51 protein-coding genes, 1 rRNA gene and 1 other annotated feature (2 of these 53 cut by a window edge) are annotated in these 57,198 nt (G+C 69.9%); of the genes, 21 read left to right on the top strand and 31 right to left on the bottom strand.

Annotated features, from left to right (window positions below):
* From SSQG_RS22255 to SSQG_RS22245, 3 genes are all read right to left on the bottom strand, one after another.
* A protein-coding gene (locus SSQG_RS22255; protein WP_003992090.1) for a response regulator transcription factor crosses the window boundary here: on the bottom strand, positions 1–716 show its 5' portion. Its footprint begins 7 nt before the window's first position; only the first 716 of its 723 coding nucleotides appear in the window; it begins with the start codon at positions 714–716; its stop codon lies off the left edge, out of view.
* Positions 717–833: 117 nt separating this feature from the next.
* Positions 834–1,910 carry an LLM class flavin-dependent oxidoreductase gene (locus SSQG_RS22250; protein ID WP_003992089.1) on the bottom strand — a complete coding sequence of 359 codons (1,077 nt, stop codon included), beginning with the start codon at positions 1,908–1,910 and terminating at the stop codon, positions 834–836.
* Between the two features lie 122 nt (positions 1,911–2,032).
* A complete protein-coding gene (locus tag SSQG_RS22245; protein WP_039933392.1) occupies positions 2,033–2,470 on the bottom strand; it encodes an ester cyclase in 438 nt (145 codons plus the stop codon).
* Between the two features lie 125 nt (positions 2,471–2,595).
* On the opposite strand from SSQG_RS22245, the gene SSQG_RS22240 reads away from it, so the two are divergent.
* Positions 2,596–3,372 carry an SDR family NAD(P)-dependent oxidoreductase gene (locus SSQG_RS22240; protein ID WP_003992087.1) on the top strand — a complete coding sequence of 259 codons (777 nt, stop codon included), beginning with the start codon at positions 2,596–2,598 and terminating at the stop codon, positions 3,370–3,372.
* 10 nt (positions 3,373–3,382) lie between these two features.
* On the opposite strand, the gene SSQG_RS22235 is transcribed toward SSQG_RS22240, so the two are convergent.
* Positions 3,383–4,576, bottom strand: a complete 1,194-nt coding sequence (locus tag SSQG_RS22235) for an RtcB family protein (protein WP_003992086.1) — start codon at positions 4,574–4,576, stop codon at positions 3,383–3,385.
* Between the two features lie 172 nt (positions 4,577–4,748).
* On the opposite strand from SSQG_RS22235, the gene SSQG_RS22230 reads away from it, so the two are divergent.
* The 7 genes from SSQG_RS22230 to SSQG_RS22200 all read left to right on the top strand — a co-directional run bounded on the left by SSQG_RS22230 (position 4,749) and on the right by SSQG_RS22200 (position 13,303).
* Positions 4,749–5,609, top strand: a complete 861-nt coding sequence (locus SSQG_RS22230; protein WP_003992085.1) for a hypothetical protein — start codon at positions 4,749–4,751, stop codon at positions 5,607–5,609.
* A gap of 133 nt (positions 5,610–5,742) precedes the next feature.
* Positions 5,743–6,636 (top strand): DUF3558 family protein, encoded by an 894-nt coding sequence (locus SSQG_RS22225; protein WP_106434203.1) that lies wholly within the window; start codon positions 5,743–5,745, stop codon positions 6,634–6,636.
* 115 nt (positions 6,637–6,751) lie between these two features.
* On the top strand, positions 6,752–8,053 hold the full coding sequence (locus tag SSQG_RS22220; protein WP_003992083.1) for a DUF2637 domain-containing protein: 1,302 nt from the start codon (positions 6,752–6,754) through the stop codon (positions 8,051–8,053).
* Between the two features lie 347 nt (positions 8,054–8,400).
* A complete protein-coding gene (locus SSQG_RS22215; RefSeq protein ID WP_003992082.1) occupies positions 8,401–9,663 on the top strand; it encodes an ATP-grasp domain-containing protein in 1,263 nt (420 codons plus the stop codon).
* Positions 9,660–10,859, top strand: coding sequence for a hypothetical protein (locus SSQG_RS22210; protein WP_003992081.1), 1,200 nt, complete (start codon positions 9,660–9,662; stop codon positions 10,857–10,859). Before SSQG_RS22215 ends, SSQG_RS22210 begins: the two co-directional genes overlap by 4 nt.
* 53 nt (positions 10,860–10,912) lie before the next feature.
* Positions 10,913–12,187 carry a hypothetical protein gene (locus tag SSQG_RS22205; RefSeq protein ID WP_244299221.1) on the top strand — a complete coding sequence of 425 codons (1,275 nt, stop codon included), beginning with the start codon at positions 10,913–10,915 and terminating at the stop codon, positions 12,185–12,187.
* Between the two features lie 24 nt (positions 12,188–12,211).
* The gene (locus SSQG_RS22200) at positions 12,212–13,303 is read left to right on the top strand and encodes a class I SAM-dependent methyltransferase (RefSeq protein WP_244299219.1); all 1,092 of its coding nucleotides are present in this window, start codon (positions 12,212–12,214) and stop codon (positions 13,301–13,303) included.
* Positions 13,304–13,373: 70 nt separating this feature from the next.
* Here SSQG_RS22200 and lysS read toward each other — a convergent pair whose 3' ends face one another.
* Positions 13,374–15,122 (bottom strand): lysine--tRNA ligase, encoded by a 1,749-nt coding sequence (gene lysS, locus SSQG_RS22195; protein WP_003992078.1) that lies wholly within the window; start codon positions 15,120–15,122, stop codon positions 13,374–13,376.
* A gap of 149 nt (positions 15,123–15,271) precedes the next feature.
* Here lysS and argS point away from each other — a divergent pair, with 149 nt between their 5' ends.
* Positions 15,272–17,029 (top strand): arginine--tRNA ligase, encoded by a 1,758-nt coding sequence (argS, locus tag SSQG_RS22190; RefSeq protein WP_003992077.1) that lies wholly within the window; start codon positions 15,272–15,274, stop codon positions 17,027–17,029.
* Between the two features lie 76 nt (positions 17,030–17,105).
* Here argS and SSQG_RS22185 read toward each other — a convergent pair whose 3' ends face one another.
* Positions 17,106–17,489, bottom strand: coding sequence for a peptidase inhibitor family I36 protein (locus SSQG_RS22185; protein WP_003992076.1), 384 nt, complete (start codon positions 17,487–17,489; stop codon positions 17,106–17,108).
* A 318-nt stretch (positions 17,490–17,807) separates the two neighbouring features.
* Here SSQG_RS22185 and SSQG_RS22180 point away from each other — a divergent pair, with 318 nt between their 5' ends.
* Positions 17,808–18,566, top strand: a complete 759-nt coding sequence (locus SSQG_RS22180; protein WP_039933390.1) for a peptidoglycan-binding protein — start codon at positions 17,808–17,810, stop codon at positions 18,564–18,566.
* The gene (locus SSQG_RS22175; protein ID WP_003992074.1) at positions 18,563–19,420 is read left to right on the top strand and encodes a helix-turn-helix domain-containing protein; all 858 of its coding nucleotides are present in this window, start codon (positions 18,563–18,565) and stop codon (positions 19,418–19,420) included. Before SSQG_RS22180 ends, SSQG_RS22175 begins: the two co-directional genes overlap by 4 nt.
* Here SSQG_RS22175 and SSQG_RS22170 read toward each other — a convergent pair.
* Positions 19,417–20,640, bottom strand: a complete 1,224-nt coding sequence (locus SSQG_RS22170) for a PLP-dependent aminotransferase family protein (RefSeq protein ID WP_003992073.1) — start codon at positions 20,638–20,640, stop codon at positions 19,417–19,419. The genes SSQG_RS22175 and SSQG_RS22170 overlap by 4 nt on opposite strands.
* A gap of 112 nt (positions 20,641–20,752) precedes the next feature.
* Positions 20,753–21,655, bottom strand: a complete 903-nt coding sequence (locus tag SSQG_RS22165; protein ID WP_003992072.1) for an SAM-dependent methyltransferase — start codon at positions 21,653–21,655, stop codon at positions 20,753–20,755.
* Positions 21,656–21,731: 76 nt separating this feature from the next.
* Here SSQG_RS22165 and SSQG_RS22160 point away from each other — a divergent pair, with 76 nt between their 5' ends.
* Positions 21,732–22,097: a hypothetical protein gene (locus SSQG_RS22160; RefSeq protein WP_039933387.1), complete on the top strand. Its 366-nt coding sequence runs from the start codon at positions 21,732–21,734 to the stop codon at positions 22,095–22,097.
* Positions 22,098–22,106: 9 nt separating this feature from the next.
* On the opposite strand, the gene SSQG_RS22155 is transcribed toward SSQG_RS22160, so the two are convergent.
* Positions 22,107–23,516, bottom strand: coding sequence for a helix-turn-helix domain-containing protein (locus tag SSQG_RS22155; RefSeq protein WP_003992070.1), 1,410 nt, complete (start codon positions 23,514–23,516; stop codon positions 22,107–22,109).
* 229 nt (positions 23,517–23,745) lie between these two features.
* Here SSQG_RS22155 and SSQG_RS22150 point away from each other — a divergent pair, with 229 nt between their 5' ends.
* Positions 23,746–24,453, top strand: coding sequence for a DUF4232 domain-containing protein (locus SSQG_RS22150; protein ID WP_003992069.1), 708 nt, complete (start codon positions 23,746–23,748; stop codon positions 24,451–24,453).
* 15 nt (positions 24,454–24,468) lie between these two features.
* On the opposite strand, the gene hemB is transcribed toward SSQG_RS22150, so the two are convergent.
* On the bottom strand, positions 24,469–25,467 hold the full coding sequence (gene hemB / locus SSQG_RS22145) for a porphobilinogen synthase (protein WP_003992068.1): 999 nt from the start codon (positions 25,465–25,467) through the stop codon (positions 24,469–24,471).
* A gap of 253 nt (positions 25,468–25,720) precedes the next feature.
* Here hemB and SSQG_RS22140 point away from each other — a divergent pair, with 253 nt between their 5' ends.
* The gene (locus SSQG_RS22140; RefSeq protein WP_003992067.1) at positions 25,721–27,109 is read left to right on the top strand and encodes an FAD-binding oxidoreductase; all 1,389 of its coding nucleotides are present in this window, start codon (positions 25,721–25,723) and stop codon (positions 27,107–27,109) included.
* 12 nt (positions 27,110–27,121) lie between these two features.
* Here the strand turns inward: SSQG_RS22140 and SSQG_RS22135 are convergent, their stop codons facing one another.
* Both SSQG_RS22135 and SSQG_RS22130 read right to left on the bottom strand, forming a co-directional pair.
* Positions 27,122–28,078 (bottom strand): hypothetical protein, encoded by a 957-nt coding sequence (locus SSQG_RS22135; RefSeq protein WP_003992066.1) that lies wholly within the window; start codon positions 28,076–28,078, stop codon positions 27,122–27,124.
* A gap of 292 nt (positions 28,079–28,370) precedes the next feature.
* On the bottom strand, positions 28,371–28,823 hold the full coding sequence (locus tag SSQG_RS22130) for an ATP-binding protein (protein WP_003992065.1): 453 nt from the start codon (positions 28,821–28,823) through the stop codon (positions 28,371–28,373).
* 144 nt (positions 28,824–28,967) lie between these two features.
* On the opposite strand from SSQG_RS22130, the gene SSQG_RS22125 reads away from it, so the two are divergent.
* On the top strand, positions 28,968–29,798 hold the full coding sequence (locus SSQG_RS22125) for a helix-turn-helix domain-containing protein (RefSeq protein ID WP_039933383.1): 831 nt from the start codon (positions 28,968–28,970) through the stop codon (positions 29,796–29,798).
* Complete coding sequence (locus SSQG_RS22120; protein WP_003992063.1) at positions 29,795–30,001, top strand: DUF397 domain-containing protein; 207 nt, start codon at positions 29,795–29,797, stop codon at positions 29,999–30,001. Before SSQG_RS22125 ends, SSQG_RS22120 begins: the two co-directional genes overlap by 4 nt.
* A gap of 58 nt (positions 30,002–30,059) precedes the next feature.
* On the opposite strand, the gene SSQG_RS22115 is transcribed toward SSQG_RS22120, so the two are convergent.
* The 4 genes from SSQG_RS22115 to SSQG_RS22110 all read right to left on the bottom strand — a co-directional run bounded on the left by SSQG_RS22115 (position 30,060) and on the right by SSQG_RS22110 (position 36,811).
* On the bottom strand, positions 30,060–31,142 hold the full coding sequence (locus SSQG_RS22115) for an HsdM family class I SAM-dependent methyltransferase (RefSeq protein ID WP_244299217.1): 1,083 nt from the start codon (positions 31,140–31,142) through the stop codon (positions 30,060–30,062).
* Positions 31,057–31,608, bottom strand: coding sequence for a type I restriction-modification system subunit M N-terminal domain-containing protein (locus SSQG_RS42905; RefSeq protein ID WP_244299215.1), 552 nt, complete (start codon positions 31,606–31,608; stop codon positions 31,057–31,059). The genes SSQG_RS22115 and SSQG_RS42905 overlap by 86 nt, the downstream gene beginning before the upstream one ends.
* Positions 31,605–32,906: a restriction endonuclease subunit S gene (locus SSQG_RS39470; RefSeq protein WP_158681085.1), complete on the bottom strand. Its 1,302-nt coding sequence runs from the start codon at positions 32,904–32,906 to the stop codon at positions 31,605–31,607. The genes SSQG_RS42905 and SSQG_RS39470 overlap by 4 nt, the downstream gene beginning before the upstream one ends.
* 314 nt (positions 32,907–33,220) lie before the next feature.
* Positions 33,221–36,811, bottom strand: a complete 3,591-nt coding sequence (locus SSQG_RS22110; RefSeq protein ID WP_078506892.1) for a DEAD/DEAH box helicase family protein — start codon at positions 36,809–36,811, stop codon at positions 33,221–33,223.
* Between the two features lie 481 nt (positions 36,812–37,292).
* On the opposite strand from SSQG_RS22110, the gene SSQG_RS22105 reads away from it, so the two are divergent.
* Both SSQG_RS22105 and SSQG_RS38280 read left to right on the top strand, forming a co-directional pair.
* Entirely contained in the window at positions 37,293–38,153 is an 861-nt protein-coding gene (locus SSQG_RS22105; RefSeq protein ID WP_003992059.1) for a DUF6551 family protein, read from the top strand.
* A 399-nt stretch (positions 38,154–38,552) separates the two neighbouring features.
* On the top strand, positions 38,553–39,314 hold the full coding sequence (locus SSQG_RS38280; protein WP_003992058.1) for an SAVMC3_10250 family protein: 762 nt from the start codon (positions 38,553–38,555) through the stop codon (positions 39,312–39,314).
* A 192-nt stretch (positions 39,315–39,506) separates the two neighbouring features.
* On the opposite strand, the gene SSQG_RS22095 is transcribed toward SSQG_RS38280, so the two are convergent.
* The 5 genes from SSQG_RS22095 to SSQG_RS22075 form a co-directional block, all read right to left on the bottom strand.
* A complete protein-coding gene (locus SSQG_RS22095) occupies positions 39,507–41,213 on the bottom strand; it encodes a uroporphyrinogen-III synthase (RefSeq protein WP_003992057.1) in 1,707 nt (568 codons plus the stop codon).
* Positions 41,210–42,202: a hydroxymethylbilane synthase gene (gene hemC / locus SSQG_RS22090; protein WP_003992056.1), complete on the bottom strand. Its 993-nt coding sequence runs from the start codon at positions 42,200–42,202 to the stop codon at positions 41,210–41,212. Before hemC ends, SSQG_RS22095 begins: the two co-directional genes overlap by 4 nt.
* Positions 42,199–43,899 (bottom strand): glutamyl-tRNA reductase, encoded by a 1,701-nt coding sequence (locus tag SSQG_RS22085; protein ID WP_003992055.1) that lies wholly within the window; start codon positions 43,897–43,899, stop codon positions 42,199–42,201. Before SSQG_RS22085 ends, hemC begins: the two co-directional genes overlap by 4 nt.
* A complete protein-coding gene (locus SSQG_RS22080; protein WP_003992054.1) occupies positions 43,896–44,657 on the bottom strand; it encodes a redox-sensing transcriptional repressor Rex in 762 nt (253 codons plus the stop codon). Before SSQG_RS22080 ends, SSQG_RS22085 begins: the two co-directional genes overlap by 4 nt.
* 313 nt (positions 44,658–44,970) lie before the next feature.
* Complete coding sequence (locus SSQG_RS22075) at positions 44,971–45,249, bottom strand: glutaredoxin family protein (protein WP_003992053.1); 279 nt, start codon at positions 45,247–45,249, stop codon at positions 44,971–44,973.
* 161 nt (positions 45,250–45,410) lie between these two features.
* Between SSQG_RS22075 and SSQG_RS22070 the strand changes: the two genes are divergently transcribed.
* The 3 genes from SSQG_RS22070 to SSQG_RS22060 all read left to right on the top strand — a co-directional run bounded on the left by SSQG_RS22070 (position 45,411) and on the right by SSQG_RS22060 (position 48,929).
* On the top strand, positions 45,411–46,328 hold the full coding sequence (locus SSQG_RS22070) for an HAD family hydrolase (protein ID WP_003992052.1): 918 nt from the start codon (positions 45,411–45,413) through the stop codon (positions 46,326–46,328).
* Positions 46,329–46,677: 349 nt separating this feature from the next.
* Complete coding sequence (locus SSQG_RS22065) at positions 46,678–47,448, top strand: ECF subfamily RNA polymerase sigma factor, BldN family (RefSeq protein ID WP_003992051.1); 771 nt, start codon at positions 46,678–46,680, stop codon at positions 47,446–47,448.
* Between the two features lie 236 nt (positions 47,449–47,684).
* Positions 47,685–48,929 carry a DUF5667 domain-containing protein gene (locus SSQG_RS22060; RefSeq protein ID WP_003992050.1) on the top strand — a complete coding sequence of 415 codons (1,245 nt, stop codon included), beginning with the start codon at positions 47,685–47,687 and terminating at the stop codon, positions 48,927–48,929.
* Positions 48,930–49,000: 71 nt separating this feature from the next.
* Here SSQG_RS22060 and SSQG_RS22055 read toward each other — a convergent pair whose 3' ends face one another.
* The 10 genes from SSQG_RS22055 to rrf form a co-directional block, all read right to left on the bottom strand.
* On the bottom strand, positions 49,001–50,056 hold the full coding sequence (locus SSQG_RS22055; RefSeq protein ID WP_003992049.1) for a lysophospholipid acyltransferase family protein: 1,056 nt from the start codon (positions 50,054–50,056) through the stop codon (positions 49,001–49,003).
* Between the two features lie 14 nt (positions 50,057–50,070).
* Positions 50,071–51,132: an NAD-dependent epimerase/dehydratase family protein gene (locus SSQG_RS22050; RefSeq protein WP_003992048.1), complete on the bottom strand. Its 1,062-nt coding sequence runs from the start codon at positions 51,130–51,132 to the stop codon at positions 50,071–50,073.
* 201 nt (positions 51,133–51,333) lie between these two features.
* Positions 51,334–51,432: a 30S ribosomal protein bS22 gene (locus tag SSQG_RS39465; RefSeq protein WP_003948845.1), complete on the bottom strand. Its 99-nt coding sequence runs from the start codon at positions 51,430–51,432 to the stop codon at positions 51,334–51,336.
* Positions 51,433–51,586: 154 nt separating this feature from the next.
* The gene (locus SSQG_RS22045; RefSeq protein WP_004984898.1) at positions 51,587–51,799 is read right to left on the bottom strand and encodes a helix-turn-helix domain-containing protein; all 213 of its coding nucleotides are present in this window, start codon (positions 51,797–51,799) and stop codon (positions 51,587–51,589) included.
* A 129-nt stretch (positions 51,800–51,928) separates the two neighbouring features.
* Positions 51,929–52,744, bottom strand: coding sequence for a phosphatase (locus SSQG_RS22040; protein WP_003992047.1), 816 nt, complete (start codon positions 52,742–52,744; stop codon positions 51,929–51,931).
* A gap of 81 nt (positions 52,745–52,825) precedes the next feature.
* Positions 52,826–53,998, bottom strand: coding sequence for an acetoin utilization protein AcuC (locus SSQG_RS22035; protein ID WP_039933378.1), 1,173 nt, complete (start codon positions 53,996–53,998; stop codon positions 52,826–52,828).
* Complete coding sequence (locus SSQG_RS22030; RefSeq protein WP_003992045.1) at positions 53,949–55,178, bottom strand: MFS transporter; 1,230 nt, start codon at positions 55,176–55,178, stop codon at positions 53,949–53,951. The genes SSQG_RS22035 and SSQG_RS22030 overlap by 50 nt, the downstream gene beginning before the upstream one ends.
* Before the next feature lie 81 nt (positions 55,179–55,259).
* Positions 55,260–55,967, bottom strand: coding sequence for a VC0807 family protein (locus tag SSQG_RS22025; RefSeq protein WP_003992044.1), 708 nt, complete (start codon positions 55,965–55,967; stop codon positions 55,260–55,262).
* A gap of 68 nt (positions 55,968–56,035) precedes the next feature.
* Positions 56,036–56,680, bottom strand: coding sequence for an HAD family hydrolase (locus tag SSQG_RS22020; protein ID WP_003992043.1), 645 nt, complete (start codon positions 56,678–56,680; stop codon positions 56,036–56,038).
* 62 nt (positions 56,681–56,742) lie between these two features.
* A 5S ribosomal RNA gene (rrf, locus tag SSQG_RS22015) occupies positions 56,743–56,859 on the bottom strand.
* An 85-nt stretch (positions 56,860–56,944) separates the two neighbouring features.
* Positions 56,945–57,198 (bottom strand) — a sequence feature (mutual gap in cmsearch alignment for this rRNA model is longer than 100); it runs 2,805 nt beyond the window's last position.

Here is a 57,198-nt window from a genome sequence, read left to right as displayed (position 1 = left end):
TCCCGCAGCACGTAACCCACGCCGCGCACCGTGTGGATCAGCAGTGGCGCACCCGGCTCGTCGAGCTTGCGGCGCAGGTAGCCGACGTAGACGGCGAGGTTCTTCGAGCCGGGCCCGAAGTCGTAGCCCCAGATGCGGTCGTAGATCGTCGAGTGGTCGAGGACGATGCCGGCGTTGCGGACCAGCAGCTCCAGCAGCTCGAACTCGGTGCGGGTCAGCTCCAGCTCGCGCTCGCCCCGCCAGGCCCGGCGCGCCTGCGGGTCCATGCGGATGCCGGCGGCCTCCAGGAACCGCCCGGGGGCCGCCTTCGGTGCCTCCTCGGCCGCCGGGGCGCTGCCTGCCGCCACCGGGCTGGTGCGGCGCAGCAGGGCGCGCAGCCGGGCGAAGACCTCCTCGACGTCGAAGGGCTTCACGACGTAGTCGTCGGCGCCCGCGTCCAGGCCGGCGATCCGGTCGGCGGTCTCCACGAGGGCCGTCAGCATCAGCACCGGCGTCCGGTCGCCCTCGGCGCGCAGCACGCGGCACACCTGGAGCCCGTCGATGCCGGGCATCATCACGTCCAGGACGAGGACGTCCGGGCGGTTGCGGTGGGCCTGGGCCAGTGCCTCGACGCCGTCGGCGACCGCCATGACCTGGTAGCCCTCCAGGGTCAGGGCGCGCTCCAGGGCGTTGCGGATGGCGCGGTCGTCTTCGGCGAGCAGCACTGTTTGGGGCACGCGTCCAGTGTGCCGTGCCGCCAGGTCCCCGGGACCGGATGAGCTGCGCCGGTGCGTCCTTCTTACTCCTCTCTCACCACGGTGCGCGGGGTGGCCGGGCCGGGCCCCACCGTCCTCTCAGCCCCGGGCCGCGGCGAGCCTGGCCGCGTGCGTGGGGGCGTCCGGCACGTCCGCCGGGCGGCCGACGGCGAACTCCTTGCGCAGCACCGGTACGACCTCCTCGCCCAGCAGGTCGATCTGCTCCAGCACGGTCTTCAGCGGCAGTCCGGCGTGGTCGACCAGGAACAGCTGGCGCTGGTAGTCGCCGGCGTACTCGCGGAAGGCCAGCGTCTTCTCGATGACCTGCTGCGGGGAGCCGACGGTCAGCGGCGTCTGCTCCGTGAAGTCCTCCAGCGACGGCCCGTGCCCGTACACGGGGGCGACGTCGAAGTACGGCCGGAACTCGCGGACGGCGTCCTGCGCGTTCTTCCGCATGAACACGTGCCCGCCGAGCCCGACGATCGCCTGCTCGGGCGTGCCGTGCCCGTAGTGGGCGTAGCGGGTCCGGTACAGCTCGACCATGCGCTTGGTGTGGTCGGCCGGCCAGAAGATGTTGTTGTGGAAGAAGCCGTCGCCGTAGAACGCGGCCTGCTCGGCGATCTCCGGCGAGCGGATCGAGCCGTGCCAGACGAACGGGGGCACACCGTCCAGGGGCCGGGGGGTGGCCGTGAAGCCCTGCAGCGGTGTGCGGAACTTCCCCTCCCAGTCCACGCCCTCCTCGCGCCACAGGCGGTGCAGCAGGGCGTAGTTCTCGACGGCGAGCGGGATGCCCTGCCGGATGTCCTGCCCGAACCAGGGGTAGACGGGGGCGGTGTTGCCGCGCCCCAGCATCACGTCGACCCGGCCGTCGGCCAGGTGCTGGAGCATCGCGAAGTCCTCGGCGATCTTCACCGGGTCGCTGGTGGTGATGAGGGTGGTGGCCGTGGAGAGGACCAGGCGCTCGGTGCGGGCGGCGACGTAGCCGAGCATGGTGGTCGGGGACGACGGCACGAACGGCGGGTTGTGGTGCTCACCGGTGGCGAAGACGTCGAGCCCGGCCTCCTCGGCCTTCAGCGCGATGGCGACCATGGCCTTGATCCGCTCGCGCTCGGTCGGTGTCCGGCCGGTGGTCGGGTCGGGCGTGACGTCACCGACGCTGAAGATCCCGAACTGCATGGTCGCTCACCCTCCAGGTTGTTTACGCTTCAACGATACCTGGGGGAACCACGGCCGCCGCCGGAGCATTCCAGGAGGGATTCCCCTGACACCGCGAGTCGACCGAGCGGGCCCGAGGGGGCTCAGAACGGCTCGTCGGGCGGCAGCAGCCCCAACTGCCCCAGGAAATCCATCTCGTCGAAGTACAGCCGGTAGTCCACGATCCGCCCGTCCCGCACGGTGGCGATGTCCACCCCGCGGATCCGGATCTCCTTCTGCGTCGGCGGCAGCGTCTCGCCGTTGGGCAGTTCCAGCGGCCCGGTGTTGCGCCCGCTGAAGATCCCCTCGTCGATGGCCGTGTCACCGACCTCGTAGGTGTGCAGCGGCTGGAACGTCGCCTCGGGGACCGCCTCCGTCATCCCCCGCCAGTACTCGACGATGTCGTCACGCCCGCGCAGCTCGCCCTCGTCAGGGGTGAAGGCGACCGCGTCCTCGGCGTACAGCTCGGCGATGACCTTCAGATCGGCGTGCGTGGTGATCGCGTCCGTGAGCCGGTCCATGACCTCACGTGCCTCGCCCATGATCCACCTCCAGGAAAGCCCAGGAACCAGGGGACCACCCCCATTCTCCCACCGCGGGCCCCGCCTATCCTGGCCGGACGTACTGCCGCACCAGCCGGCCCGCACCCCACGCCCGAGGAGCTCCCATGGCCACCGCCGCCCCGTCCGCAGCCTCCCGCATCGCCGTCGTCACCGGTGCGAGCAGCGGAATCGGCGCCGCCACGGCCCGGCAGCTCGCCGCGGCGGGCTACCGCGTCGTCCTGACCGCCCGCCGCAAGGACCGCATCGAGGCACTGGCGGAGGAGATCAACAAGGCGGGCCACAAGGCCACGGCGTACGCCCTCGACGTCACGGACCGCGCGGCGGTCGACGAGTTCGCCACGGCCTTCCAGACGATCGGCGTCCTGGTCAACAACGCGGGCGGGGCGCTCGGCGCCGACCCGGTCGCGACCGGCGACCCGGCCGACTGGCGCCAGATGTACGAGACGAACGTCATCGGCACCCTCAACCTCACCCAGGCCCTGCTGCCCAAGCTGGTCGCGAGCGGCGACGGCACGGTCGTGGTCGTCTCCTCCACCGCCGGCCACGGCACCTACGAGGGCGGCGCGGGCTACGTCGCCGCCAAGCACGGGGCCCACGTCCTGGCCGAGACCCTCCGCCTGGAGATCGTCGGCCAGCCGGTCCGCGTCATCGAGATCGCCCCCGGCATGGTCAAGACGGACGAGTTCGCCCTGACCCGCTTCGGCGGCGACACGGAGAAGGCGGAGAAGGTCTACCAGGGCGTCGCCGAGCCCCTCACCGCCGACGACGTGGCCGACACCATCACCTGGGCGGTCACCCGCCCCGCCCACGTCAACGTCGACCTCCTGGTCCTCCGCCCCCGCGCCCAGGCGTCGAACACGAAGGTGCACCGGGAGTCGTAGAGCCGGCGGGTCACCCCTTGACGCAGACGACCTGCTTGAGCTTCGCCACGACCTCCACCAAATCCCGCTGCTGGTCGATGACCTGCTCGATGGGCTTGTAGGCGCCCGGGATCTCGTCCACCACTCCGGAGTCCTTGCGGCACTCCACGCCCCGGGTCTGCTCCTCCAGGTCCTTCGTCGAGAACCGGCGCTTGGCCGCGTTGCGGCTCATCCGCCGGCCCGCGCCGTGCGACGCGGAGTTGAAGGCCTTCTCGTTGCCGAGGCCCTTCACGATGTACGAACCCGTGCCCATGGAGCCCGGGATGATCCCGTAGTCGCCGGAGCCGGCCCGGATCGCGCCCTTGCGGGTCACGAGCAGGTCCATCCCGTCGTAGCGCTCCTCGGCCACGTAGTTGTGGTGTGCGCTGATCTCCGGCTCGAAGGCCGGCTTCGCCTTCTTGAACTCCTTGCGGATGACGTCCTTCAGGAGCGCCATCATGATCGAGCGGTTGTACTTCGCGTACTCCTGCGCCCAGAACAGGTCGTTGCGGTACGCCGCCATCTGCGGGGTGTCCGCGACGAAGACGGCGAGGTCGCGGTCGACCAGGCCCTGGTTGTGCGGGAGCTTCTGGGCGATGCCGATGTGGTGCTCGGCCAGTTCCTTGCCGATGTTGCGGGAACCGGAGTGGAGCATGAGCCAGACAGAACCGGTCGTATCCGTGCAAACTTCGACGAAGTGATTCCCGGATCCGAGCGTCCCCATCTGCTTCGTGGCACGTTCCTGACGGAACTTGACCGCTTCGGCAATGCCGTCGAACCGCCCCCAGAACCCCTCCCAGCCGGCCGTACCGAACCCGTGCAGCCGCCCGGGGTCGACGGGATCGTCATGCATCCCCCGCCCCACCGGAATCACCTGCTCGATCCGCGACCGCAGCCGCGACAGGTCCCCGGGCAGGTCGTTCGCCGTCAGGGACGTCTTCACCGCCGACATGCCGCAGCCGATGTCGACACCCACCGCCGCCGGGCACACCGCACCCTGCATCGCGATGACCGAGCCGACCGTCGCGCCCTTTCCGTAGTGCACGTCGGGCATGACCGCCAGGCCCTTGATCCAGGGCAGCGTGGCGACGTTCTGGAGCTGCTGGAGCGCCGAGCCCTCGACCGTGGCCGGGTCGGCCCACATCCGGATCGGCACCTTCGCACCCGGCACCTCTACATACGACATAGCGCCCTCAATCCCCCGTAAAACGAACAGAAGTCCTCAACCGCAAATACCGGCGCCAAGGTCGATGAAAGGGAATCCGGACCGGCGTCCACGGCAGTGCGTGCGATACACATTGTGTCCATCGGCCGCCCCGCGGCGGCAAGCCAATATCCGTGCCGAGAGGAGCCTCCACGTGCAACGGAAGGCGTACGCACCCGCTATCGCCGCGCTCCTCGCCGCCCTGCTCGCCGGCTGCACCGGCAGCTCGGACGACGGCGGCCCGGCGGACGACTCCAACCCGGGCGACACGGGCACGGCATCGGCCGCCGCCGAGCCGGGCCGCTACCGCACACTCCCCGAGCCCTGCACCGCGGTCGGCCACGGCACCCTCGACGAACTCCTGCCCGGCATCCGGCAGATCAGCGACGCGGAACAGCGCGAGAAGGCGTACGAGGGCGAGGCGACGGTCACCTTCGACAACGACCGCAAGGTCGGCTGCCAGTGGAAGGTCGACGGCCCGCAGGCCACCGACCATCTGCAGATCGACTTCGAACGGGTCGTCTCCTACGACAGCGCGGTCAGCGGCGACAGCCAGGCCGAGCAGCTCTACGCCGAGAAGGAGGCGGCGGCCCACCTCCCCGAGCCGACCGCCACCGAGTCCGCCGTGACGGACAGCACCCCGGCCGGCGGTTCCTCCGCCGCCCCGAGCGGTTCCTCCGCCGCTCCGAGCGGTTCCTCCGCCGAGTCCTCTCCCTCAGGCACCGCCTCACCCTCGCCGTCCACGTCCACCGCCCCGAGCGTCGCCCCGACCGAGCTCCAGCCGCGCGTCCTCGAGGACCTCGGGGAGGAGGCCTTCATCGACGACGAGCTGAGCAGCTCCGGTTCGACGGCCAAGCAGCGGACGGTGACTGTGGCGTTCCGCACGTCCAACGTCATCGTGACCATCGAGTACATCGAGCAGCCGGCCACCGTCGGCATCGTCCCGGACAGCAAGGAATTGCAGGACAGGGCCCAGAAACTGGCCTCTCAGCTGGCCGATTCGCTGGGCGACTGAGCCCCCTTCACGCCCCCTTCACGCACACCCGCAAAGCACCCGAAGGAAGAACACACCACGGCCTCAGCGCGTACGGTGACCACTCGGACCCGTTCCGACCGCAGGAACCACGAGCGTCATGAGTGAAGGAACCATGCAGCGACGAGTACAGCGTGACCAGCGAGACCAGCGAGACCAGCGAGCGAAGCGACTCAACCGCGTCCTTGTCTGCGCGGCCGCCGTTCCCGTGATGCTGGTCGCCGCCGGCTGCTCCTCGGACTCCGGCTCCGGCGACAGCACGGACAAGGCGGCGAACGCCGCCGCCTCGGCGTCCGCGAGCCCGTCGCCGACCGTGAAGGCGGCGGCGTACGGCAAGCTCCCGGAGCCCTGCAAGGTGCTGTCGAAGAAGACGCTGAAGGACCTCGTCCCGGAGGGCAAGTCCGGCAAGGAGGGCAAGTCGGACGACATCTCGACGCGCGCCGGCTGCTCCTGGAACAGCCTCGACAACAACGGCGTGAAGGGCTCGCAGTTCCGCTGGCTGAACGTGTCGATGCTGCGCTTCGAGTCGGACGCCACGCGCGGCCCGGCCGACAAGCTGGCCCAGGAGTACTACGCCAAGCAGGTCCAGGACGCCCAGAGCGTGGAAGGCGCCAAGAGCACCAAGTCGGAGCCGGTGACCGAGATCGGTGACCAGGCGACGGCGGTGCGCTACGACCTGAAGAAGAAGGAAGGCACCTTCAAGCAGCAGACGGTCGTGGCACGCGTCGAGAACGTCGTCGTCACGCTCGACTACAACGGCGCGGGTCTGGCCGGCGACAAGGCGCCGAGCGCCGGCGACCTGACGAAGGACGCGAAGAAGGCCGCCAAGGAGGCGGTCGAGGCCGTGTCCGAGGCGAACGGCGGGGGCGGCAAGGCCGGCGGTGCCCCCTCTCAGTCCCCGTCGAAGTCGGCCTCGAAGCCGGCCGCCGGAGCCTCGAAGGAGGCCTCGGAGGAGGCCTCTTCGTCCCCGTCGAAGTCGTCCTCCGAGAAGCCCGCGTCGAAGAGCTGAACACCGCCGACCGGAACCGGCCACCCGTCCTCCGCACACATGTGCCACCCTGTTGCGCGCAACAGCACGCAAGGGGAGGGAGTAACGGGTGGCCGCGCCACTGCAACTGACTCGGATGCACCGCGTTCTCATCGGCGTGGTCGTGGCCGGCGCCGTGATCATCGCCGGTATCGGCTTCGCCGGTTCGTACGCGGCGGTCCGCGAGTTGGCCCTCAAGAAGGGCTTCGGGAACTTCTCCTACGTCTTCCCGATCGGCATCGACGCGGGCATCTGCGTCCTGCTGGCCCTGGACCTGCTCCTCACCTGGATCAGGATCCCGTTCCCCCTCCTGCGTCAGACGGCCTGGCTGCTGACGGCGGCGACGATCGCCTTCAACGGCGCGGCGGCCTGGCCGGATCCGCTCGGTGTCGGCATGCACGGAGTGATCCCGATCCTCTTCGTGGTCTCGGTCGAGGCGGCCCGCCACGCGATCGGCCGGATCGCCGACATCACGGCCGACAAGCACATGGAGGGCGTCCGCCTCACCCGCTGGATGCTCTCCCCCGTGCCGACGTTCCTCCTCTGGCGCCGCATGAAGCTCTGGGAGCTCCGCTCCTACGAACAGGTCATCAAGCTGGAGCAGGAACGTCTCGTCTACCAGGCCCGCCTGCGCAGCCGCTTCGGCCGCGCGTGGCGGCGCAAGGCCCCGGTCGAGTCCCTGATGCCCCTGCGGCTGGCCCGCTACGGCGTCCCCCTGGCGGAAACGGCCCCTGCGGGCCTCGCGGCGGCGGGGATCGAACCGGCCCTGATACCGCCGGCCCCGCAGCAGGCTCTGGACGCGGCGGGACCGAAGACGCTGGCGGCGAACTCCGCCCCCGCCCCCGCTGCGGGCAGTCGTGCCGCTGCGGCAGGGGTGGGCGCGGCGGCACCCACCAGTGGGCAGCGTCCGGAGCTCGACAGCGGCCCCCACGCGGAGCACCTGGACAGCGAACCCGAGCCGGAGCCGGACCAGAGCCCCTGGTTCAACACCCCTCGCGATGTCGAGTACCAGGGCGGCTACGACCCGGCCTACGACCCCGACCAGTACGCGCAGTGGATCGCCGAGCCCTCGCAGGCCGAGCGGCACCTCGACCAGCCGCAGGAGACTCTCTCCCCGGAGGACACCGGCAGCTTCCCCATCCCGGTGGGCCCCAACCGCACCCGCGAACTGGGCGACGGCGGCGGGACACCCCCCGCACCCGCCCCGGCGCCGGACGAGGAGTCCTACTACCAGGTCTTCAAGCAGTCGATCAACGGCAGTTACCCCACCCCGCGTGAACTCATCGACAACGTGGGCGCGGAGTTCGGTATCGCCCTTGCCCCGGACGAGGCCAAGCGCATGGTCAACCGCTTCACGAACCGCCACAACGCGGAACTGGAAGAAGACCACATCGCGTAGAGGACCACATCGCGTAGAAGGCGACAACGCGTAGACGACCGCATCGCACCGCCGCCGGTAATTCCGGCGGCAGCGTTCATTTCACGCCACATCCGAAAACAATCCCTTGCGCTTCCGCGAGACGCGTGGCTACGATCCAGCGGCGGAAGCGGGGGATCATGCAGGAATTTTACTGACACGCCGGTAGAGATGATATGAGCTCGCCGCACGTTGACTGCGGCGCCCCTCTCGGCGATGAATTCTTTCACTTTTCTTACCCAACTCCCGGCGACGTTTATCCAGTTCGGACGTCGCTCGGCGGGGGATTTATGGAAGTTGGGGGTTCGTGATCCATGCAGCCATCATCCATGCGGTCTCATGAATATGTACTCCTGCTGGGAGCCGACCAGTACCTGAGGGAGCGGGCGTTCTCGGGGGCCAAACAGGCTGCCGATCTCCCCGTCTGGGCCGCGGCGGAGGATCCGGTACGCAGGCCGAACCGCACGTTCGACCACATGCTGCCGGCCGACCCCAAGGACCCGGAGTCCCTGCTGCGGGCGATCCGCGCGCACTCCGCCCGCGGCCTGCACCCCCGTGTCGTGGTCCCGCTCAACGACTGGACGCTGGACGCGGCGAACACCGTGAACCGCGAGCTGGGCCTCGGCGGACTGGACGCCACGGCGGTCACCAACGCCCGGAACAAGCACGCGATGAAGCGGGCCCTGCTGGCCGGCGGTGTGCGCACGCCCCGCTCCGCGCTGGTGCGGTCCGAGCCGGAGCTGCTCGACGCGGTCGAGGCCATCGGACTGCCGGTGGTCATCAAGCCGTACGACTTCGGCGGCAGCGGCGGCGTCGTCCTGGCCACCACGCGCGAGGAGGCGATCGCCGGTCTCGCGGAGTCGAAGGCCGTCATCGCCCAGTACGGCGCGGCGTTCGGCATCCTCGGCGACAAGTACCTCGTGGAGCGGTTCGTCGACTCCGACGACGAGGTGTCCGTCGAGGTGCTCTGCGGTGCGGGGCGGGCGCAGGTCCTCGCCGTCACGGAGAAGTACCTGTCCCCCCGGCCCTGGTTCGCCGAGCTCGCGCATCTGGTGCCGAGTCACCGCACCGGGGACCCGGTGCTGACCGAGCTCGCGGTCCAGGCCTGCGTCGCGCTGGGCATCGACCGCGGTCTCGCCCATGTGGAGATCAAGTTCGATGCGGACGGGACGCCGTGGGTGATCGAGGTGGCCGCCCGGCCGGGCGGTGACGGGATCATGGACCAGGTGGAGCGGGCCTACTCGCTCAACCCCTACCGGCTGCACGTCGGTTCGTATCTCGGCCAGGACCTCCTCGACGTCGTCGCCGCCGCGGTACCCGTCAAAACCTCGGCGATCGCGTTCCTCAAGGCCGCGCCGGGACGGATCGAGGACGTCCTGGACGGCAAGCCGCTGCCGCCCGAGGTGCGCGCCCTCAACATCAGCGCCCGGCCCGGCGACCTCTCCCACGCCGCCAAGAACTGGAGCACCCGGGAGGGCCTCGTCGAACTGGAGTGGGACCAGCTGTTCTCCGCGAAGACGCCGCTTCCGGTGGCCCTGGCGAAGGAACTGTCCGACCAGATCTTCGTGACGGGCGAGGCGGCCGGGGAGTGAAGCGGTACACGCTCTGCTCGGGGTTCTACCGCTTCTTCAACGGTGTCGTGCTGCTGCTCCTGAACTGGCACATCGCCTCCGCGCAGGGCGGCGGCTACGACGCGCTGGCCATCTCCACCACGCTCTCGTTCGTCCCCGCGGTGTTCGTTCCGCCGCTGATCCGCTTCACACCGGTCACCGGCGGGGCCAGGACGACCGCCGTGGGGCTCGCCGGGGTCTGCCTGACCCTGCTGGCGATCGCGGCCTGCTACAGCCAGGTGCAGGCGGTCGTCGCGCTGAACTTCGTCCTGTGGATCTTCTTCTTCTATCTGGAGTCGACCTGGGAGGTCTGGTTCAACGACGAGGCGGCCGGGCTCGACGGTGTCGCCCTGCGCAAGCAGAGCTCGCTGACCATGACCGTCAACCAGGTCGCGCTCATGGTGGGCCCGCTGTTCACCCCGCTGTTCACCCGCGTGCTCCCGGCCGCGTGGGTGCTGGTCGTCTGCGCCGGTCTGTTCGCCGTCGTCGCGGTGTTCAGTCTCGGCTCGCGGCACGCCCCGGCCGCCACCGAGGAGGCGGCCGGGCAGGCCGGGCCGGACACGACCGGCAACCTCGGCGCCCGGTACCTCCTCGCCTTCCTGCTCGTCTGGCCCATCCTGGGCACGTTCAACCTCATGCTGCCGTTGCAGGCCCTCGCGCACGGCAAAAGCATGCTCACCGTCGGAATCCTGGACATGCTTCTCGGAATCGGAATGGCCGTCGCCGGAACGTTCCTGCACCGCCTGACGAAAAGCGTCGCCCTGCGCTGGATACTGACGGGAGCCGCCGCGGCGGTGGCCCTGGCCATGGCCGTCTGGATTGCCGTCCCGGTATTCGGAGCGCCGCAGATGGTCGCCATCTTCGCACTCGGATGCGCTTTCGGTTCGCTGCGTGTGATCCTCCGCTCCGAAGCGGCATCGCATTTCACGCCCCGCCAGGTCGGCGCGATCGTGGCGAATGCGAACGCCTGCTCCCTTCTGCTGCTGGCCGCCGTGCTCGCGGGCGGACGGCTCTTCTCCGAGCAGATATGGCTTGCCCCGTTCGTCCTGACGCTGCTGCTCGTCCTGTCGTTCCACGCGATTCACAGGGCCCGGAAGAGCAACGCCCAGAAGAGCGAGGCGCAGAAGAGCGAGCCCCAGAACGGTCGATTCGTACCGACGGAGGTGTCCGAACCATGACAGTGCTCACCGATTCCCGAGGCGTTCCACATCCTGTGGAGAATCCTTCGGACATGGAGTGGGTGGAGAGCGCGATCATCCAACTGGTCTCCATGAAACTGGACCACGAACGATGTCGTGCCTCCGGCCTCTCCGCCACGCCCGTGCCGGTCCGGCTCATGCTCGCCGTGGACCTGCTGTGCTCCATGGAACGCCCGGCGGTCGCTCAGGCCGCGGCGCTCCGGGACTCCGTGCTGGAGAACGGCCCGGCCGACGCGCGGACCACCGCCCTGCTCTCCGCCCTCGGCTTCTGGACCACCGGGGACCTGGTCGCCGCCCGCAACGGCTTCCAGACCCTCGTCGACACGTATCCCGGGGACGCGGTCTCGGTCTTCGCCGTGCACATGCTCGACTTCTTCATCGGCGACGGACCCCACATGCTGGCGTCCATCGCCCAGGCCGTGACGGGCTTCGCCACCGACGACCCCGTCATCGGCTACCTGCACGGCCTGCACGGCTTCTCGCTCGAGGAGAACGGGCACATCGACGCGGCGATCGAACGCTGCCGCACCGCGCTGGAGCTGAACCCCGACGACATCTACGCCATGCACGCGATGGTGCACTGCCTCTACGAGACGGGCCGCCACGAGGAGGGGTCCCGCTACATCCGGGACTACATGCGCGGCCGGGACGCCTCGACCCCCATGCGGATCCACGTCTGGTGGCACTACGCGCTGTTCGAGCTCCACGCCGGCAACATCCAGGAAGTCCTGGCGTGCTACCGCTTCGCCATCCGCCGCAAGACCTCACCGCGGTCCGCCGAGGACCTGGACGCCGTCACCCTGCTCTGGCGGCTCGCCCTGATCAGGCCGTCGCTCGACCTCTCCGCCTACTGGCGCTCGCTCTTCCAGGACTGGGAGCCCTACCTGGAGGAGAACTGGTACCTCTTCAACGACTTCCACGCGTACCTCACCTACTGCCAGGCCGGCGAGTACGGCCACGCCGACGCGCTCCTGGAAGCGGTCCTGGCACGCGGCAAGGAGGTGCCGGAGGAAATGGTCGACATCTTCCTCGGCTTCCGTTCCTTCACCACCGGCGACTACGCCGACGCCGCGACCCGGCTGGCCAGGTCCTTCGGCCAGTCGTACCCGATGGGCGGCAGCAACGCCCAGCGCGACGTCGTCGAACACACCGCCGTCGAGGCCGCCCTGCGCTGCGGCAACCACGAACTCGCGCACCACATCCGCGAGACCGGCAGGGTCTTCCGGCACCAGAGCCCCGTACTCCGGGAGTACGGGGACCGCCTCGCGGCCCTGGTGTCTCCGCTGTCCACGCACGATCACCCATAGGCACGACACACAGGGGGCAATGAAGTGAGTCTGTACCGAGCGATACTCGAGGAATCCGCACCCACCGGCCTGGCACCGACCACGATCGAACTCGCCGACCGCACCACCGTGTGGCAGCTGGACGGCTCGGCCGGCTTCGCCGCCAAGGTGACCCGGGGCCGAGCGGCCGTCTTCGTCTGCGACAAGGCCGGCGCGCTGACCCTGGACGCGCTGAAGGAGTGTTGCGCGCCCTTCGGGGTCGGTGAGGCGGTCGAGTGCGACGCGTCGCAGTACCTGCTGGTGATCGGGCTGGTCGACGCCACCGCGCTCATGGCGCTGGGCACGGACGTCACGGCGTCCCCGGTGGAGTTCTCGCCCACCAGCGACGACGTACGGACCATCGTCGGCACGCTCGACGCCTACTACTACGGCTACGAGGACCGCTACCGGACCGTCTACGACAACGGCGCCCAGCTGTGGGAGTCGGCGGAGCCGAACGCCTCGCTCCGTCTGATGATCGAGAAGCGGCCGGACATCTTCGCGGGACGGATCATCGACCTGGGCTGCGGCGAGGGCCGCGACTCGCTGTACCTGCTGTCGCAGGGGTACGACGTCACCTCGGTCGACGTCTCCCACTCGGCGCTGGCCCGGGCGCGGGAGCGGGCCGCCGCCGCGGGGCTGGACGCCTCGGGGTTCATGGAGCGCGACATCATCTATCTGCGCGGCCTCGACGCGGGCAGCTTCGACCTCGCCATGAACATGGGCTGCCTCCACATGCTCGTCGACGACGAGCAGCGGGCCCGTCACATCTCGCGCGTCTTCGACATCCTCCGCCCCGGGGGCCACTTCGTCGTGGACCACTGCGCGAGCGAGTGGGGGAAGGGCTTCTTCTCCATCCCGGACTACGCGGAGGTCTCCGCCGATCTCGTGCCGGGCCGGGTGATCTCCCGGCGGATCCGGGTCGAGGACGGCGAGAAGAACATCGGCCTGGAGGTGCTCCCCTACGCGGAGCGGTCCGGTGACGCCCTGGCCGAGGAGATCGGCCGGCACGGCTTCCGCCTGGTGAGCAGCACGCTCACCGACACGGAGGCGTTCGGCTCGTCGACGATGCTGCTGTTCCAGAAGCCGGCGGCCTGACAGAGCGGCGGCCTGACGGGGAAACCTGACAGAGAAAGAGGGGCCCTCACAGGTGAGGGCCCCTCTTCGCTCACTCCCCGAGCAGTGCGCGCACCCGCTCCTGCCCGACCGCCAGCAGCAGCGTGGGCAGCCGCGGCCCGGTGTCCCGTCCCACCAGCAGGTGGTACAGCAGCGCGAAGAACGACCGCTGCGCGGTCTTGATCTCCGGGGGCAGTTCCTTCGGCGTCGCGTCGGCCGGGAACCCGGCCTGCACCTTCGGCACGCCGTAGACGAGGTGGGTCAGCCCGTCCAGCGACCAGTGGTCGGCGAGCCCGTCCAGCAGCAGCCGCAGCGACTGGAGCCCCTGCTCGTCGAGCGACTTCAGCAGCTCGGCGTCCGGCTCGTCCCGCACGATCGTCCGCTGGTCGGCGGGCACGTGCGTGTTGATCCAGGCCTCGGCCTTGTCGTACCGCGGCCGCGCCTCCTCCAGCGAGGTCAGCGGCTGCTCCGGGTCCAGCTCGCTGAGGATGCGCAGCGCCTGGTCCTCGTGCCCGGCGGTGATGTCCGCGACGGACGCCAGCGTCCGGTACGGCAGCGGCCGGGGCGTCCGGGGCAGCTCACCGGCGGCCGTGCCCACCGCACGCGCGTGCGCGGCGGCGTCGGCCGGCAGCACGCTGCCGTCGGCGACCTTGGCGTCCAGCCGGTCCCACTCGTCGTAGAGCCGCTGGATCTCCTGGTCGAAGGCGACCTTGAAGGACTGGTTGGGCCTGCGCCGCGCGTACAGCCAGCGCAGCAGCTGCGGCTCCATGATCTTCAGGGCGTCCGCCGGGGTCGGCACGCCGCCCCGCGAGGACGACATCTTCGCCATGCCGCTGATGCCGACGAACGCGTACATCGGCCCGATCGGCTGCTTCCCGCCGAAGATCCCGACGATCTCTCCGCCGACCTGGAACGACGACCCGGGAGAGGAGTGGTCGACACCGCTCGGCTCGAACACGACACCCTCGTACGCCCACCGCATCGGCCAGTCGACCTTCCAGACCAGCTTGCCGCGGTTGAACTCGCTCAGCCGGACCGTCTCGGAGAAGCCGCACGCGGTGCAGGCGTACGTCAGCTCCGTGGAGTCGTCGTCGTAGGACGTGACGGTGGTGAGGTCCTTCTCGCAGTTGCCGCAGTACGGCTTGTACGGGAAGTACCCGGTGGAGCCGGAGCTGCCGTCGTCCTCGGCGGCCGCGCCGGAGCCCTCGGCGGCCTCCAGCTCGGCCTCGTCGACCGGCTTCTGCCCCTGCTGCTTCTTGGCGGGGGCCTTCTTCGTCCGGTACTGGTCGAGGATCGCGTCGATGTCGCCGCGGTGCTTGATGGCGTGCAGGATCTGCTCGCGGTACACGCCGGAGGTGTACTGCGCGGTCTGGCTGATCCCGTCGAACTCCACGCCCAGCTCGGCCAGCGACTCGATCATCGAGGCCTTGAAGTGCTCGGCCCAGTTCGGGTACGAGGAGCCCTTCGGCGCCGGGACGGAGGTCAGCGGCTTGCCGATGTGCTCCTGCCAGGCCTTCTCGTCGACCCCGGCGATGCCCTTGGGCACCTTGCGGTACCGGTCGTAGTCGTCCCAGGAGATCAGGTGGCGCACCTGGTGCCCCCGCCGCCGGATCTCGTCCGCGACGAGGTGCGGGGTCATGACCTCGCGCAGGTTCCCGAGGTGGATGGGCCCGGACGGTGAGAGCCCGGACGCGACGACGACGGGTTTGCCCGGGGCCCGACGCTCCGACTCCTCGATGACCTCATCCGCGAAACGGGAGACCCAGTCGGTGGTCTCGGTGCTCTGAGCCACGATCGGCACGTCCTTCTTTCCTCATCGGGCAGCCGGTACGGTCGCACGGCTGACCGCCCCATTGTCCCAGACCCCCTTGCGCCCGGAAAAACGGCTTTACCCGCATGGAATACTGGCCGTGTCTATCGATTCCCTCGAGGAGAACGGCACCCTTACCTATGGCCCCGGTCACGTCCCTCAGCGACTCCGTCCACCAGCGCCTCGCGGCGGCCCTGTCGGCGGCTCTGCCGCAGGCCGGCTCCGCGGACCCGCTGCTGCGACGAAGCGACCGGGCCGACTTCCAGGCCAACGGGATCCTGGCCCTCGCGAAGAAGGAGAAGGCCAACCCGAGGGAGCTGGCGACGCAGGTCGTCGGCAACGTCGTCAGCGGTGATGTGATCAAGGATGTCGAGGTCTCCGGCCCCGGCTTCCTCAACATCACGGTCGCCGACCGGGCGATCATCGAGAACCTCGCCGCGCGGCACGCGGACGGCGAGCGTCTCGGCGTGCCGCTGAAGGAGAACGCGGGCATCACGGTCGTCGACTACGCCCAGCCGAACGTGGCGAAGGAGATGCACGTCGGTCACCTGCGGTCGGCGGTCATCGGCGACGCCCTGCGCGGCATGCTCGACTTCACCGGCGAGAAGACGATCGGCCGGCACCACATCGGCGACTGGGGCACCCAGTTCGGCATGCTCATCCAGTACCTGTTCGAGCACCCCGGCGAGCTGGCCCCGGCGGCCGACGTCGACGGCGAGCAGGCGATGAGCAACCTGAACCGGGTGTACAAGGCGTCGCGTGCGCTCTTCGACGCGGACGAGGAGTTCAAGGAGCGGGCCCGGAAGCGGGTCGTCGCCCTGCAGTCCGGTGACAAGGAGACGCTCGAGCTGTGGCAGCAGTTCGTGGACGAGTCGAAGGTCTACTTCTACTCCGTCTTCGAGAAGCTCGACATGGAGATCCGCGACGAGGAGATCGTCGGCGAGTCCGCCTACAACGAGGGCATGCCCGAGACCGCCCGCCTCCTGGAGGAGAAGGGTGTCGCGGTGCGCTCCGAGGGCGCGCTCGTGGTGTTCTTCGACGAGATCCGCGGCAAGGACGACCAGCCGGTCCCGCTGATCGTGCAAAAGGCGGACGGCGGCTTCGGCTACGCGGCCTCCGACCTGACGGCGATCCGCAACCGCGTCTTCGACCTGAAGGCGACGACGCTGCTGTACGTCGTGGACGTACGCCAGTCGCTCCACTTCAGGATGGTCTTCGAGACGGCCCGCCGGGCCGGCTGGCTGAGCGAGGACGTCACCGCGCACAACATGGGCTACGGCACGGTGCTCGGCGCGGACGGCAAGCCGTTCAAGACGCGTGAGGGCGAGACCGTACGGCTGGAGGACCTGCTGGACGAGGCGGTGCAGCGGGCCGCCGAGGTCGTACGGGAGAAGGCACAGGACCTCACCGAGGACGAGATCCAGGAGCGGGCCGCGCAGGTCGGCATCGGTGCCGTGAAGTACGCGGACCTGTCGACGTCGCCGAACCGGGACTACAAGTTCGACCTGGACCAGATGGTCTCGCTGAACGGCGACACGTCCGTCTACCTCCAGTACGCGTACGCCCGGATCCAGTCGATCCTGCGCAAGGCCGGCGAGACGAAGGCGGTCGCGCACCCGGAGCTCGAACTCGCCCCGGCGGAGCGGGCGCTCGGTCTGCACCTGGACGCGTTCGGCGACACGGTCTTCGAGGCCGCCGCGGAGTACGCCCCGCACAAGCTGGCGGCGTACCTCTACCAGCTGGCCTCGCTGTACACGACGTTCTACGACAAGTGCCCGGTGCTGAAGGCCGAGACGCCGGAGCAGATCGAGAACCGTCTGTTCCTCTGCGACGTCACGGCCCGCACGCTCCACCGGGGCATGGGCCTGCTGGGCATCAGGACGCCCGAGCGGCTCTGAGCCCGGCTCCGCGACAGGCCCCGAGGGCGGCACTCCCCCGTGAGTGCCGCCCTCGGGCGTTCGTGACGGGCCGCGGTCAGCGGCAGTTGACCCACTTGTTGGACTTCTGGAACCAGACCGCGTCGCCGGTTCCCTTCACCCCTCGAGCGAGGACTCCGCTGTCCCCGTGGAAGTTCTTCTCCGTCCACCACTTGTAGTCACAGGACTTGCCGTGGTTGTACCAGGACTTGAAGCCCTGGAAGACCGCGAACCGGGTGAGGTCCTCGTTCTTCCCCTCGACCTTCTGCATGTGGCCCGTGTAGTTCTTGCCGGACCACACGCAGAACCAGCCCGACGGACAATCCGACGCCGCCTGCGGCGAGGCCTCCGCCGCGCCTGCCGTGCCCGCGTTGCCGGCCAGCAGACCACCGGTCAGCGCGACGCCCCCGGCCATCACGGCGAGCTTCCTGGTCATACGCATGCCGTTACCCCCTTCGTGGTCGGGCCGACCGCCACCGGCCGGCTCCGCATCGAGACTGCGGCCCAGGGTCCGGGGGCCGCCACAACCGCCGCGGAAGTGACGTACTCACGGGACGTCTCATCCGCTGACCTGCGACGCCACCGCACGCGGAGACGGCGCGGCGGGACGCCCCGGGCCCGTCCGTGGCCGAATCGGTAGGGGGCCGGCGAGGGAACGCAACCGATGTATGGGGCGGCGCGTGGAAGCTGATGCAGAATTGCGGCGGAAACGGGGGCCGCTGACCACGGTCCACCGTCCATGAACGCGAGTGGGGGGAACATGTCGCGTTGGAAAGGGCTGCCCGAAGAACTCGACCCGCGCGTGCGCCAGTTGGTGGTGCGATTACGCCGGGTCAAGGACCATGGCGGACTGAGCCTGCGCCGGCTGGCCGCGAAGACGGGCTACAGCACGTCGTCCTGGGAGCGCTACCTGTCCGGCAGGTCGCTCCCGCCCAGGGAGGCAGTCGAGGCGATGGCCCGCCTCGGCGGTGACGACCCGGTCCGGCTGCTCGCGCTGCACGAAGTCGCCGCCGAGGCGTGGGGAAAGGAGCCGGAGCAGCAGGAACCACCGGCCGCGACCGACCCGCCCCGCTCGCACGGCCGGGCGCTGCGCATCACGCTCGTCGCCGGGTCGGTGGCCCTGGTGCTGGCCGTCGCCGCCGCGGTCCTGCTGGCGGTACGGCTCACGGACGGCGAGAGCAAGGCGGCCGCGGTCCCTCTCGCCTCGTCCGCCTCGACGGCGCCGGGAGCGACGAAGGAGTCGGAGCCGCCCCTCTACACCTGCAAGGCGCAGCGGATCGACGGCCGCTGGTACGCGGGCAACAGCCGCACCCTGAAGGCCGTCCTGGCGACGGGCAACGCCGGGCCGGAGGTGGCCGAGGCACAGTGCCTGCTGCGTGAGGCGGGCCTCTCACCGGGCGCCGTGGACGGCATCTTCGGCCCGCACACGGAACAAGCGGTCAGGGAGCTGCAGAAGCGGTCCGGCCTGGTGGTGGACGGCATCATCGGCCCGCACACCTGGAAGGCCCTGCGGGAATGACGCGGAAGCCGCCGGGCGAGCTGCCACCGGAGCGCGCCCGGCTCGTCTCCGCGCTGCGGGAGCTGAAGACCGCGACGGGCCTGAGCCTGGCGGCCCTGGCGACGAAGACCACGTTCAGCAAGTCGTCGTGGGAGCGCTACCTCAACGGCAAGACCCTCCCGCCGCGCCGGGCGGTACAGGAGCTGTGCCGCCTGGCGGGCGAGCGGGAGGACCGGTGTCTCGCGCTGTGGGAACTGGCGGAGTCGGAGTGGAGCGGCAGGGCGGCGGCGCCGCGCCCGGACGAAGACACGGGCACGGACGCGAGCGCGCGTGCCGGCCTTCCGGAGACGGAGACCGGGCGGCCGGCCGGCAGGGGCCGGCTCTTGGCGGTCCTCGCGTCGGTCTGTGCGATGGCGGCGGGCGGACTGTCCGTCGCCCTGGTCCTCCTGGCGGGCCAGTCCGGCGCCCCCCGCCCGTCCTCGCCGCCCACGACCGCCCCGGCACCCCGCTGCCGCGCGGCCACCTGCGAGGGCAGGAGTCCGATGACCATGAAGTGCGGCCTCGCCCCGCTCACCCTCGCCTCGCACCGCACGTCCTCCGGAGCCCACCTCGAACTGCGCTACAGCGACACGTGCGAGGCCGGCTGGGCCCGGATGTGGAGCACACGCATCGGCGACCGCCTGGAGCTGGCCGGGGCCGCCGGAGGCCGCCCGCACTCCGCCGAGATCACCGACGGCGTCGCCGCGCAGTCGTACGTCTTCACCCCCATGACCGAGGCTCGCCCCGGCACGACCGTCCGGGCCTGTTTCCGCCCGGCGACGGGAGCCGCCCGCGAGTGCTTCGAGGCCCGCGTGCGGTTCCGCCCTCGGTCCTAGGCTCCGGGGGTCCCGCCCCGCAGGCCCGCCCCCAGCCTGCGCAGCCCCTCCCCGATCTCCTCGGGCGTCTGCGTCACGAAGCACAGCCGCAGGGTCGTGCGGTCGGGTGTGCCGGCGTAGAAGGGGGCACCGGGGACGTACGCCACGTCCTGCCGCACCACCCGCGGCAGCAGGGCCGTGGTGTCGTACGGCTCCGGCAGCCGCGCCCAGAGGAACATGCCGCCCTCGGGCCGGCCCCAGACCGATCCCTCGGGCAGCGCCCCGGCGAGGCCGGCCAGCATGGCGTCCCGGCGCTCGCGGTACACCCCGGCGACCCGGCTGACGTGCGCGTCCAGGTCGTTGTCCGCCAGGTAGCGGGCCGCGGCGAGCTGGTTGACGGTCGGGGTGTGCAGGTCGGCGGCCTGCTTGGCGACGGCACAGGCGCGCCGCAGCTCCCCAGGGGCGCGCAGCCAGCCCAGCCGCAGTCCGGGCGCCATGACCTTGGAGAGGCTGCCGAGCAGCACCGTACGGTCCTCGGCGCCCGGGTGGGCGGCGATCCACGGGACGCGTTCGCCCTCGTAGCGCAACTCCCCGTAGGGGTCGTCCTCGACGATCCACAGCCCGCGCCGGGCGGCGACGGCGGCCACGGCGGCGCGCCGCCCGGCGGGCAGGGTGCGGCCGGTGGGGTTCTGGAAGGTGGGCACGGTGTAGAGCAGCTTGGGGCGTTCGCGCACCACGAGCTCCTCCAGCGCCTCGGGATCGACGCCGTGCTCGTCGCCTGGCACGGCCACGACCCGCGCTCCGGCGAAGCCGAAGGCCTGGAGTGCCGCCAGGTAGCAGGGGCTCTCGACGAGGACGGTGTCCCCGGGTTCGAGGAGCGCGGTGGCCAGGAGGGAGAGGGCCTGCTGGGAGCCGGTGGTGACGAGCAGGTCGTCGGGGCCGGTCGGCAGTCCGCGCGCGGTGGTACGGGCGGCCAGCGCGGCCCGCAGCGCGGGCTCGCCCTCGGTCGTGGAGTACTGCAGCGCTCGCGCGGGCGCCTCGGCCAGCACCGCGCGGTACGCGGCCGCGATGCCCTCCGCGTCGAACAGCTCCGGCGCCGGCAGCCCGCCCGCGAAGTTGATCACCTCGGGGCGGGCGGTGACGGCGAGGATGTCCCGCACGGGCGAGCCACCGACGGACCGGGCCCGGGCGGCGAGCGGCGGCACGGGGGACGGGGCGGGCGCTGGCTCGGTGACGGTCATGACACGGCTCCTTCGGCTGCGGTGAGGCCTGGTGCCCCGCACCCTAGGAAAATACGTGTCGCCTACAAGAAGATTTCCGGGATCCGGACACGAAGGGCGCTGAGTACGCTGTTCAGCGCTTCGCGCCGATCGCCGCGTACACGTTGATGTCGGCGTCCGTCACGTCGTTGATGTCGCGGTAGCGCACCTTCTCGATGTCGTCGAGCCCGGCGAGGAAGGACTCCTCCGGCTGCTCCGGGACGGGCGCCGCACCGTCGGGCCGCCAGCGGTGCGCGGGGACGACGCCCGGGTCGGCGATCTCCAGCCGGTTCTCCGTGAAGAACCGCTCGACGTCGGCCCGGGAGCGCAGCACGAAGGTGAACCCCCGCTCGGTGTACGTCCGCTGCACCGCGCGGATGTTCTCCGGGTTGAGGTCCTCGGTGAGGTGACTGAGCACCAGCCGGCTGCCGGCCGGCAGCGCGTCGAGCAGCCCGCGCACCAGCGGATACGCCTCCTCGTCCGCCACGAAGTGCAGGATCGCGACCAGGCACAGCGCGACCGGCTGGTCGAAGTCCAGGGTCTTCGCGGCCTGTTCGAGGATGCGGGCCGGGTCGCGCAGGTCGGCGTCGATGTAGTCCGTACGCCCCTCGGGCCCGCTCGTCAGCAGGGCCCGCGCGTGCGCCAGCACGACCGGGTCGTTGTCGACGTACACGACCCGCGCCCCGGGGTCGGTCCGCTGGGCGATCTGGTGCACGTTCTCGGCGGTGGGCAGCCCGGTCCCGACGTCGAGGAACTGCCGGATCCCGTCCTGCTCCACCAGCGTGGTCACCGCGCGGCGCAGGAAGTCGCGGTTGTGCCGTACGTCGAGGTACCCGCGCGGGTTGGCGGCGAGCGCGGCGGCGGCCGCGTCCCGGTCGGCGGGGTAGTGGTCCTTGCCGCCGAGGAAGACGTCGTAGACCCTGGCCGGGTGCGCCTGACTGCTGTCGATCCTCCTCTGCAGCTCAACGGGATCCTGGCTGAGGGCGTCACCGGTCATGAACGTCTCCTGAAGAGTAAGTGGTTCAATCAGCAACCACACCGACGGTCAACAACCTAACGCCCCAGGTGATTTGATGGTGCCCGTGCGGACCGACCGACGAACGACGACGACCCTGTGGCGCCCCACCGGCCCCAAGGAACTGGACCTGGTGCGGGAACTCGACTGGCGCGCCTGGCCGCCCCGGCTCCCCGAGCAGCCGATCTTCTACCCCGTCCTCAACGAGGACTACGCCGTCAGGATCGCCCGCGACTGGAACGTCAAGCACGACGGCGCCGGCTTCGTCACCCGCTTCGAGGTCGATTCCGACTTCCTGCGCCGGTACCCGGTCCAGCAGGCCGGCGGAGAGACGATCCTCGAACTGTGGGTCCCCGCCGAGGAACTCGACGAGTTCAACGCCCACATCGTCGGCCGGATCGAGCTGGTGCACGAGTTCCACTGAACCCGCCGCTCAGGACTGCTCGGTGGTCCCGGCCTCGACCCACTTGTCGCCGCCGAGCGGGAACTCGTAGGCCGGGCGCCCGTTGTTCCCGCTCGTGCGGAACGGCCGGCCCTCGTCGTCCACCCTCAGCGTGCCCTTCCGGCTGCCGCTGGACCAGCTCAGCTCCAGGTACCAGCTGACGTCGTAGGCGGAGGCGTCGGCCCGGATGTAGTAGACCTCCGGATCGGACTCGCTCACCGAGAACGGGAAGTCGCGGTGCCCCGCCTCGGGGACCACGGCGGGACGCGCGGCATCGAGGGCGACGGTGAAGAAGCGCGTCGGAACGCCGCCGCCGCAGCCGACGCCCGGATAGCCCATGGCGTAGTCGTTCCAGGCGAGCGGCGCACGCTTGCCTGCCATACGGACCGTCAGCCCGTCGACGACCACCGTCTCCTTGCCGGTGCCCTGCACGGTGACCTTCAGGAACTGCTCCCCGGACGGCACGGCCCCCGTCGCCGCCACCCAGGCGGGCGCGTCCTGCTCCAGCGGCGGCGGCCCGACCTGCCCCGGCGGCCGGTTCACCAGATAGCGCTGGGAACAGGGGCTCTCCCAGGCGTGCGCGGTGGTGTTCACGGTGAGGGGAGCGGGCCCGGTGGCCTCGGTCGTGTCACGGCCCGGGCGATCGGGGGCGGCACCGGCGCCGCTGCCGCCCCGCCCGGCAGAGGCGGACGAGGAGGGTGCCTTGGAGGGTGAGTCCTTCCCCTTGTCCTTCTTGTCCTTGCCGGTGCCGGAGGAGGAAGTGACCGAGGGCGACACGGAGTCGGCCGCGCCGCCGTCCGGCCGCCGGCCCGTGTCGGACACCGCCGTCGAACCGCCACGCCCGTCCTCGTCGCCGCGGTCGGAGGGCAGGGCGACGGCGAGACCGACCGCGCCCAGGACCACCGCCACGGCGACACCGGCGAGCAGCGCACGACGCGGACGCCTCGGACGGCTGTCCGCGACCTCGTCCGGAACCCCCTCTTCCGAAGCAGCCGCCACCGGCTCAAAAGTCTCCGGCGCACCCGTTTCCGGCACAACCGCCACCGCCTCCGGGGCCGGTTCCAGTACCGGGGCCGATTCCGGTGCCGGGGCCGATTCCGGTGCCGGGGCCGATTCCGGTGCCGATTCCGGTGCCGGGGCACCCTTGCGCCCTCGGCCGGCATCCGCGAGCACCCACCGCCGGTGCAGCTCGACGAGCTCCCCCGGCGACGCCTTGCAGAGCCGGGCGAGCCGCTCCACGGGCGCGTAGTCGGCCGGCACGGCATCCCCGTTGCAGTACCGGTGCAGCGTCGACGTACTCATGTGGAGCCGCCTGGCGAGCACCCCGTAGCTCAGCCCGGAGCGCTCCTTCAACTCCCCCAGCAGCGCGGCGAAGTCAGCCGCGGCCGTGCCTTCCGACACCGTTCCTCCATCCCCCCGTGTCCCGTTTCCCCGTTCCAGGGGAGGGTCGTTTCCCCTGGTCAATGCATGTACGGGCGTTCCAGCGTCCCTGATGGTCCGTCGGCTGTGGCGCCCGGGACGGATCACCGCACACGCTCTGGTCATCCAAGCACGCCGCTCCCGGCACACCGGCGGCGCGGCTCGCTGGGCCCCACATGCCGACGACCTTTGCCCGAAAGGAAACCCACTCATGCGCAAGTACCGCGCTCTCCCCGTGGCCCTCCTGGCCGCCCTCGCCCTCACCGCGTGCCAGGACGGCACCGGCACGCAGGACGAGGGGGCGGCCGCGAAGGCCGAGTCGGCGTCGTCGGCCACCGCGAAGGCCGAGGAGACCCCCGGGGCCACCGGCGCGACGGACGCGAACTCCGGGACGGCCACCGGCGCGAAGGGCGGGGCCTCCGGGACGGCCACCGACGCGAAGGGCGGAAACTCCCGGGCGGCCAAGCCCACCGACCCCGCCGACCCGGCCAACCGCGTCTCCTGCAACGGCTCCAACACCACCGTCACGGCCAAGCCGGTCCCCCGCCCCCTCAACCACATGCTGATCACGGTCAAGAACACCGGCTCGAAGTACTGCGACCTGACCTACTACCCGGTGCTGCGCTTCGACGAGATGCAGTGGGTCCCGCGGCCGATCGAGGACTCGCAGCCGCAGGCGGTGACGACCCTGGCCCCCGGCGAGAGCGGCTACGCGGGCGTGGTGCTGTCGGCGGCCGACGGCAGCGGCGAGCACGGCCGCACCAGCCACAAGCTCACGGTCGGCTTCCAGGGCCGCACGCCGAACAGCGGCGGCGGCCCCTCCGCCCTCCCGAAGCTGCCTGCGAAGGGCGTCTACTACGACAGCTCGCTGACGGTCACCTACTGGCTGCGGGACATGGACGACGCCCTGTCCTACTGAGGACCCGCTGATGTCCTACTGACGGTTCAGCTTCTGGGCCACCTCGGTGGCCCAGTAGGTGAGGATGTTCCGCGCGCCGGCCCGCCGGATGCCGGTGAGGCTCTCCAGGATCGCCCGGTCGCGGTCGATCCAGCCCTTCTCGGCGGCGGCCTCGATCATCGAGTACTCGCCGGAGATCTGGTAGGCGGCGACGGGCACGTCCACGGCGTCGGCGACCCGGGCGAGGATGTCCAGGTAGGGGCCGGCGGGCTTGACCATCACCATGTCGGCGCCCTCCTCGAGGTCGAGGGCCAGCTCCCGCATGGACTCCCGCACGTTCGCCGGGTCCTGCTGATACGTCCTGCGGTCACCCTGCAGGGAGGAGGCGACGGCCTCACGGAAGGGCCCGTAGAAGGCGGAGGCGTACTTCACGGTGTAGGCGAGGACGGCGACGTCCTCCCGCCCGATCTGGTCGAGGGCGTCACGGATGACACCGACCTGCCCGTCCATCATCCCGCTGGGCCCGACGACATGGGCACCGGCGTCGGCCTGCACCTGGGCCATCTCGGCGTACCGCTCCAGGGTCGCGTCGTTGTCGACCCGCCCCTGGTCGTCCAGCACACCGCAGTGCCCGTGGTCGGTGGTCTCGTCGAGGCACAGATCGGACATGACGAGCAGGTCGTCACCGACCTCGGCCCGCACGTCCCGCAGGGCGACCTGCAGAATCCCGTCGGGATCGGTCCCCGGCGTCCCCTGCGGGTCCTTCTTCGACTCCTCCGGCACACCGAACAGCATGATCCCGGAGATCCCGGCCGCGACCGCCTCGGCGGCGGCCTTCTTCAGGCTGTCCCGCGTGTGCTGCACGACCCCGGGCATCGACGTGATCGGCACGGGCTCGCTGACGCCCTCCCGCACGAAGGCCGGAAGAATCAGATCGGCGGGGTGCAGCCTGGTCTCGGCGACCATCCGACGCATGACGGGGTTACTCCGCAAACGCCGCGGCCGAGTACCGGGAAAAGATCCGTACGTCGTCATGCCCCCTACGCTACGCCCGCCCTGAGCCCCTCGATGCCGACGCCTTGTCGCAACCCGCGGGCATGCGTGCCGCCTGGGGCGGCACGGGTGGGCGCGGGCAGCACCCCGCAACGCCGGGCTGCGCAACCCCCCGCCCCAGCCCCGACGCCGAGCACCATCGAAGCCCACAGCACCACGGCCCACAGTGCGCCCCCACCCACCCAGGTCCATCCTGAAAGTCCAACCCTCCGTACCCACCCCCACGGAGGCCGCGATGACCACCACCCACGGCACCCCCGACCTCTTCGCCCTCTCCGACATCAACGGCCCGGTCCTACGCCCCGGCGACCCGGCCTACGCCGACGAGGTCACCGGCTTCAACCTCGCCGCCCTCCACACCCCCGACATCGTCATAGGAGCCACCGGCCCGGACGACATCGTCACCGCCATGCGCTGGGCCAAGGCCACCGGCACCCCCGTCGCCGTCCAGGCCACCGGCCACGGCGCCAACTTCCCCATCGAACACGGCCTCCTGATCAACACCTCCCGCATGACGGACGTACAGACAGACCCCACCACCCGCACAGCCACCGTCGCCGCGGGCGCGAAGTGGAGCGACGTCATATCGGCCGCCGCCCCGCACGGCCTCGCCGGCCTCTGCGGCACCTCCACCGACGCGGGCGTCGTCGGCTACGTCCTCGGCGGCGGTCTCCCCGTCCTCGGCCGTGCCTACGGCTACGCCGCCGACCTGGTCCGCTCCATGCAGGTCGTCACCCCGGACGGCCACCTGCGCGAGACGGACCCCCAGCACGAGCCGGAGCTCTTCTGGGCCCTGCGCGGCGGCAAGGGCAACGTAGGCATCGTCACCTCGCTCGTCACCGACCTGCTGCCCCTGTCCCGCCTCTACGGCGGCGGCCTCCACACCCCGGGCGAACACGCGGCGGACTTGCTCCGGGCCTGGTCGGACTGGACCCGCACCGTCCCGGACGAGATGTGCAGCATGTTCTCGGTCCTGCGCCTGCCGCCCATCCCCCAGATCCCGGAACCCCTGCGCGGCGGCTTCTGGGGCCGCGTCGCGATCACCTGGCCCGGCGACCCGGCCGAGGGCGAGGCACTGATCGCCCCGCTCCGCCGAGCCGCCCCCGTGGCCGTCGACACGGTCGAGGACATGGAGTTCGCGGCCCTGGACCGCATCCATATGGAACCCCAGGACCCGCTCCCGGCCCGGGAGTGCTGCCTGCTCCTGCGCGACCTGTCCCCCGACGCCCTCAGCACGTTCCTGGAGCAGGTCGGCCCGGCGGCCGGCCCCGACTACCCCCTGCTGGTCGCCTCATTGCGCCACATGGGCGGAGCGCTGGCCCGCCCGTCCGCCGTCGAGGACGCCGTCTGCGCCCGCGACGCCCGCTACTTCATGGAGTCGGTCGGGCTCATGCCCGCCCCGCCCGTGGCCGAAGCCGTCGAACAGGCGACGCGCCGCCTCTACACCGCGATGGCCCCCTACGGCACCGGCCACACCATGGTCAACATCCACGGCACCCCGGGCGACGAACAGGACCGCGCCCGCGCCTGGACCCCCGAGGTCTACGCCCGCCTGCGCCACGACAAGGCCACCTACGACCCGTCCAACCTGCTCCGCTACGGCCACGCGGTGACTCCCGCGTAGCCGCAACCGGTTTCAAGCAGCGCGAGGTGCGTCGACTGCTGTCGGAGGCTTCGCCCCGGACCGGCAGTCTCGGCATCGACCGGCGTGAGGGGCGCGGAAGGCGCGTTCACAGCCGTCACACGTCTGGAAGGGGTGGGGGCGGCAGGGGGCGGTTCCGGTGTGCGCGGACGCGGCCGGGGGGCTCGCGGGCAGAGGCGGCGGCAGCAGGTGCTCAAGGCGATGGGCGAGGACACCGGCCGGGTGCCGCATGTCCTCGGGGAGGTTGGCGGTCAGGACGCGGTGGACGACGGCGGTCGTGGCACCGCCGTCGAACCAGGCCGCGACAGCGGGAGCGAGCCGCTCCACCTGCCGCCGGGAGAGGGTGAGGCGGTCGTCGGTGCGGCGCAGGCCGGCGAGCAGGGCGACGGCCTTGTCGTGGTGCCGGCTGCGGGGGGTGCGCTCGGAGCCGCACGTCTCCGGCGGGGTCGGTGCTGCGTGAGAGGCGGCCGGTCCGCTGCCGAGAGCGGGGGCGCCCGGCGGGTCGGAAGCCTGGTCGTCCTCTCGGGTCGTTTCCCCGGCCTGCGCACCGACCATGGGACCGTCGGCGGCACAGGCGGCGGCCCTGGCAGCGGGCGCGTGGTGGGCGTAGGTCCGCGTGTACAGGCGGCCCGCTTCCGTGCGCTCCCGCACCCGCTCCAGATACCCGCGCGCCTCCAGCTCCCGCAGGGCGAAGGCGATCCGGTCCCGCCCTTCTGGGAAACGCTCGGCGAGGCTGCGGATGTCGACCGGGGCGCCCTCCGGCAGCGACAGGATGTGAGTGGCCAGCCCGATGGCGGTCAGCGACAGCTCTCGGTGCTGGGCGAGGTGGTTGCCGACGATCGTGTACCGGTCCGGTTGGTACGCCCGTACGTGGGTGACACCGGAGTGGGTGGTGCTTCGCCGAACATCCTGATCCGGACGCGCGGCAGCGTTAGGCTGCTTCTCAGCCATGGGGAAGGGCCTACTTCCTCGATGGTCAGGCCCTCGCACTGGGATTGCCGTCCCGGCGGGGGCCGATGCATGTGTGGGGTTGTGATGGTGCCTGGGGCGAGACTGCACGCCCGAACGGCCACCGCGCCACTCGCACCCACCAGTTTCACCCGCCAGGGTGACGTAGGCGGGGTTTGGTTGGTTGGGAAGGTTTTTTCCCTGGGTTCTTAGGTCTTTTACCGCCCGCAGCCCCGGCCCGCACTCCACCGGCCCACGTGCTTCCGGGCGCCGGTACGGGCACATCGGAGATACGTCACCCGGGCGTACCGAGATCGAGCTCGGCCCACACGGTCTTGCACGGCACCGGGCCTGCTCGCACACCCCAGCGGTCGGCCAGCGCCTCGACCAGGACCAGACCATGACCGGCCTCGCTGGGCTGTGCACCTGCGGTCACCCGCGCCTGCGCGGGCAGTTGCTCGCCCCGGGCATCGGTGACCTCGATACGGAGAGTGGCAGGCGCTGTGACGACGAGGCCGAGCCGGAAACTCCGCCCGGGGACACGGCCGTGCACGGCGGCGTTCGAGGCGAGCTCGGCGACGATCAGCCGAGCCGGGTCCAAAGGAAGTTCCCAGGAGCGCAGTTGCTCGGTGGCGAGCAGACGGGCGAGGCGGGCGCCCCGGCGGGTGGCGGAGAGCGGCACGGTGAACTGGTGGAGCGGGGTCCGCGGTGCGGTGATTTCCTGATTCACATCACTAAAAGTGTTCATGCGTGCGCACGCTGTGAAGAGAGAGGGCCCGTGCGGCCGAAGGCTGTCCGTGAGGTGTCCGGTTTCTGTCCGGGCTGCCCGGGGTGACTGGGGGCGGGCGGCCGAAGTTGGTCCGGGGAGGGCACGCAACGGGAGGCGGCGCGCATGAGCGAGTGGGAAGCGGGGCTGGACGACGAGGCCGGGGCCGTGATGCGGACGGTCGTACGGCAACTGAAGCTGTGGCGGGAGGCGGCCGGCCTCACCCAGGCCGAGTTCGGGGCGGCCATCGGGTACGGGCAGGAGCTGGTCTCTTCTGTGGAGCGGGGGCGGCGGATTCCTCGGCCGGAGTACTTGGACGCGGCGGACGAGGTCTTGGGCGCGGGCGGCAAGATCTCCGCGATGAAGGGGGACGTGGCGGAGGCGCGGTATCCGAAGAAGGTACGGGACCTGAAGAAGCTGGAGGCGGATGCGGTCGAGTTGTGTGCCTACAACAACTCCGTCATTCACGGGTTGCTGCAGACGGAAGAGTACGTGCGCGCGTCGGTCGCCACGCGACGACCTCCGTTCACGGAAGACGAGTTCGAGCAGCACGTGGCGGCACGCTTGGCCCGCCAGAACATCCTGACCGAGACCGCTCCGCTGCGCCTCTTCAACTTCGTTCAATGCGAGTCGACGCTCCGTCGCCCCATCGGTGGCAGGATGGTGATGCGAAGGCAGCTCGAACACCTGCTGGAAGCGGGGCAGTTGAGGAACGTCGACCTGCAAGTCCTGCCCCTCGACCGCGAGGACAACGCCGGACTGGCAGGTTCGTTCAGGCTGCTCCGGCTACGAGATGGCAGCGCAGTAGGTCACAACGAAGTCCAACTCGTCAGCCGCGTGATCACCGATCCCAGGGAAGTCCAAGTGCTGGACATTCGCTATGGGACCATCCGGGCACAGGCTCTCACCCCCCGGGAGTCGCTGGCCTTCATCGAGAAAGTGCTGGGAGAGAAATGATCCACATTCCCTCAAGGGAAGCCGCCACGGCCCCCGAGTGGATAAAGAGCAGCTACAGCACACCTGACGGTCCCGACTGCATCGAGGTGGCGGCCGTTCCCGACCACATCCTCGTCCGCGACTCCAAGAACCCCGACGGCCCCCGCCTCGCCCTCGCCCCCGCCGCCTGGGTGACCTTCCTGCCGTACGCCTCCGTGCGCTGACATAGCAAACTCGTACGGCCCGCAACGGAGTTCACTGTTGCGGGCCGCACGGACGTCGTCACTCCGCGACCGGAGCCGCCTCACCTGCCGCGCCCTCGCCCCGGGCCTGTTGCAGCGTCTCCGCGATCGCGGCGAACTCCTCCAAGGCGGCCTGAAGGTCCTCGACGATCTCGGCGGCCAGCACCTCGGGCGCGGGCAGGTTGTCCGCGTCGTCGAGGCTCGGGTCGCGGAGCCAGGTGATGTCGAGGTTGGCCTTGTCGCGTGCGATCAGCTCCTCGTACGTGTACGCCTTGAAGCGCTCGGTCTCCACGCGCTTGGAGCGATCCTCGTCGGGGCGGTAGCACTGGACGAAGTCCTCAAGGGCGGCCCGGGTGAGCGGGTTCTGCTTGAGGGTGAAGTGCTGGGCCGTACGGAAGTCGTAGACCCACAGCTTCTCGGTCCACGGCCGCTCGGGGCGGGCCTGCTTGCGCTCGAAGAACAGCACGTTGGCCTTGACGCCGCCCGCGTAGAAGATGCCGGTGGGCAGGCGCAGCAGCGTGTGGACGTCGTACTCCTTCAGCAGGCGTCGGCGGATGGTCTCTCCCGCGCCGCCTTCGAAGAGCACGTTGTCGGGAACGACGACCGCTGCCCGGCCGTGGATCTCCAGCAGCGAGGCGATGTGCTGGACGAAGTTGAGCTGCTTGTTGGTCGTGGTGACCCAGAAGTCGCGCCGCTCGTAGGCGATGGCCTCACGGGCAGCGGAGCCGTCGTCGCCGTACACGGTGATGGACGACTTCTTACCAAAGGGCGGGTTGGCCAGGACCAGGCTCGCGCGCTTGTCGGGCGGGGCGGCGAGGGCGTCCTTGGTGCGAACGAGGGCCGGCCCGGTGGGCTGGCCGATGCCATGAAGGAACAGATTCATCGCGGCGAGGCGGGCAGTGTTCCTGACCAGCTCAGTGCCCCAGATTCCGCCGCTGCTGAGGTCCTGGCGCTGCTCTGGGGTGAGCTGGTTGCCGTACTCGTGGAGGATGTACTCGGCGGCAGCGAGCAGGAAGCCGCCGGTACCGCAGGCGGGGTCAGTGATCGTGTCGTCCGCGGTGGGGCGGACACAGTCGATGATGGCCTGGATCAGCGGACGCGGGGTGAAAGTACTGGCCCGCACCCGACTTGATGTCCTCGGCGCCCCGGGACAGCAACTCCTCATATGCGTCGCCCTTGATGTCGGTCTTTTGACCCGACCAGTTCTCCTTGTCGATCAGGTCTTTGACCAGGCGCTTGAGCTTCGCGGGGTCGTGGATGCGGTTCCTCGCCCCGTTGAAGATCAGGTGGAAGGTGGTGTCCTTGCGCTGGTTGCCGAGGTCTTCGAGGAGTTCGGCGTAGGCCGTTTCGAGCGCGGCGCCGTCGTTCTTCAGCAGCTCAGGCCAGCCACGGTTCTCCCACACCGAGCCCTCGGGCATGATCTGTTCGCGGAACATCGGGGGGCGGGTCTGCGCCTCATGGGCCATCTTCAGGAACACGAGAAGCGTCAACTGCTCGACGTAGTCAATGGTGGAGACGCCGTCGTCCCGCAGGACGTGGCAGTAGCTCCAGAGCTTGTCGACGAGCCGACGGGCCTCGGTCGTGGTCACGAGGGGATCTCCAGGTCAAGGGTGGGCTGAGTGGTGGCAGCGAGGTCAGGGGCGTCCGCTCGGGGTGGCGGGGGCGCGTCTGCTGTGGGTGCGGTGTCCGGCGTTCGCTTGCGCTGAGCGGGTGCTCGGTGCGGGCTCCGGCGTCGGGTCTTAGTCACTCCAGCCGCCTCCCGCTCGGCGCGGATGCGGGCGAGCAGGATTTCGGCGGGCTCGTCAGCTGGATCCTGAGTAACCAAACGGCCAGCAAAAGCCTGGGTCAGGAGGGCTCGCCGGAGGCGGGTCGCCTTTGCCCCCTGCTGCCGGATCCCCGACTCCAGTCGCAGTGCCGCCGCTTGATGAGTTTCAACCACGTCGAGAATTCGCCGCTGCTCACCCTCTGGCGGAAGGGGAATCGGCATTGCCGCGAGCTTCGTTCCATTAACGTTCGCCTGCCCAACTTGCTGAGTGGCAACTGATCTAACATAGCGTCGCCCAATAGAGCTGTTGATCACTAGGTTTACCCAATCAGTATCCACTCCGGGCAAGAAACGACAGCGGATCAGATAGGAAGCAAACGCCATCGGGCCAAATTTGTCTCGATAGACAGCCGATTTACCGACCAACTCAAAACTGTTCGTCCTATTGAACAGCAAGTCGCCCTCTTGGAGACGGTACCGCACCGCATCCGGATGGTCAGCAGAGATATATTTCAGGACGCGCGGATCGACTTTCCCGTCCTTAATGTTCCCCATCCGCAGAACAGGAACGCCACCGACTTCCGCCGATTCAGAAGTCTTCGTGGATGAGCCGTATTCAATAAGCTCCGTGATTTCGTCCAGCGATACGACTGTCCAGTGCGCGGGGACCTTTGGTACGGGACCGCTCAATGTAGCAGGCTTGAGACGTCGCGTCTTTACTCTACTGGCCCGTGCGCTACGGATCGATTCGAATAGCTCGGGCCCGGTCCCATCACCAGTCAGCGGCTCGGCGAACCCGCCCTTGGTCGCCAGATCCGCGGCAAGCCTACGGTATTGACCGCTACGCCGAGCGGCGTTCGTGAGGCCGCGCTCCCCTGACTCGATCTTAGAAATCTGCTCTTCGAGTGCCGCAACGATGCGCCGCTGCTCGGCTAGCGACGGAACGGGGAGCTCGATCTTCTTCAGCTCTCCTCCAGAGATTCCCGCCTGACCGGCAGTAGTCTTCACGTACTCGCGTACGCGAGCCCGCGTCCCTTCCCAGGAGAACGCATACGCCACGAATTCGGGCAACACCACCCGACGATCGACCCGCACCCGAATGAGCTTGTCGGGGTACGTCAAGAGAGGCGCCGAGTCAGGAACGGAAGTGCACGCACCCACAAATTCGGGGTTACCATTGTACCGCGTGAAAAGCAAGTCTCCGGGGAGGACCAGCCGGTCCGCAGCGCGGAGGTCTTCGGCAGACTGGCCGCTGTATCGGAGGTCACTCAAGTCTAGGCGGAGCGGCCTGACAGCCCCAATTCGCAAAATAGGAACGCCATCAGGCTCATTCCCCGGGCGAGAAACGAAGATACCATTTCGGACGGACTCGGACACCTCGCCAAGCGTCGCCCAGGCCCACCCCTCCGGAAGCCCAGAAGGAAAACCACCCTCGCTCACGCGCCCAACTCCCGTCCCAGCTCATCCAAAATCTCAGCCCCCCGATCCGCCCCGAACTCCCTCAGGAACCCGTCCACGCCCCCGCGCTCGATGAAGGGTACGTCCTTCAAATGGTCGGGCTCGATCGCCGCATCCGTGGCGATCACGTCGACCATCCGGTCCAGCCACCACACCTGGTCCTCGCTGAACACGGCCCCCGCCTGCTCCTGCTGCGCCCGCCACGCCGCGTACCGTTCCTCCACCAGCGCCCGGTAGGGCCGTACCTCCTGGTCCAGCCCCAGCTCGAAGCGCAGCAGCCCGATCAGATCAACCACACCGGCCACACCCCGCGGATGCCGAGTCGCCTTCCCCAGCTGCACGTACGCGTCGTACAGCCGTGACGGAGTCCACTGGAACGGGGGACGCTCGATCTTGCGGGCGAGGTCCCGCAGACGCCGGTAGACCTCCTTGGGATCGCGCCGCTCGCTGAACGCCAGGTTCAGTGCGGCGATCTCGTCCTGGTGGTCCTTGATGTACTGCTTCCAGGAGGACACGCGCCGGATCGCCAGTTCGTCGGCCGTGATGCCGCGCACCTCCTTCACCTGGTCCACGCTCACCTCGTCTATGACGATGTCGTGGGCGCGGCGCATGGACATGAGCCGGTCCCGCAGCTCACCGTTCGAGGCGATCGGCTTCAGCGCGTCCAGCATTTCCTGCCGTACCTGCTTCTCCCCGCCGATCCGCCTCGCCCTCTCCTGCTGGTCGGGGTCGACGGAGCTGACCAGCCCGCCGACGATCTTTCGCAACGGCTGGCCGGCGAGTTCCTCGATCTCCTCCCGCTCCTCAGGCGTGAGCTGCTGGTCGAGCCGCGCCAGGCGGCCCGCAAGCGTGGCGACCTCGTCCTCGGTCATCGCCAGCCCGGCCGACTTGGCCATCAGCCGCTCCAGCGGGATCTTCCGCTCGGAGATGCGGTTGAGCGGGCGCGCGTCGACGCGGGGCGAGTCCGTGACACCAACCGCGTCAACGATCACGAACCGCTCCTTGACCTCGGCGTCGGGCGTGACCGCCTGGAACTCCGCCGGGTCCACCGTTCGCGAGCCCCGGCCCTTCATCTGCTCGAAGTAGGCCCAGCTCTTGACGTCCCGCAGGAAGAAGACACACTCCAGCGGCGGGATGTCGGTGCCCGTGGCGATCATGTCCACGGTCACCGCGATGCGCAGTTCGGGGCTGTTCCGGAACGCCTTGATCAGTTCGGCTGGTCGCTTCGCGGCGTGGGTGATCTTCCGGCAGAAGTCGTCGCACTCGCCGAAGACCTGTCGCACCATGTCGACAATCTCGTCGGCGTGGTTGTCGTCCACGGCGAAGATCAACGTCTTCGGCGCCGTCGTACGCGACCGCTGAGCCTCCCCCTCCCCCACCGGCGGGAAGATGTCCGTGAACAGGTGCTCCCGGAACGTCTCGACGACGAGCTTGAGCTGCCCCTTGCTGATGACCTGCCGCCCGAGCTGGGACGCCTTCCACTCCAGGTCCTCCTCCAGCTCCTGGTACCGCTCGCGCCGCGTCTTGCGCTCCCGCATGGGGACGACCGTCTCCGCCGGAATCGTGCCGCCGTTCTCGCCCAGTTCCGTACGGATCCGGAAGACGTCGAAGTCGACGTTGACTCGGTCGGCCACGGCCTGCTCGTACGGGTACTCGCTGACCAGGTTCTGGAAGAAGAAGCCGAAGGTCTGCTTGACCGGAGTGGCGGTCAGGCCGACCAGGTGGGCGTCGAAGTACTCAAGGACCGCACGCCACTTGCCGTAGATGGAACGGTGGCACTCGTCGACGACGATCAGATCGAAAGATTCCGGCGCCAGGTCGGGGTTGTAACCGACCTGCACAGGCTCGTCGATCAGGTCATAGCGGTCGAGGGCCTCGTCCTCGCTGTCGGCGCTCGGCACCGGACGGCCCGTCAGCGCCAGCCACAGGCGCTGCACCGTGGACACCACCACGTGCGCGGAGCCCAGCACCGTGTCCCCGGCGAGCCGCTGCACGACGTACAGCTCGGTGAACTTACGGCCGTCGTCCGGGGTGTCGAAGTTCTCGAACTCGGTCGCGGCCTGGCTGCCCAGGTTGTTGCGGTCGACAAGGAACAGGATGCGCTTGGCACCGGCATGCTTGAGCAGCCGGTAGCTCTCGCTGACCACGGTGTACGTCTTGCCGGCGCCGGTCGCCATCTGGATCAGGGCACGTGGGTCGTCCTTGGCCAGGGAGAGTTCCAGGCCGTTGATCGCCTTTTCCTGGGCCGGGCGCAGATCCTTCGCGTCGAGGAAGGTCTGCGGCAGCCGGCGCATCCGGGCGCGCAGGGTCGGGGCGGTGGGGTCGGTCTCGGCCTCCTCGATCCAGCGGGCGATCGTGTCCGGCCGGTGCACCGCGAAGACCTCCCGCGTGCGCGGGGACGGGTCGAGGGCGTTGTGGAAGCGGACGGTGTTGCCGTCGGCGACGTACCGGAAAGGCAGGCTGGCCCGCCAGGCGCTGAGCTGCTGGCTGCGGGTGAGGCCAGTGGCATAGCGGGCGGCCTGCTCCATGGCGGCCTCCAGGTCGGCCCCCTCCCGCTTGGCCTCTATGACACCGACCAGGCGCTGATCGACGTAGAGGAGGTAGTCGGCGCGGCCGACGGCAGTGGAGACCTCCCGGACCGCGACGCCCTTGCCCGCGAAGAGGTTCTTGGCGCTGTCGTCCTGGACAACCCAGCCCGCCTTCTCCAGGATCCGGTCCAGTTCGGCCCGGACCTGCGCCTCGCTCATCGGCGGGCGGGCGGCCTTCTGCGCGTGCGCGATGAACTCGTCACGCCGCGAGGCCCCGTCCAGCGGGCGGGCGGCCGAACGGGACTCCATCGCCGGGGCCGTCAGCTCGGTGATCTTCTCGCTCAGCTCGGCGATCAGGTCGTGCAGCGCGGCCCGCTCGGCCTCGGCGCGGGCCAGCTCCGCCTCGGCCTGCTCGCGGGCGGCCTGCTCGCGCTCCAGGCGGCTCTGCTTACCGTCGTAGCTGAGCCGCGCCTCCTCCAACTTGCGGCGGTAGGCGTCGAGTTCGGTGCGCAGCTGCTCCAGCTCGCGCTGGTCGGCGACGGACTCGGGCGCGGGCGGGGCGGAGGGAGGCGCGGGTGCCAAGAACACCCTGTGCGTGGTGTCGGACTGGTCGAGGGAGCGATGCAGCCAGTCACCGAGGCGGAAGCACAGTTCCACGGACTGGAGCGCTTCGCGGACGTTGGCGTAGTACTCGTGAGCAGCCTTGTTACCCGTCGTCCGGACTGCCTCGAACCAGGCCTTCACTTGCGGGACGAGAACGTCGGCCCTGACGAGTGCGTTGATCCGGTCCACCTGTCGGGACCCCGGGACGGTGAGGCCAAGGAGCGTGACCAGGTGCCGCGTCATCACCTCGCCAAAGAGGCGGGCCTTCACCATGGCCGCGTGCGGGTCACTGTGGACGTACGACTCCGCGGAACAGCCCAGCGTCACCAGTAAAGGCTCGTGCCGGAGCAGGTGGCCGAAGTTGGACGAACCCGCCGCCAGCCGTGCGACCTGCGTGTCGTCGCCGCTCGATGCCCCACCCGTTGTCGCGTCGTTCACTGTGTGGTCCCCCCACTGAATACACCGTTCGTGCCGTGCGCAAAGCCTTGCAGGATTTCATGAGCACGAGTCATTCGCAAGGGACTTGGTGCGGTCGGGTCACGAGGTGGAGGAGCCGTGGGCGGACAGCTTATCTAGGGTTCCGGGGCCGTCTGAGCAGATCAGTGGGCTCAGGCACGTAAGGCACGTTATCGAGTCCCCAGAGGTTGCGGCCAAGGTTTCTCAAAACAGGCCATCACCTGATCTTGGGCCCGTAGATGTGCTGGCCAGAACACCCGCCCGGCGAGGTCAGCGCGGCGCTCCAAAGGCTGCGAGAAGGGTTCCAGCAGGTCAATGAGGTGGCGCCCCTGCCGGTAGGGGATGAGCTACGGCCCCCGCCACCACCCGCGAGGATTCATTGCCCGCGAGAAAAAGCTACACGCGGAAATTTTTCCGCGTACGGTGGTCGTCATCTGACGTCCACCCACACCGAGGGAGATGCGTGTCCGGCACGCGCAAAATCATCCGGTCCAAGCCGGTCGTGAAGAAGTACTACGAGGCCATCCCGGTCTCGCATCTGAGGGTCGACCCGAACCTCGACGCGCAGCGCATGTTCCAGCCCAAGTGGGCCAACCGCCTGGCGAAGATCTGGGATCCCGAGGTGGTCGGCCCCGCGCTGGTCTCCCGCCGCCCGGACGGCGACTACCTCCTCGATGGTCAGCACTCCACCAAGGTCGCGCGCGACATCGAGGGCCCGGACTTCCTCCGGGACTGCATGGTGTACGTGGGGCTGACCAAGAAGCAGGAGGCGAAGCTGTTCCTGGCCGCGAACCGCGACCGCCGTGCGGTGAAGCCGTATGAGAACTTCGCGGTGGCGGTCACCGCGCAGGAGGTCGAGGCGGTCACGATCAACGCGGACGTGGAGAGCTGCGGTCTGCATGTGTCGAGCGGCACGTCGAAGAACGGTATCTCGGCAATCCAGGCGCTCAAGGTGGTGCACGGGATGCGCGACCCCGCAGACGGTCTCCTGCGCAAGACGCTTACGACGGTCCTGGGCGCCTGGGGCTCGGACCCGACCAGCTGGGACGGCATGATGCTGCGGGCGGTCGCCATCGTGATCCACCGCAACTGGGACACGATCGACCTGCCCTCCCTGTCGCTGACCCTCAAGCAGGAGCCGGTCGGCGTATGGAAGGATTCCGCGATCAAGGACACGGTCAGCGGCGGCGGCTCGCAGTCCCGCTCGATCCCGCTCGCGAACAACATCGCGTACGAGTACACCGTCGCGTTCGGCCCGAAGCATGGGCCAGCCTTTGGCCCGCCGAAGCGCCGGAAGACGAAGACGGTCACCGTCGCCGCGTGAGCCACGGTGCGTGCGATCGGGGCTGTAGTCCCGATCGCAGGCACCATCGGCAGCACGTGGCGGCCACCGGTGTACATGCCGCACGAGTACAGCAAGACCGAGCACGAAGACGCCTTCAAAGGACCGGCCGAATGCCTCCACCAGGCGCTCCAGCGGACCCGGGCCGACTGGGAGGCCGCGTGCCGACCCGGACTTCGTGGCAGACCTTACCCAGGCCGCCGCGACGCCCACCGCTGACGTGCCGTACATGCCTGACGAACCCATGGACATCTATAAGGCACGGGCCGATCAGGCCCACCTGCCTAACGTGCCTTCTCCGAACTAGCGGTGGGTAATAACCTCGGCGGGCCCGCAGCACGTGGGCCGGCTTGTCCGAGTTCAGCCCAGGACGGTGCTTACATGGCCACGACGTCCCGACCGCCCCGCTCCTACCTCTACATCTCCGATTCCAAGGTCGTGAGCATGTTCAACCAGATGCCCAGGCGGCGTCTGCGCAAGGCCCTCAAGGAGGTCAAGTTCGATCTCAAACTGTTCGGTGCTTCCCTCGCAGAGCCAGCCGATACTCGCGAGTCCCGCTTGGCTGCGGTGGAGAACTTCCTGGAAGCGGCTGGCCTGGTCGGCACCCTGGAAGCCCCGAGCACCTACTTCCGCGGTGTGATGTCGATGCGCTGGAGCCCTTTACCTCCCCCGCACGATGCAATCGTTTACTTCGGCGGGGAAAACGAGCATTCGATCATAGGTCTGAGCGGGTCGATCCACCATGTGCTGAGTTCCTCTACCAACCTTGGGCCCGGTCAGCCTCCTCCTCAAAGCTCGGTGTCTGACACCGGGATCGGCCCGGCGTTCATCGGCGGTTCGGCCGCGCCCGCGTTGACCTCCGCACTGGAGACAATCGCCGAAATCGAGCTAGATGGCCTGAGTACTGCCCAGGCCGCGATCGACCATCATCATCGGGCCGTCCTCGCCGTCAACGCCAAGCTCAAAGGCCCCGTATTTGTCGCGGAGTTCCTCGCCAAGCGCTTCACCACCACCGGGATCCTCTCCACGCCCGCTTCGGCCATGGGAGCCCTGACCGGACATCACGACCTAATGATGGCCATGCGTCGTGGGGGGAAGAACGTTGTCCTGGGCACCCCCGTCTACGTCGCCCAACTCAACTGACCCACCCTGTGCACCGTGCCGGGCGAACACACGATTTTAGTTCGGTCAACACGCCTTACGGCTTCTGAGCACCACAGATAAAATGGGCTGTCGTGGGTCACCCGGAACCCGAATTGCCCATGTCCTGTGACAGAACCGGCTCAGGAGTGCCCCCGGAAGAGAGGGCACTCCTGAGCCGGTGTTCGCAGGAGGTCAGGTCGTGGAACGCCGCCTCCGCGCCCCCGGCCGCCGCTCGCTCGGCCGCGTCACCGGATCCCCGGCCTCCACCGCGGCGGCTCGCCGCTTCGCGCCGAAGTCCGCCAGCGCCTCCGCGAGCTTCAGTACGGACGGCTCCGGGGCCATGACGTCCACCCGGAGCCCGTGCTCCTCGGCGGTCTTGGCCGTGGCCGGGCCGATACAGGCGATCACGGTGACGTTGTGCGGCTTGCCGGCGATACCGACCAGGTTCCGCACGGTCGACGACGAGGTGAAGAGCACGGCGTCGAACCCACCGCCCTTGATCGCCTCCCGCGTCTCCGCCGGCGGCGGCGAGGCCCGCACGGTCCGGTAGGCCGTGACGTCGTCGACCTCCCAGCCGAGCTCGATCAGCCCGGCGACCAGCGTCTCCGTGGCGATGTCGGCACGCGGCAGGAACACCCGGTCGATCGGGTCGAAGACCGGGTCGTAGGGCGGCCAGTCCTCCAGCAGCCCGGCGGCGGACTGCTCGCCGCTCGGCACCAGGTCCGGCTTCACACCGAAGGCGATCAGCGCCTTGGCCGTCTGCTCGCCCACGGCCGCGACCTTAATGCCCGCGAAGGCACGGGCGTCGAGCCCGTACTCCTCGAACTTCTCCCGCACGGCCTTGACCGCGTTCACCGAGGTGAAGGCGATCCACTCGTAGCGGCCCGTCACCAGCCCCTTGACCGCCCGCTCCATCTGCTGGGGCGTGCGCGGCGGCTCGACGGCGATCGTCGGCACCTCGCTCGGCACGGCCCCGTACGACCGCAGCTGGTCGGAGAGCGACACCGCCTGCTCCTTGGTCCGCGGCACGAGCACCTTCCAGCCGAACAGCGGCTTGGACTCGAACCACGCGAGCTGGTCGCGCTGGGCGGCGGCGGAACGGTCACCGACGACGGCTATCACCGGCCGGCCGCCCTCCGGCGAGGGCAGCACCTTGGCCTGCTTCAGCGTCTGCGCGATCGTGCCGAGCGTGGCGGTCCAGGTGCGCTGCCGGGTGGTCGTGCCGGCGACGGTGACCGTCATCGGGGTGTCCGGCTTGCGGCCCGCGGAGACGAGCTCGCCGGCCGCGGCGGCGACGGAGTCCAGCGTGGTGGACACCACGACCGTGCCGTCCGACGCGCCGACCTCCGTCCAGCACCGGTCCGACGCCGTCCGCGCGTCCACGAACCGCACGTCCGCGCCCTGCGCGTCGCGCAGGGGCACACCGGCGTACGCGGGCACACCGACCGCGCTCGCGATACCGGGGACGACCTCGAAAGGCACCCCGGCGGCGGCGCACGCCAGCATCTCCTCGGCGGCGTACGTGTCGAGGCCCGGGTCGCCGGACACAGCACGCACGACCCGCCTGCCGCCCCGCGCGGCCTCCATGACAAGATGTGCGGCATCCCGCACCGCGGGGGTGGCCACGGCGGTTGACGTACCGTCAACAACCGTGAGCTGGGGCGCTCCTGTGCCCGGAGTCGGCTCCTGGGAAGGATCCGAGTCCGTGTCCACTTCGGAGACGCCCTGCCTGGCGTGCTGACGTACGACGTCGAGCACTTCGTGCTCGGCGACGAGGACGTCCGCGTTCGCCAGCGCCTCCACGGCGCGCAGAGTCAGCAGTCCCGGATCTCCGGGTCCGGCACCCAGGAAGGTGACGTGCCCGTGTTCAGGACCGGCGGAAAGGGTGGTGGGGCTCAATGTGCTCGCTCCCCCATCAGACCGGCCGCGCCCTGGGCGAGCATCTCGGCCGCGAGTTCGCGACCGAGCGCCGTTGCCCGGTCGTGCGTCTGGGGCACGGGACCGGTGGTGGACAGCTGCACCGTGCGCGTGCCGTCGGTCGTCCCGACGACGGCGCGCAGGCGCATTTCCTTGACAATCTGCCCGTCGGCCAGCAGGTCGGCCAGCGCCCCCACCGGGGCACTGCAGCCGGCCTCCAGGGCGGCGAGCAGTGATCGCTCGGCCGTCACGGCGACCCGCGTGAACGGGTCGTCGAGCTCGGCGAGCGCGGCGACGAGGTCCGCGTTGCCCGCGGCACACTCGATCGCCAGGGCCCCCTGGCCGGGGGCGGGCAAAACCGTGTCGACCGACAGGAAGTCGGTCACTTCGTCGCCCCGGCCGATCCGGTTCAGTCCGGCGGCGGCCAGTACGACGGCGTCGAGCTCACCGCTGCGTACGTACCCGATGCGGGTGTCGACGTTGCCGCGGATCGGGACCGTGGATATGTCCAGGCTGTGGCTGCGCGCGTACGCGTTGAGCTGCGCCATCCGGCGCGGCGAACCCGTACCGATGCGGGCCCCCGAGGGCAGGTCGGTGAACTTCAGCGCGTCCCGGGCGACGATCACGTCCCGCGGGTCCTCCCGCACGGGCACGGCGGCCACGACCAGCTCGTCGGGCTGCGTGGTCGGCAGGTCCTTCAGCGAGTGCACCGCGAAGTCGACCTCGCCCTTGAGCAGCGCGTCGCGCAGCGCGGTCACGAACACGCCGGTGCCGCCGATCTGCGCGAGCTGCTCGCGCGAGACGTCGCCGTACGTGGTGATCTCGACGAGCTCGACGGGCCGCCCGGTCACCCGGCGCACGGCCTCGGCCACCTGCCCGGACTGGGCCATGGCGAGCTTGCTCCGCCGGGTACCGAGCCTCAGCGCCCCCTGCTCATGCGCTCCCCGCAGGGACGCGCCGGTGTCATTCATGCCGGGCCTCGGTCCTTCTGGGTGGTGCTGTCCTCGGCCCGGGAGACGGCTGCCACCGTCTCGGGGTCGAGGTCGAACAGGGTCCGCAGCGCGTCCGCGTATCCGGCTCCGCCGGGCTCGGCCGCGAGCTGCTTGACCCGTACGGTCGGCGCGTGCAGCAGTTTGTCGACCACGCGCCGCACGGTCTGGGTGATCTCCGCTCGGTGCTTGTCGTCGAGGCCCGGCAGCCGCCCGTCCAGGCGGGCGATCTCGCTGGCCACGACATCGGCGGCCATGGTGCGCAGGGCGACCACGGTCGGTGTGATGTGCGCGGCCCGCAGTGCTGCCCCGAAGGCCGCGACCTCGTCGGAGACGATACGCCGGACCTGGTCCACATCGGCAGCCATCGGAGCGCCCGCGGAGGCCTCCGCCAGCGATTCGATGTCCACCAGCCGCACCCCGGCCAGCCGGTGCACGGCCGCGTCGATGTCGCGCGGCATCGCCAGGTCGAGCAGGAAGAGCACGGGCTCGGGCCGCTGCGGCTCGTCGACCGGCTGGGGCCGGCGCCGCTCGGGGATCCGCCCGACGGTGGCCGCGGTCGCCGCGAGCGCGCCGATCAGCTCGGCGTCGGCCTCGGGGCCGCTGCGGGCGCCCTCCCGGCGGTCGACGGTGCCACCGGCGACCCATGCGGCGTGCTGCTCCAGCGTGGCGGCGTCCATGCCGGCCACGGCGGCCTCCCCCATGACGGAGAAGCCGGGCTGCACGGCGGCCAGGTCGAGCGGGCAGTTGTCGTCGTTGCCGACGGAGGTGGGCGGCAGCGCGTCCTGCCGGGACTCCGTGCGCCGGTCGTCCTCGATCTCGGCGGCGGGCTGTCCGGTGCGTCCCTCCACCGCGGCGGCGACCGACTCGGCCGTCAGGACCAGGCCGGTCGCGCCGGTACAGGAGACGGCGATGTCGGCACGTGTCAGCTCGGCCGGCACCGATTCCATCGGTACCGCGCGGGCCAGCACGTCCGTGTCGTCGCCCTCGGTGAGTATCTGGGCGAGCCGCTCGGCGCGGTCGATGGTGCGGTTGGCGACGACGACCTCGGCGACCCCGGCCCGGGCCAGCGTGGCGGCGGCCAGGGAGGACATCGAACCGGCGCCGATGACCAGGGCCTTCTTGCCCCGGGCCCAGGTCTCCACGTCGCCGCCCGCGGCCAGCTGCTCCAGGCCGAAGGTGACCAGGGACTGGCCGGCGCGGTCGATGCCGGTCTCGGAGTGGGCGCGCTTGCCGACCCGCAGGGCCTGCTGGAACAGGTCGTTCAGGAGGCGGCCGGCGGAGTGCAGGTCCTGCGCGCGGGCCAGGGAGTCCTTGATCTGGCCGAGGATCTGGCCCTCGCCGACGACCATCGAGTCCAGCCCGCACGCCACCGAGAACAGGTGGTGGACGGCCCGGTCCTCGTAGTGCACGTAGAGATAAGGAGTGAGCTCCTCCAGGCCGACCCCGCTGTGCTGGGCGAGCAGCGTGGACAGCTCGGCGACACCGGCGTGGAACTTGTCCACGTCGGCGTAGAGCTCGATGCGGTTGCAGGTGGCGAGCACCGCGGCCTCGGCGGCCGGTTCGGCGGCGACCGTGTCCTGGAGCAGCTTTCCCTGCGCGTCCGGGTTGAGCGAGGCCCGCTCCAGCACGCTGACCGGGGCGCTGCGGTGGCTGAGTCCGACGACGAGGAGGCTCATGCCGGCATCACGGCGGGCATGTCCCCGTCAGGCCCCTGGTCGGCGGACTCGCCGCGGGCGGCGGCCGTCGGGACGCCACCGTCGGAGGCGGCCTCCTCCCCGGCCTTGCGCTGCTCGTGGAAGGCGAGGATCTGCAGCTCGATGGAGAGGTCCACCTTGCGCACGTCGACACCGTCCGGGACGGACAGCACGGTCGGCGCGAAGTTCAGGATGGAGGTGACACCGGCGGCCACGAGCCGGTCGCAGACCGCCTGGGCGGCACCGGCGGGGGTGGCGATGACACCGATCGACACGCCGTTGTCCTGGATGATCTTCTCCAGGTCGTCGGAGTGCTGCACGGGGATCCCGGCGACGGGCTTGCCCGCCATGGCCGGATCGGCGTCGATCAGCGCGGCGACCCGGAAACCACGGGAGGCGAAGCCGCCGTAGTTGGCCAGGGCGGCGCCGAGGTTACCGATACCGACGATCACGACCGGCCAGTCCTGGGTGAGGCCCAGCTCACGGGAGATCTGGTAGACGAGGTACTCGACGTCGTAGCCGACACCCCTGGTCCCGTAGGAGCCGAGGTAGGAGAAGTCCTTGCGCAGCTTCGCGGAGTTGACCCCCGCCGCGGCCGCGAGCTCCTCGGAGGAGACAGTGGGTACCGAGCGCTCCGACAGCGCGGTCAGGGCGCGGAGGTACAGCGGAAGCCGGGCGACGGTGGCCTCGGGAATCCCTCGGCTGCGGGTCGCCGGTCGGTGAGTTCGGCCAGTTGCCACGGTGCTCCTGCGGGTAGAGCGGGGCTGTAGGCGGTCATACGTCCCTACATGACCGCCCCGTCGAATGCAGGCTATGTCTTTGTGAACGCGTGCACAAAGATGGTGTCCGATTTGCCCGGCCAACGTGACCGGGCTCACGCACCCCCGGCGCATTCGTGGGGAACCGGCGCACGAGCACCGCCGTTCCTTCACTCCTGGGGGCAAAACCGCACACTCTCCTCCATGCATCCCGCCCCCGAGACCAGTTCCCATCGATCCTAAGCGACCCGGCGACCGCTTTGGACTGGTCGGTCAGTCGCGTCACCGGCCGGCCTCACTCGGTGAGCGCCTTGCGCAGGCGGTCCTCGTTCACGCGCCAGAAGGTGTGCTGCCTGCCGTCCACCAGCACGACCGGGATCTGCTCCCAGTACCGGTCGTGCAGTTCCTGATCCTCCGTGATGTCCTTCCCCTCCCAGGGGACTCCGAGATCACCGCACACCTTCTCCACGACGACCTGCGCGTCGTCGCACAGATGGCAGCCGGGCTTCCGGATCAGCGTGACGAGCCGTTCCCCGGAGGGCTTACGGCGAAAGAGGGGACTCATGTCGGCCATTGTCGCGCGCCCGTGAACGAGGGGAACCCTTCCGAAGGGCCAGGGGACACGCCGACCGGCTCATTCCCGCGCGGCCTCTTTAACGACACGCACGCTGAGAGTTCACACGCTCCAAACCTCTCGACTCCGGAACCCCCGAACAAACTGGCTATGCTCACGCCATGGCCGCTCTTGGATGGCTCACTCCCCGTAGGCGCTCCGCCACGGCGCGGAGCGTTTTGGCAGGCGAGGCCTCGGCGGAGGCAGCACGCAAGTCCTCACAGGAGGCTGCCGGCACGACCGAGGAACCGCAGTTCCCGGTCCACGGTGACGACCGGGCCGCCGCCTTCTTCGACCTGGACAACACCGTCATGCAGGGCGCCGCCCTCTTCCACTTCGGCCGTGGCCTGTACAAACGGAAGTTCTTCGAGACGCGCGAGCTGGCGAAGTTCGCCTGGCAGCAGGCCTGGTTCCGGCTGGCCGGGGTCGAGGACCCCGAGCACATGCAGGAGGCCCGCGACTCGGCCCTGTCCATCGTCAAGGGCCACCGCGTCGCCGAGCTCCAGTCGATCGGCGAGGAGATCTACGACGAGTACATGGCCGAGCGCATCTGGCCCGGCACCCGGGCCCTGGCCCAGGCCCACCTGGACGCGGGCCAGAAGGTGTGGCTCGTGACGGCGGCCCCGGTCGAGATCGCCCAGGTCATCGCCCGCCGCCTGGGCCTGACCGGCGCCCTCGGCACGGTCGCCGAGTCCGTCGACGGCGTCTACACGGGCAAGCTGGTCGGCGAACCGCTGCACGGCCCCGCGAAGGCCGAGGCGGTCCGCGCCCTGGCGACGGCGGAGGGCCTGGACCTCGGCCGCTGCGCCGCCTACAGCGACTCGCACAACGACATCCCGATGCTGTCGCTGGTCGGTCACCCGTACGCCATCAACCCGGACTCCAAGCTGCGCAAGCACGCCCGCCGGCTCGACTGGCGCCTGCGCGACTACCGCACCGGCCGCAAGGCGGCCAAGGTCGGCATCCCCGCCGCGGCCGGCGTCGGCGCGGTGGCCGGCGGCACCGCGGCGGCGATCGCCCTGCACCGCCGCCGCCGCTGACGAGGCGATCAATCCGGGACACCATCGCTTACGGGATGACAGGCCCCGTAAATCCAACTGGCGTACCCCCACAACCTCGCGTCCAGTCCTCTTGGCTGCACACGGCCACAACACGCCCCGGACTCGGCCTCAATCCGAACCTTTTCGATCAACAATCGTTCATCCTCTGGCGCTTGATCCGGCGTCAATCGGTTACGGAAGCGACGTAATCGATGATTTGAGCAACTCGGTGTAGCAGGGCCTGTACGAAGCGTTATTCTCCTCAGACGCAATCCGGTACCCCTCCGTCGCTACGACGGGTGAAAGGTCCCGTACTGCACGTGATGGAAGCTCTGCCTCTGGGAGTCCCGTGTACCCACACGTCGGGGTTGACGCCTCGGGCCTGGCTACGCTTCGCGCAACGGTCCTCGACCTGTTGCGCGGCTTCGTCCCCACCGCGTACGCCGTCCCCGCATTCGCCGCCGCCGCGCCCGTCGGTCCGTGCTACGCACTGGCCGACGGCAGCGCCGCGGTCGGCAGACGAGGGCGCCCGTCCGGCGCGGCCACCGCCCGACGGCCCGCCGCGGACAGCGACAGCGCCCGGATGATGGACCTCGTGGAGCGCGCCCAGGCCGGCGAGGCCGACGCCTTCGGCCGCCTCTACGACCAGTACAGCGACACCGTGTACCGGTACATCTACTACCGGGTCGGAGGAAAGGCGACCGCCGAGGACCTCACCAGCGAGACCTTCCTGCGGGCCCTGCGCCGCATCGGCACCTTCACCTGGCAGGGCCGCGACTTCGGCGCCTGGCTCGTCACCATCGCCCGCAACCTGGTCGCCGACCACTTCAAGTCCAGCCGCTTCCGCCTCGAGGTCACCACCGGCGAGATGCTCGACGCCAACGAGGTCGAGCGCTCCCCCGAGGACTCCGTCCTGGAGTCCCTCTCCAACGCCGCCCTGCTCGACGCCGTACGGCGGCTCAACCCCCAGCAGCAGGAGTGCGTGACGCTCCGCTTCCTCCAGGGCCTCTCCGTCGCCGAGACCGCCCGCGTCATGGGCAAGAACGAGGGCGCCATCAAGACCCTCCAGTACCGGGCCGTCCGCACTCTCGCCCGGCTCCTCCCGGAAGACGCCCGCTGACCGGAGAACACCCTCCGCCACCGCCAACTCACGCTCCGTGAAAGTCCGTTGACTTCGGCATCGGATCATCCGGTGTCCGTAACCCAAGTGCCGCGCCGCTCGTTGTGCGGGATGCAGACTCCCTGTGGTCACCCCCTGGCCGACTCCGGTCACCCGATCGTGTGGTCGTGGTCAGGGCGTGCAACCCTCAGGACCCCCTGGGGAGTCGACCGTCATGACGAGAGGAGGTGCCGCCAGTGATCGCGAACGTATCGGCGCACCGGCGGGCGAACGCCTTCGCCCAGGCCCTTCAGGAGCAGTCCGAGCAGGGCACGGCGGCCGAGCAGCCCGAAGGACCGGCACCGGCGCCGGCCGCTGCGGAACAGACCGAACAGGCACGCCTGCTGGCGCTCGCCTCCGGTCTTGAGACGCTGCCCAGACCGGTGCTCGACCCGGAGGTCAAGGTCGTCCAGCGGGCCCAGCTGGTGGCGGCCTTCGAGGCCATGCTCCAGGAGGGCACCGTGGGAGGCGGGGCGACGGACCGCGCGGTCCCCGAGCAGCGCTCCCGGGCCCGGGGCGCCCACCGCGCGAACTCACTGAAGAAGTACCGGCCGCGTTCCCGGCTCGCCAAGGGCCTCACCGCGGGCGGCCTCAGCGTCGGCGTGGCCGCCAGCGCCTTCGGCGGAGTCTCCGCGGCCAGCTCAGACGCCCTGCCCGGCGACTCGCTCTACGGCCTCAAGCGCGGCATCGAGGACGTCAAACTCGGCCTGGCCGACGGCGCCGACGAGCGCGGGCGGGTCTACCTCGACCACGCCTCCACCCGGCTCAGCGAAGCCCGCCGCCTGATGGAGCGCGGCCGCAGCGGCCCCCTGGACCACGAGTCCCTCGGCGAGATCCGCCGCGCCCTGTCCGGCATGCGGCACGACGCGTCGGAAGGCCACCGGCTGCTGAGCGAGGCGTACCAGCACGACCCGGACTCCCTGGGCCCCATCCAGGCCCTGTCGGCGTTCTCCCGCTCCCACCGCCAGGCCTGGGGCGAACTGCGCGAGAAGCTGCCCGTCCAGCTCGGAGACGTCGGCGACCAGGTGTCGTCGGTGTTCGACGCCATAGAGGAGGACGTCGCCCCGCTGCGCTCCCTGCTGCCCGAGCCTCCGGCCCGGGGCGGCGGCGAGGGCAGGCACCGGGGTGCCTCCGAGTCGGCCTCCACCGGCTCCTCGGCCACCGACCGGTCGGCCCGCCCCGGCAAGAGCAGCGGCAAGAGCCCCGACAGGGGCGGCACGGGCAGCGGCAGCCCCAGCCGCCCGGCCGGCTCCGGCAGCGAGAGCGACGGTCTGCTCGGCGGCAACACCGGCGGCCTGCTCGACCCGCCGAAGGACAGCGAGGCGAGCGCCTCCCCGTCGGCGGAGGGCACCCCGTCCGTCCCCAAGCCGAACGTGACACTCCCGCCGCTCCTGCCCGGCCTGCTGCCCGGGCTGGACATGGACAACGAGGACGCGAACTAGACGGCGGCATGACAGTGGGGGCGCCCCTCGGCGCCCCCACTGTCATGCCTGCGGGTTCAGAACCTGCGGGTTCAGAAGAAGACCGACCGCCGCTGCACCAGCAGCTTGTACAGCGTGTGCTGGATCTGCTCCCTGACCTGGTCGGTCAGGTTGAACATCAGCATCGGGTCCTCGGCCGCCTCCGGCGGATAGCCGTCCGTGGGGATCGGCTCGCCGAACTGGATCGTCCACTTGGTCGGCAGCGGAATCGCCCCGAGCGGCCCGAGCCACGGGAAGGTCGGCGTGATCGGGAAGTACGGAAACCCCAGCAGCCGGGCGACGGTCTTGGCGTTGCCGATCATCGGGTAGATCTCCTCGGCCCCGACGATCGAGCAGGGAATGATCGGCGTCCCGGCGCGCAGTGCCGTGGAGACGAAGCCGCCGCGGCCGAAGCGCTGGAGCTTGTAGCGGTCCGCGAAGGGCTTGCCGAGGCCCTTGAAGCCCTCCGGCATCACCCCGACCAGTTCGCCCTGCTCCAGCAGCCGCGCCGCGTCCTCGGCACACGCCAGGGTGTGGCCGAGCTTGCGGGCGAGTTCGTTGACCACCGGCAGCATGAACACCAGATCGGCGGCCAGCAGCCGCAGATGCCGGCCCGCCGGGTGGTTGTCGTGCACGGCGACCTGCATCATCAGGCCGTCCATCGGCAGCGTCCCGGAGTGGTTCGCCACGATCAGGGCGCCGCCCTCGGACGGGATGTTCTCGACGCCCTTCACCTCGACCCTGAAGTACGTGTCGTACAGCGGCCGCAGCAGGGACATCAGGACCTGGTCGGTGAGTTCCTCGTCGTAGCCGAAGTCGTCGACCTCGTAGTCCCCGGTGAGGCGGCGGCGCAGGAAGGCCAGGCCGCTCGCGATCCGCCGTTCCAGGCCGCCGTCGCCGTCCCCGGACCCCTGTGGCGGTTGTTCATCGGACGTCACAGGAACATCATCCTGCGGAACAGCCCTGGTGGGCAGGGGCTGCACCTCACGTACCGGCGCGGACTCCGTGCCCGGGCGCCGGTTCCCCGCGCTCCGGCGACGCTGGGGGCGCTGTGCGGCGCTCCCGCGGGACCGGTCGTCGTCGAACGGAATGACCTTGGCATCCGCCATCGTTGATGCGCTCCTCAGTTGGCGCTCTGCGTCGGGGTGTGACCGCCGCCCGCGAGGGGCAGCGCGGCGATCCGGTCGACGGCCCCGGCAAGGGCCTCCGGCGGCAGAAGTCCGGGTCCTTGGCTGCGTGCGAAGTCCGCGAACGTCTCCGCGGTCGTGTACTTGGGCTGGAATCCCAGCGTCTCGCGCATCTGGCCCGTGGCGACGACCCGGCCGTGGGTCAGCAGCCGGATCTGCTCGGGCGAGAAGTCCGTCATGCCCAGCGTACGCACCAGCGAGCCCGCCCAGGTGACCGCGGGGAGCAGCAGGGGCACGGTGGGGCGGCCCAGGCGCCGGGAGCACTGGGAGAGCAGCAGGACGCCGTCTCCGGCGATGTTGAAGGTGCCGCTGTTGAGCGTGCCCCGCTGCGGCTCGTGCGAGGCGATCCGCAGCACCTCGATCACGTCGTCCTCGTGCACGAACTGCAGCCGCGGGTCGTAGCCGAACACCGTCGGCAGGACCGGCAGCGAGAAGTACGAGGCGAGCGGGGTGTCCGCGGTCGGGCCCAGGATGTTGGCGAACCGCAGCACGGCCACCGCCACGTCGGGCCGCCGGCGCGCGAAGCCGCGGACGTAGCCCTCGACCTCCACCGTGTCCTTGGCGAAGCCGCCGCTCGGCAGCGACTTGGGCGGGGTCGTCTCGGTGAACACGGCCGGATCGCGGGGCGCGGAACCGTAGACGTTGGTGCTGGACTTCACGACCAGCCGCCGCACGGTGGGCGACTTCTGGCAGGCACCGAGCAGCTGCATGGTGCCGATGACGTTGGTCTCCTTCAGGGAGGCCCGGTTGCCGCTGCCCAGCGGTGTGCCCGTCACGTCCAGGTGGACGATCGTGTCGGCACCCGCTTCGGCGAGCACCCGCGCGATCCCGGGCTGCCGGATGTCGGCCTGGACGAAGTCCGCACCGCCCAGATGGTGCTCGGGCGGCACCGCGTCCACCCCGACGACGCGGTCCACGTCGGGGTCACGCTGGATCCGCCGGACGAACCGGCCCCCCAGCTGGCGGGCCACTCCGGTGACGAGCACGACCTTGCCCAAGATCAGCGCCTTCCTTCCAGAACATCTCGCCCCCGCCGCGTTCCCCCGTGGGGCCAACTTAGCGGTTCGGTGTTGCGCTGTGATGACCGCCCGATGCGCGAAGTGACCAAAGCAGCCGGACGTACGAGCCGATACACGTGTGGCCCCCCACCGTTCAGTGGGGGGCCACAGCAACGCTCTCGCGCAGTCCGCGTCGCGAACTTACTTCTTGTTGCGACGCTGGACGCGCGTGCGCTTGAGCAGCTTGCGGTGCTTCTTCTTCGCCATCCGCTTGCGCCGCTTCTTGATAACAGAGCCCACGACTACCCTCGCTCACTTCTCATCACTCGGTGTTTGGGCGCCATGGGCCCATACGACCTACGAGGGGCCAGCCTACCCGTCCGAGCGCTGAGGTCGTAATCGAGGAGGCCGGGGGATCCCGAAGTGCCCTGAGAGGATCGCCCCGGCCCAGCCGTCAGGCGGTTTCCACCCCCACGTAACTCTCGCGGAGGTACTCGTGAACCGCTTGCTCCGGGACGCGGAAGGACCGCCCCACACGGATCGCGGGCAGATGACCGCTGTGCACCAGCCGGTACACGGTCATCTTCGACACTCGCATCACCGAGGCGACTTCCGCCACGGTAAGGAACTGAACCTCGTTCAGAGGCCTCTCGCCAGCTGCAGCCATGACACACCTGAACCTTCCGCACTCGACGGCCACCGGCTTCCCCTTCCGGTGACTCTTCGTCGCTGCGTGCTCACTCCCCAATGTAGGGGCGGGTGATGCGAGTGGGGAAGAGGTGCACCCATCGGCGGCCTACTGTGACAGACACGCCCGATTGAGTACGTAGCGGGTAAGCGGCAGGTAGTAATCAGACCGCACGCCATCATCAAGTGGAACGACGACGGACACGGACCCCTCGGCCTGACCGACGAACGGGGCGGGGTCGTCCGTATCGGCCGGACCGATGGCCTCGAACCCCAGCTGACCTGCCCCGCAGACCCACCCGTGGTCCCCGATCACCAGCTCGGGAAGGGGCCCGCCGGCCTCCGCGGCGACGGCCAGCACGGTACGAACCGGGAGAGGTGAGTGCGTATGCGCGCCGGGCTCACAACCGGGGCGTTCCCCGCCGGACGCCCGCACCAGCGCGACTCCTCGTACGTAGTCGAGGTTGTACGTACGTAGGCCGAACCGGGTCGTTATGTCGACACAGCGACCCTGCGCGGGGGTGAGGACCTCACACCCGGCCGCCGACAGCGCGTCTGCCAGAGCGGCGTAGAAACCGAGCAGCCGGTGCGGATGCCCGGTGCCGAGCAGCACGGGCGCGCGGCGCCGGGCGGCCCCGGCGAGCCGTTCCGCGAAGGCGTCCAGCGCGCTCAGCGTCCTCTCCGGATCGATCACGTCCTGGCCGGAAGTACGACGAGAATCGACCGAAACCCCGCACCGGTCCGCCATCAGATCAATCAAATCCCGCTGCCTCCAAGGCCTTTCGGGATCGATCCCGAGCAGCACCCGGGGGTCCCGGGCAGCGAACAGCCGGTAGCTCCGCAGGCTCTCCTCCCGGGACGTGGCCACGGTCCCGGCGAGACGCGCACCCACCAGGTGCGCGCGAAGGGCTTCGGGGGTCAGCACCAGGAGATCGTGCGCGACACGGGTCCTGCCTGTCCCGGGAACCGGGGAACACCGCACGGTCGGCCTAGTACCCCGATCCGGTCAGGCCAGCAGCCCCCGCAGCGGGAAGACCGCCCGCCTGGCCGCCAGCACCGCCTGGTCCAGCCGGTCCGCCGGGTCGTAGCCCTCCTCCCAGCCCTGCCAGGCCACGGGCCAGCGCCCGTCCGTCATCCGCGCCGGGGCCAACTGCCGCGTCCGCGCGAACACTTCCTGCCGCCAGCCCTCGGGGATCACCGCCTCGGGCTCCACGGCCCGGCCCGCCGCGATCCCGACCAGATGCGTCCACGACCGCGGAACGACGTCCACCACGGCGTAGCCACCCCCGCCCAGGGCCACCCACCGCCCCTCCGCGTACTCGTGCGCCAGGTCGTGACAGGCCACCTGCACCGCCCGCTGCGCGTCCAGCGACACCGCCAGATGCGCCAGCGGATCCTCGAAGTGCGTGTCGGCCCCGTGCTGCGTCACCAGCACCTGAGGCCGGAAGTCCGCGATCAGCTCCGGCACCACCGCGTGGAACGCCCGCAGCCATCCGGCGTCCCCGGTCCCGGCCGGCAGCGCCACGTTCACCGCCGAGCCCTCCGCCGAGTCCGCCCCGGTCTCCTCCGGCCACCCGGTCTGCGGGAACAGCGTCCGGGGATGCTCGTGCAGCGAGATCGTCAGCACCCGCGGATCGTCCCAGAACGCCGCCTGCACCCCGTCCCCGTGATGCACGTCGACGTCGACGTACGCGACCCGCTCCGCGCCGAGCTCCAGCAGCCGGGCGATGGCCAGCGACGCGTCGTTGTAGATGCAGAACCCGGACGCACCGCCCGGCATCGCGTGGTGCAGCCCGCCCGCGAAGTTCACCGCGTGCAGCGCCTCACCGCGCCACACCGCCTCCGCCGCCCCCACCGACTGCCCGGCGATCAGCGACGACACCTCGTGCATCCCCGCGAACGCCGGATCGTCCATCGTCCCCAGACCGTACGACTGGTCCGCCGCCCCCGGATCCGCCGACGCGGCCTTCACCGCCCCGATGTAGTCCTGACGGTGGACGAGCCGCAGCGTCGACTCCCCGGCCGCCTTCGCGGCGACGACCTCCACCTCACGGTCCAGCCCGAAGGCGTCGACCAGTTTCCGGGTCAGGGCGAGCCGTACGGGGTCCATCGGATGCCCCGGACCGAAGTCATAGCCCGTTACTGCCTCGTCCCACATCAGCTGTGCGCGGCCGCTCATGCCCGCCACCGTATCGGTCCGGTTGAGCAGCGAACGACCGGGCGTACACGAGTGTCACCAGCACCAACACCATCGGCACGAGCATGGCCCCGCGGTAGCTCCACAGATCCCCCAGCGCACCGACCAACGGCGAACCGATCAGGAACCCCACATAGTTGAAGACGTTCAGCCGCGCCACGGCCGCGTCCGAAGCCCCCGGGAACAGCCTGCCCGCCGCCGCGAACGTCTGCGGCACCAGCACACACAACCCCAGCCCCAGCAGCGTGAATCCCAGCATCCCGACCCATGCCCCGGGCGCCCCCGCCACCACGGCGAACCCACCCGCCGCCACCAGCGCCCCGCCCCGCACGACCGCCACCGCCCCGAACCGCCGCACCCCGAGGTCGCCGATCGCCCGCCCCAGCAGCGTGGTGACCATGTACACGTTGTACGGCACCGTCGCCAGCTGCTCCGAGCTCCCCAGCACGTCCTGGAGATACTTGGCACTCCAGTTGGAGACCGTCGAGTCCCCGATGTACGCGAAGGTCATCACCAGGCAGAGCGGCAACAGCCACTTGAAGACGACAGCCTGCCCCTCCGCGCCCGTCTCCCCCGCCTTCTCCTCCGCCCCGGGTGCCGCGCCTTGGTCGTCGACGTACCACCGGCTCCCCACCAGCACCGCCGGCAGCAGCACCAGCACGACCGGCAGATACGACACCCACAACGCCAGATCCCAGTGCGCCCCCACCCATGCCAGCGAGGCCCCGACGATCCCGCCCAGGCTGTACGCCGCGTGGAAGCTGAGCATGATGCTGCGCCCGTACGCCCGCTGCAGGCTCACCCCGAGCATGTTCATCGACGCGTCCAGCACCCCGACCGCGAGCCCGAACGCCGCGAGCGCGACACCCAGTTCGAGCATCCGCTCCCCGGCCCCGACCCCGAGCAGCGCCAGCAGCACGACGGGCTGGGACCACCGCAGCAACCGGCTCGGCGGCACCCGCCGCACCAGCCGCTCGGTGCTCACGCTCCCGATCCCGGCGAGGATCGGCACAGCGGCCAGGAAGGCCGGCAGCAGCGCGTCGGAGACCCCGTAGCGGTCCTGGATGGCCGGAATCCGCGTCACGAGCAGAGCGAAGGCGACCCCCTGCACACAGAAGCCGAACGCCAGCGAGGCCCTGCCGCGCCGCAGCACATCAGTCATGGCCGCGAGCGTAGGGCCCCGGCTTACCCGTGGGTAGATCCAGCCAAAGATGAATTTGCCTCATCTCTGCCGTGGTCCGTCTCAAGCGGCCATGGCCGGCTCGACCGCCCTGGACTCTCCGCCCGCAGCGGCCTCGGCGGTGAGCATCCGCTCCATGGGCCCGGCGCCGAACGCGCCGCCGACCACGATCCCGGTCCCCACAGCAGCGACGAGGACGACCGACCCGAGCCACACCATGGTGTCCACGGGCACGGTGAACGCCCCCACGATCCGCACGACGCACTCCGCGAGCAGCACCCCGCCCCAGACGGTCGAGAAGACCCGCTCCTTGCGCCGGAAGTCCGCCGACGCCGCCGCTGTCCCGTCCATCAGCCGCCCCCAGGCGGCCTCCCTGACCGCGCTCTTGACCAGGAACGGCTTGAGCCCGGCGGTCATCATCGGCCGCCCCAGTACGACGGACACCAGGATCCCGATCCCCACGGTGCTGCTGACCGCACTGTCCTTGGCGAGCATCAACCGCGGATCACCGGAGACGAAGCCGAGGGCCAGCGAAACGATGTTCACGACGAGGATGAGGCCGGCGATCCCGTTGACCGCGCGCTCCGTCACCGCGGTCCACGCGGTCCGCACGGCCGGGACGATGCTGCTCCAGGCCAGCGCAGCGAAGGTGCTCATCCCGAGGCCGTCCTTGAGCAGGTAGTACGCCCCGATGGGGACGGCCACGTCCAGGATCAGCGGCAGGAAGTGGTTCGACTTGCCCGGCTGCGTGTCGCTCGTCTTCGTCGTCATGTCCTCAGAGTGCCGTCCGGCGATCGGCGCCAGTAGAAACGATCGTCCGGACCTCCGTATGACAGATGTCAGACGAGCAGGTCGGCCAACTCCGCCATCTCGGGAAAGAGTTGAGTGGCTCCCAGGAGCTTCTCCGAGGGCGTCATCGCGGTGAACCCGTACACGTCCATCCCGGCCGCCACAGCCGCCTGCACGCCCAACGGACTGTCCTCGACGACGACACACCGCTCCGGCGCGACCCCCATCCGCTCGGCCGCGTACAGGAACAGGTCGGGAGCCGGCTTGCCTCGCCCCACGTCCTGCGAACTGAAGATCCGTCCCTCATCGAACCACCGGTCGAGTCCGGTCGTCCGATGCCCCACCCGGATCCGCTCATGGCTCCCGGATGAGGCCACGCAGAACGGCACCCCGTCCGCGGCCAGCTTCTCCAGCACCTCGGAGGCCCCGGCCACGGCGAGCAGTTCCTGCTCGAAGGCAGCGAACACCCGCGCGTGAAAGACGTCGTCGAAGTCCTCCGGCAACCGCAGTCCCGTCCGCTCGAGGACCAGCTCATGAATCCGGTGCATCGCCGACCCCATGTAGTCCCGAACGGACTCCTCGTACGAGGTGGGGTGTCCCAGCTCGGTGAGGTACGCCGCGAGCAGCCGGTTGGAGATGGGCTCGCTGTCGACGAGTACGCCGTCGTTGTCGAAGATCACGAGGTCATAGCGCATGGATGCGAGCTTAAACGCAGAAAACCCCCGCACCGTAAGGTGCGGGGGTTTTCCCAATAATTGTTCGGCGGCGTCCTACTCTCCCACAGGGTCCCCCCTGCAGTACCATCGGCGCTGTAAGGCTTAGCTTCCGGGTTCGGAATGTAACCGGGCGTTTCCCCTACGCTATAACCACCGAAACACTATGAAACTGTTCAGCCGCACCACGTGTGGCACGTGGGGCTGTTCGTGGTTTCAGAACCAACACAGTGGACGCGAGCAACTGAGGACAAGCCCTCGGCCTATTAGTACCGGTCAACTCCACACGTTACCGTGCTTCCATATCCGGCCTATCAACCCAGTCGTCTACTGGGAGCCTTACCCTCTCAAGGAGGTGGGAATACTCATCTCGAAGCAGGCTTCCCGCTTAGATGCTTTCAGCGGTTATCCCTCCCGAACGTAGCCAACCAGCCATGCCCTTGGCAGAACAACTGGCACACCAGAGGTTCGTCCGTCCCGGTCCTCTCGTACTAGGGACA

Origin of the sequence: Streptomyces viridochromogenes DSM 40736 (genome assembly GCF_000158955.1) — a bacterium.
In the GTDB taxonomy this organism is placed as follows: Bacteria; Actinomycetota; Actinomycetes; order Streptomycetales; family Streptomycetaceae; genus Streptomyces; species Streptomyces venetus.
Note: the sequence above shows the minus strand (reverse complement) of the source record. Positions and strands in the feature narration are given on the sequence as shown.

Excerpts from the sequence above, each read along its gene's own strand:
- SSQG_RS22205 (WP_244299221.1), top strand. The coding sequence starts at position 10,913 with ATGGAGTGGGTGGAGAGCGCGATCATCCAACTGGTCTCCATGAAACTG.
- SSQG_RS22150 (WP_003992069.1), top strand. The coding sequence starts at position 23,746 with ATGCGCAAGTACCGCGCTCTCCCCGTGGCCCTCCTGGCCGCCCTCGCC.
- SSQG_RS22055 (WP_003992049.1), bottom strand. The coding sequence starts at position 50,056 with ATGGCGGATGCCAAGGTCATTCCGTTCGACGACGACCGGTCCCGCGGG.
- SSQG_RS22085 (WP_003992055.1), bottom strand. The coding sequence starts at position 43,899 with ATGAGCCTCCTCGTCGTCGGACTCAGCCACCGCAGCGCCCCGGTCAGC.
- SSQG_RS22125 (WP_039933383.1), top strand. The coding sequence starts at position 28,968 with ATGAGCGAGTGGGAAGCGGGGCTGGACGACGAGGCCGGGGCCGTGATG.
- SSQG_RS22130 (WP_003992065.1), bottom strand. The coding sequence starts at position 28,823 with ATGAACACTTTTAGTGATGTGAATCAGGAAATCACCGCACCGCGGACC.
- SSQG_RS22025 (WP_003992044.1), bottom strand. The coding sequence starts at position 55,967 with ATGACGACGAAGACGAGCGACACGCAGCCGGGCAAGTCGAACCACTTC.
- SSQG_RS22070 (WP_003992052.1), top strand. The coding sequence starts at position 45,411 with ATGGCCGCTCTTGGATGGCTCACTCCCCGTAGGCGCTCCGCCACGGCG.
- SSQG_RS22245 (WP_039933392.1), bottom strand. The coding sequence starts at position 2,470 with ATGGGCGAGGCACGTGAGGTCATGGACCGGCTCACGGACGCGATCACC.
- SSQG_RS22180 (WP_039933390.1), top strand. The coding sequence starts at position 17,808 with ATGTCGCGTTGGAAAGGGCTGCCCGAAGAACTCGACCCGCGCGTGCGC.
- argS (WP_003992077.1), top strand. The coding sequence starts at position 15,272 with ATGGCCCCGGTCACGTCCCTCAGCGACTCCGTCCACCAGCGCCTCGCG.
- SSQG_RS22140 (WP_003992067.1), top strand. The coding sequence starts at position 25,721 with ATGACCACCACCCACGGCACCCCCGACCTCTTCGCCCTCTCCGACATC.
- SSQG_RS22020 (WP_003992043.1), bottom strand. The coding sequence starts at position 56,680 with ATGCGCTATGACCTCGTGATCTTCGACAACGACGGCGTACTCGTCGAC.
- SSQG_RS22160 (WP_039933387.1), top strand. The coding sequence starts at position 21,732 with ATGGTGCCCGTGCGGACCGACCGACGAACGACGACGACCCTGTGGCGC.
- SSQG_RS22045 (WP_004984898.1), bottom strand. The coding sequence starts at position 51,799 with ATGGCTGCAGCTGGCGAGAGGCCTCTGAACGAGGTTCAGTTCCTTACC.
- SSQG_RS22170 (WP_003992073.1), bottom strand. The coding sequence starts at position 20,640 with ATGACCGTCACCGAGCCAGCGCCCGCCCCGTCCCCCGTGCCGCCGCTC.
- SSQG_RS22215 (WP_003992082.1), top strand. The coding sequence starts at position 8,401 with ATGCGGTCTCATGAATATGTACTCCTGCTGGGAGCCGACCAGTACCTG.
- SSQG_RS38280 (WP_003992058.1), top strand. The coding sequence starts at position 38,553 with ATGGCCACGACGTCCCGACCGCCCCGCTCCTACCTCTACATCTCCGAT.
- SSQG_RS22075 (WP_003992053.1), bottom strand. The coding sequence starts at position 45,249 with ATGGCCGACATGAGTCCCCTCTTTCGCCGTAAGCCCTCCGGGGAACGG.
- SSQG_RS22235 (WP_003992086.1), bottom strand. The coding sequence starts at position 4,576 with ATGTCGTATGTAGAGGTGCCGGGTGCGAAGGTGCCGATCCGGATGTGG.
- hemC (WP_003992056.1), bottom strand. The coding sequence starts at position 42,202 with ATGAATGACACCGGCGCGTCCCTGCGGGGAGCGCATGAGCAGGGGGCG.
- SSQG_RS22225 (WP_106434203.1), top strand. The coding sequence starts at position 5,743 with ATGCAGCGACGAGTACAGCGTGACCAGCGAGACCAGCGAGACCAGCGA.
- SSQG_RS22250 (WP_003992089.1), bottom strand. The coding sequence starts at position 1,910 with ATGCAGTTCGGGATCTTCAGCGTCGGTGACGTCACGCCCGACCCGACC.
- SSQG_RS22120 (WP_003992063.1), top strand. The coding sequence starts at position 29,795 with ATGATCCACATTCCCTCAAGGGAAGCCGCCACGGCCCCCGAGTGGATA.
- SSQG_RS22030 (WP_003992045.1), bottom strand. The coding sequence starts at position 55,178 with ATGACTGATGTGCTGCGGCGCGGCAGGGCCTCGCTGGCGTTCGGCTTC.
- SSQG_RS22175 (WP_003992074.1), top strand. The coding sequence starts at position 18,563 with ATGACGCGGAAGCCGCCGGGCGAGCTGCCACCGGAGCGCGCCCGGCTC.
- hemB (WP_003992068.1), bottom strand. The coding sequence starts at position 25,467 with ATGACGACGTACGGATCTTTTCCCGGTACTCGGCCGCGGCGTTTGCGG.
- SSQG_RS22240 (WP_003992087.1), top strand. The coding sequence starts at position 2,596 with ATGGCCACCGCCGCCCCGTCCGCAGCCTCCCGCATCGCCGTCGTCACC.
- SSQG_RS22035 (WP_039933378.1), bottom strand. The coding sequence starts at position 53,998 with ATGAGCGGCCGCGCACAGCTGATGTGGGACGAGGCAGTAACGGGCTAT.
- SSQG_RS22185 (WP_003992076.1), bottom strand. The coding sequence starts at position 17,489 with ATGCGTATGACCAGGAAGCTCGCCGTGATGGCCGGGGGCGTCGCGCTG.
- SSQG_RS22165 (WP_003992072.1), bottom strand. The coding sequence starts at position 21,655 with ATGACCGGTGACGCCCTCAGCCAGGATCCCGTTGAGCTGCAGAGGAGG.
- SSQG_RS22135 (WP_003992066.1), bottom strand. The coding sequence starts at position 28,078 with ATGGCTGAGAAGCAGCCTAACGCTGCCGCGCGTCCGGATCAGGATGTT.
- SSQG_RS22220 (WP_003992083.1), top strand. The coding sequence starts at position 6,752 with ATGCACCGCGTTCTCATCGGCGTGGTCGTGGCCGGCGCCGTGATCATC.